General features: G+C 67.3%; 56 protein-coding genes, 4 tRNA genes and 1 pseudogene (2 of these 61 cut by a window edge). 42 read left to right on the forward strand and 19 right to left on the reverse strand.

From position 1 onward, the window contains the following. Positions 1-1356 carry the final stretch of an AfsR/SARP family transcriptional regulator gene (locus tag DEU38_RS03435; RefSeq protein WP_397484253.1) on the forward strand. 1995 nt of this gene lie to the left of the window's left edge, so the window shows 1356 of its 3351 coding nt (coding positions 1996-3351); the start codon falls outside the window, past its left edge; its stop codon occupies positions 1354-1356. A 4-nt stretch (positions 1357-1360) separates the two neighbouring features. Here DEU38_RS03435 and DEU38_RS03440 read toward each other — a convergent pair whose 3' ends face one another. The 10 genes from DEU38_RS03440 to DEU38_RS03485 all read right to left on the reverse strand — a co-directional run bounded on the left by DEU38_RS03440 (position 1361) and on the right by DEU38_RS03485 (position 9207). Next, entirely contained in the window at positions 1361-2191 is an 831-nt protein-coding gene (locus DEU38_RS03440; protein WP_114718731.1) for an ABC transporter permease, read from the reverse strand. After that, positions 2188-3162, reverse strand: a complete 975-nt coding sequence (locus DEU38_RS03445; protein ID WP_114718732.1) for an ATP-binding cassette domain-containing protein — start codon at positions 3160-3162, stop codon at positions 2188-2190. The genes DEU38_RS03440 and DEU38_RS03445 overlap by 4 nt, the downstream gene beginning before the upstream one ends. A 113-nt stretch (positions 3163-3275) precedes the next feature. Continuing rightward, a complete protein-coding gene (locus DEU38_RS03450; protein WP_114718733.1) occupies positions 3276-3800 on the reverse strand; it encodes a hypothetical protein in 525 nt (174 codons plus the stop codon). Between the two features lie 146 nt (positions 3801-3946). Continuing rightward, positions 3947-4501, reverse strand: coding sequence for a hypothetical protein (locus tag DEU38_RS03455; protein WP_114718734.1), 555 nt, complete (start codon positions 4499-4501; stop codon positions 3947-3949). A 368-nt stretch (positions 4502-4869) separates the two neighbouring features. After that, entirely contained in the window at positions 4870-5403 is a 534-nt protein-coding gene (locus tag DEU38_RS03460) for a hypothetical protein (protein ID WP_147283449.1), read from the reverse strand. Positions 5404-5660: 257 nt separating this feature from the next. Beyond that, on the reverse strand, positions 5661-6836 hold the full coding sequence (gene menE / locus DEU38_RS03465; RefSeq protein WP_114718736.1) for an o-succinylbenzoate--CoA ligase: 1176 nt from the start codon (positions 6834-6836) through the stop codon (positions 5661-5663). Between the two features lie 41 nt (positions 6837-6877). Next, on the reverse strand, positions 6878-7180 hold the full coding sequence (locus DEU38_RS03470) for a DUF3349 domain-containing protein (RefSeq protein ID WP_114718737.1): 303 nt from the start codon (positions 7178-7180) through the stop codon (positions 6878-6880). A 22-nt stretch (positions 7181-7202) separates the two neighbouring features. Then, positions 7203-7478 carry a DUF3349 domain-containing protein gene (locus DEU38_RS03475; protein ID WP_254623033.1) on the reverse strand — a complete coding sequence of 92 codons (276 nt, stop codon included), beginning with the start codon at positions 7476-7478 and terminating at the stop codon, positions 7203-7205. Positions 7479-7691: 213 nt separating this feature from the next. Further along, positions 7692-7958, reverse strand: a complete 267-nt coding sequence (locus DEU38_RS03480; RefSeq protein ID WP_114718738.1) for a hypothetical protein — start codon at positions 7956-7958, stop codon at positions 7692-7694. Between the two features lie 13 nt (positions 7959-7971). Continuing rightward, entirely contained in the window at positions 7972-9207 is a 1236-nt protein-coding gene (locus DEU38_RS03485) for an inorganic phosphate transporter (protein ID WP_254622623.1), read from the reverse strand. 452 nt (positions 9208-9659) lie between these two features. Between DEU38_RS03485 and DEU38_RS03490 the strand changes: the two genes are divergently transcribed. The 5 genes from DEU38_RS03490 (at position 9660) to DEU38_RS03510 (ending at position 15362) form a co-directional block, all read left to right on the forward strand. Then, positions 9660-11072: an ABC transporter substrate-binding protein gene (locus tag DEU38_RS03490; protein WP_114718739.1), complete on the forward strand. Its 1413-nt coding sequence runs from the start codon at positions 9660-9662 to the stop codon at positions 11070-11072. A 145-nt stretch (positions 11073-11217) separates the two neighbouring features. Beyond that, positions 11218-13509 (forward strand): ABC transporter permease, encoded by a 2292-nt coding sequence (locus tag DEU38_RS03495; protein WP_114718740.1) that lies wholly within the window; start codon positions 11218-11220, stop codon positions 13507-13509. After that, the gene (locus DEU38_RS03500) at positions 13502-14245 is read left to right on the forward strand and encodes an ABC transporter ATP-binding protein (protein ID WP_114718741.1); all 744 of its coding nucleotides are present in this window, start codon (positions 13502-13504) and stop codon (positions 14243-14245) included. Before DEU38_RS03495 ends, DEU38_RS03500 begins: the two co-directional genes overlap by 8 nt. An 8-nt stretch (positions 14246-14253) precedes the next feature. Then, positions 14254-15006 (forward strand): ABC transporter ATP-binding protein, encoded by a 753-nt coding sequence (locus tag DEU38_RS03505; RefSeq protein WP_114718973.1) that lies wholly within the window; start codon positions 14254-14256, stop codon positions 15004-15006. Between the two features lie 2 nt (positions 15007-15008). Further along, positions 15009-15362, forward strand: a complete 354-nt coding sequence (locus tag DEU38_RS03510; protein ID WP_114718974.1) for a hypothetical protein — start codon at positions 15009-15011, stop codon at positions 15360-15362. A 46-nt stretch (positions 15363-15408) separates the two neighbouring features. Here DEU38_RS03510 and DEU38_RS03515 read toward each other — a convergent pair whose 3' ends face one another. From DEU38_RS03515 to DEU38_RS03530, 4 genes are all read right to left on the reverse strand, one after another. Further along, entirely contained in the window at positions 15409-15789 is a 381-nt protein-coding gene (locus tag DEU38_RS03515; RefSeq protein ID WP_114718975.1) for a VOC family protein, read from the reverse strand. A 43-nt stretch (positions 15790-15832) separates the two neighbouring features. Beyond that, positions 15833-16282 (reverse strand): hypothetical protein, encoded by a 450-nt coding sequence (locus tag DEU38_RS03520; RefSeq protein ID WP_114718976.1) that lies wholly within the window; start codon positions 16280-16282, stop codon positions 15833-15835. Between the two features lie 41 nt (positions 16283-16323). Then, positions 16324-16947, reverse strand: coding sequence for a dienelactone hydrolase family protein (locus DEU38_RS03525; RefSeq protein ID WP_114718742.1), 624 nt, complete (start codon positions 16945-16947; stop codon positions 16324-16326). A 121-nt stretch (positions 16948-17068) separates the two neighbouring features. Continuing rightward, positions 17069-17962, reverse strand: a complete 894-nt coding sequence (locus DEU38_RS03530) for a 1,4-dihydroxy-2-naphthoyl-CoA synthase (RefSeq protein ID WP_114718743.1) — start codon at positions 17960-17962, stop codon at positions 17069-17071. 84 nt (positions 17963-18046) lie between these two features. Here DEU38_RS03530 and DEU38_RS03535 point away from each other — a divergent pair, with 84 nt between their 5' ends. The 3 genes from DEU38_RS03535 to DEU38_RS03545 are packed head-to-tail and all read left to right on the forward strand — an operon-like array spanning position 18047 to position 20185. Further along, the gene (locus DEU38_RS03535) at positions 18047-18694 is read left to right on the forward strand and encodes a PaaI family thioesterase (protein WP_114718744.1); all 648 of its coding nucleotides are present in this window, start codon (positions 18047-18049) and stop codon (positions 18692-18694) included. After that, positions 18694-19692 carry an o-succinylbenzoate synthase gene (locus DEU38_RS03540; RefSeq protein ID WP_114718977.1) on the forward strand — a complete coding sequence of 333 codons (999 nt, stop codon included), beginning with the start codon at positions 18694-18696 and terminating at the stop codon, positions 19690-19692. Before DEU38_RS03535 ends, DEU38_RS03540 begins: the two co-directional genes overlap by 1 nt. A gap of 46 nt (positions 19693-19738) precedes the next feature. Next, entirely contained in the window at positions 19739-20185 is a 447-nt protein-coding gene (locus DEU38_RS03545; protein WP_114718745.1) for a DUF6918 family protein, read from the forward strand. A 62-nt stretch (positions 20186-20247) separates the two neighbouring features. Here DEU38_RS03545 and DEU38_RS03550 read toward each other — a convergent pair whose 3' ends face one another. Next, positions 20248-21090 carry a siderophore-interacting protein gene (locus DEU38_RS03550; RefSeq protein WP_114718746.1) on the reverse strand — a complete coding sequence of 281 codons (843 nt, stop codon included), beginning with the start codon at positions 21088-21090 and terminating at the stop codon, positions 20248-20250. Between the two features lie 64 nt (positions 21091-21154). Then, on the reverse strand, positions 21155-21751 hold the full coding sequence (locus DEU38_RS03555; protein ID WP_114718978.1) for a flavin reductase family protein: 597 nt from the start codon (positions 21749-21751) through the stop codon (positions 21155-21157). A 77-nt stretch (positions 21752-21828) separates the two neighbouring features. On the opposite strand from DEU38_RS03555, the gene menD reads away from it, so the two are divergent. Genes menD through DEU38_RS03575 form a run of 4 tightly spaced genes read left to right on the forward strand, consistent with a single transcriptional unit; the run spans position 21829 to position 25328 of the window. Then, positions 21829-23445, forward strand: coding sequence for a 2-succinyl-5-enolpyruvyl-6-hydroxy-3-cyclohexene-1-carboxylic-acid synthase (gene menD, locus DEU38_RS03560; protein WP_114718747.1), 1617 nt, complete (start codon positions 21829-21831; stop codon positions 23443-23445). 7 nt (positions 23446-23452) lie between these two features. After that, positions 23453-23875: a DUF3592 domain-containing protein gene (locus tag DEU38_RS03565; protein ID WP_114718748.1), complete on the forward strand. Its 423-nt coding sequence runs from the start codon at positions 23453-23455 to the stop codon at positions 23873-23875. A gap of 35 nt (positions 23876-23910) precedes the next feature. Next, complete coding sequence (locus tag DEU38_RS03570) at positions 23911-24606, forward strand: phosphatase PAP2 family protein (protein ID WP_254622622.1); 696 nt, start codon at positions 23911-23913, stop codon at positions 24604-24606. A 23-nt stretch (positions 24607-24629) separates the two neighbouring features. Further along, positions 24630-25328, forward strand: a complete 699-nt coding sequence (locus tag DEU38_RS03575; protein ID WP_114718750.1) for a demethylmenaquinone methyltransferase — start codon at positions 24630-24632, stop codon at positions 25326-25328. Positions 25329-25382: 54 nt separating this feature from the next. Here DEU38_RS03575 and DEU38_RS03580 read toward each other — a convergent pair whose 3' ends face one another. Further along, positions 25383-26633: a geranylgeranyl reductase family protein gene (locus DEU38_RS03580; RefSeq protein WP_114718979.1), complete on the reverse strand. Its 1251-nt coding sequence runs from the start codon at positions 26631-26633 to the stop codon at positions 25383-25385. A gap of 161 nt (positions 26634-26794) precedes the next feature. Here DEU38_RS03580 and DEU38_RS03585 point away from each other — a divergent pair, with 161 nt between their 5' ends. Both DEU38_RS03585 and htpX read left to right on the forward strand, forming a co-directional pair. Next, positions 26795-27841, forward strand: a complete 1047-nt coding sequence (locus DEU38_RS03585; RefSeq protein WP_114718751.1) for a polyprenyl synthetase family protein — start codon at positions 26795-26797, stop codon at positions 27839-27841. A 115-nt stretch (positions 27842-27956) separates the two neighbouring features. After that, the gene (gene htpX / locus DEU38_RS03590) at positions 27957-28862 is read left to right on the forward strand and encodes a zinc metalloprotease HtpX (protein WP_114718752.1); all 906 of its coding nucleotides are present in this window, start codon (positions 27957-27959) and stop codon (positions 28860-28862) included. A gap of 131 nt (positions 28863-28993) precedes the next feature. Here htpX and DEU38_RS03595 read toward each other — a convergent pair whose 3' ends face one another. Further along, on the reverse strand, positions 28994-29485 hold the full coding sequence (locus DEU38_RS03595; RefSeq protein ID WP_114718753.1) for a YajQ family cyclic di-GMP-binding protein: 492 nt from the start codon (positions 29483-29485) through the stop codon (positions 28994-28996). A 167-nt stretch (positions 29486-29652) separates the two neighbouring features. Between DEU38_RS03595 and DEU38_RS03600 the strand changes: the two genes are divergently transcribed. The 12 genes from DEU38_RS03600 (at position 29653) to rplA (ending at position 36236) form a co-directional block, all read left to right on the forward strand. Beyond that, a tRNA-Tyr gene (locus DEU38_RS03600) sits at positions 29653-29735 on the forward strand. A gap of 217 nt (positions 29736-29952) precedes the next feature. Continuing rightward, complete coding sequence (locus DEU38_RS03605; protein ID WP_114718980.1) at positions 29953-31458, forward strand: aldehyde dehydrogenase; 1506 nt, start codon at positions 29953-29955, stop codon at positions 31456-31458. Positions 31459-31700: 242 nt separating this feature from the next. Next, positions 31701-31773, forward strand: a tRNA-Thr gene (locus DEU38_RS03610). Between the two features lie 45 nt (positions 31774-31818). Then, a tRNA-Met gene (locus tag DEU38_RS03615) sits at positions 31819-31891 on the forward strand. 63 nt (positions 31892-31954) lie between these two features. Beyond that, positions 31955-32122 carry a 50S ribosomal protein L33 gene (rpmG, locus tag DEU38_RS03620; protein WP_031937658.1) on the forward strand — a complete coding sequence of 56 codons (168 nt, stop codon included), beginning with the start codon at positions 31955-31957 and terminating at the stop codon, positions 32120-32122. Positions 32123-32275: 153 nt separating this feature from the next. After that, positions 32276-32761 (forward strand): (3R)-hydroxyacyl-ACP dehydratase subunit HadA, encoded by a 486-nt coding sequence (gene hadA, locus DEU38_RS03625; RefSeq protein ID WP_254623030.1) that lies wholly within the window; start codon positions 32276-32278, stop codon positions 32759-32761. Beyond that, positions 32748-33173, forward strand: coding sequence for a (3R)-hydroxyacyl-ACP dehydratase subunit HadB (gene hadB, locus DEU38_RS03630; RefSeq protein ID WP_114718755.1), 426 nt, complete (start codon positions 32748-32750; stop codon positions 33171-33173). The genes hadA and hadB overlap by 14 nt, the downstream gene beginning before the upstream one ends. Before the next feature lie 186 nt (positions 33174-33359). Beyond that, positions 33360-33432 (forward strand) — tRNA-Trp (locus tag DEU38_RS03635). 34 nt (positions 33433-33466) lie between these two features. Continuing rightward, positions 33467-33997 (forward strand): preprotein translocase subunit SecE, encoded by a 531-nt coding sequence (gene secE, locus DEU38_RS28005; RefSeq protein ID WP_147283450.1) that lies wholly within the window; start codon positions 33467-33469, stop codon positions 33995-33997. 59 nt (positions 33998-34056) lie between these two features. Continuing rightward, positions 34057-34860, forward strand: coding sequence for a transcription termination/antitermination protein NusG (nusG, locus tag DEU38_RS03645; RefSeq protein WP_114718757.1), 804 nt, complete (start codon positions 34057-34059; stop codon positions 34858-34860). 98 nt (positions 34861-34958) lie between these two features. Continuing rightward, positions 34959-35393 (forward strand): 50S ribosomal protein L11, encoded by a 435-nt coding sequence (gene rplK, locus DEU38_RS03650; protein WP_031937663.1) that lies wholly within the window; start codon positions 34959-34961, stop codon positions 35391-35393. A 129-nt stretch (positions 35394-35522) separates the two neighbouring features. Beyond that, positions 35523-36236 carry a 50S ribosomal protein L1 gene (gene rplA / locus DEU38_RS03655; protein ID WP_114718758.1) on the forward strand — a complete coding sequence of 238 codons (714 nt, stop codon included), beginning with the start codon at positions 35523-35525 and terminating at the stop codon, positions 36234-36236. 219 nt (positions 36237-36455) lie between these two features. Here rplA and DEU38_RS29740 read toward each other — a convergent pair. After that, positions 36456-36737: pseudogene (locus DEU38_RS29740) on the reverse strand (MFS transporter); the annotation flags it as partial. A gap of 403 nt (positions 36738-37140) precedes the next feature. Between DEU38_RS29740 and rplJ the strand changes: the two are divergent. The 15 genes from rplJ to DEU38_RS03735 all read left to right on the forward strand — a co-directional run. Then, entirely contained in the window at positions 37141-37698 is a 558-nt protein-coding gene (gene rplJ / locus DEU38_RS03665) for a 50S ribosomal protein L10 (protein ID WP_114718759.1), read from the forward strand. 85 nt (positions 37699-37783) lie between these two features. After that, the gene (gene rplL, locus DEU38_RS03670; protein WP_114718760.1) at positions 37784-38170 is read left to right on the forward strand and encodes a 50S ribosomal protein L7/L12; all 387 of its coding nucleotides are present in this window, start codon (positions 37784-37786) and stop codon (positions 38168-38170) included. Positions 38171-38400: 230 nt separating this feature from the next. Next, entirely contained in the window at positions 38401-39450 is a 1050-nt protein-coding gene (locus DEU38_RS03675) for an ABC transporter ATP-binding protein (protein ID WP_114718761.1), read from the forward strand. 11 nt (positions 39451-39461) lie between these two features. Continuing rightward, positions 39462-40256, forward strand: coding sequence for an ABC transporter permease (locus DEU38_RS03680; protein ID WP_114718762.1), 795 nt, complete (start codon positions 39462-39464; stop codon positions 40254-40256). 4 nt (positions 40257-40260) lie between these two features. Then, the gene (locus tag DEU38_RS03685; RefSeq protein WP_114718763.1) at positions 40261-41121 is read left to right on the forward strand and encodes an ABC transporter permease; all 861 of its coding nucleotides are present in this window, start codon (positions 40261-40263) and stop codon (positions 41119-41121) included. After that, positions 41118-42455: an MCE family protein gene (locus DEU38_RS03690; protein WP_114718764.1), complete on the forward strand. Its 1338-nt coding sequence runs from the start codon at positions 41118-41120 to the stop codon at positions 42453-42455. Before DEU38_RS03685 ends, DEU38_RS03690 begins: the two co-directional genes overlap by 4 nt. A gap of 8 nt (positions 42456-42463) precedes the next feature. Continuing rightward, positions 42464-43528, forward strand: coding sequence for an MCE family protein (locus DEU38_RS03695; protein WP_114718981.1), 1065 nt, complete (start codon positions 42464-42466; stop codon positions 43526-43528). Then, positions 43525-44532, forward strand: coding sequence for an MCE family protein (locus DEU38_RS03700; RefSeq protein WP_114718765.1), 1008 nt, complete (start codon positions 43525-43527; stop codon positions 44530-44532). The genes DEU38_RS03695 and DEU38_RS03700 overlap by 4 nt, the downstream gene beginning before the upstream one ends. A gap of 1 nt (position 44533) precedes the next feature. Continuing rightward, positions 44534-45781 carry an MCE family protein gene (locus DEU38_RS03705; protein ID WP_114718766.1) on the forward strand — a complete coding sequence of 416 codons (1248 nt, stop codon included), beginning with the start codon at positions 44534-44536 and terminating at the stop codon, positions 45779-45781. 11 nt (positions 45782-45792) lie between these two features. Beyond that, on the forward strand, positions 45793-47031 hold the full coding sequence (locus DEU38_RS03710; RefSeq protein WP_114718767.1) for an MCE family protein: 1239 nt from the start codon (positions 45793-45795) through the stop codon (positions 47029-47031). Beyond that, positions 47031-48281, forward strand: a complete 1251-nt coding sequence (locus DEU38_RS03715; protein WP_114718768.1) for an MlaD family protein — start codon at positions 47031-47033, stop codon at positions 48279-48281. Before DEU38_RS03710 ends, DEU38_RS03715 begins: the two co-directional genes overlap by 1 nt. A gap of 40 nt (positions 48282-48321) precedes the next feature. Next, positions 48322-48948 (forward strand): mammalian cell entry protein, encoded by a 627-nt coding sequence (locus DEU38_RS03720; RefSeq protein WP_114718769.1) that lies wholly within the window; start codon positions 48322-48324, stop codon positions 48946-48948. A 57-nt stretch (positions 48949-49005) separates the two neighbouring features. Beyond that, on the forward strand, positions 49006-49803 hold the full coding sequence (locus DEU38_RS03725) for a mammalian cell entry protein (protein WP_147283451.1): 798 nt from the start codon (positions 49006-49008) through the stop codon (positions 49801-49803). Positions 49804-50145: 342 nt separating this feature from the next. Beyond that, positions 50146-53652, forward strand: coding sequence for a DNA-directed RNA polymerase subunit beta (rpoB, locus tag DEU38_RS03730; protein ID WP_114718771.1), 3507 nt, complete (start codon positions 50146-50148; stop codon positions 53650-53652). A 121-nt stretch (positions 53653-53773) separates the two neighbouring features. Next, a protein-coding gene (locus DEU38_RS03735) for a DNA-directed RNA polymerase subunit beta' (protein ID WP_114718772.1) crosses the window boundary here: on the forward strand, positions 53774-57671 show its 5' portion. 62 nt of this gene lie beyond the right edge of the window; the window shows 3898 of its 3960 coding nt (coding positions 1-3898); it begins with the start codon at positions 53774-53776; its stop codon lies beyond the right edge, outside the window.

Genomic DNA, 57671 nt, shown 5'->3' on the forward strand with positions numbered 1-57671 from the left:
GCGGCGGCGCACCGTGTCGAGGCCGAGCACGACAACCTGCTCGCGGTGCTGCGATATGCGCTGTCGGAGAAGCTCGTTCGCGCAGTCTTCACGATCTTCCCCGTGCTCGGCGGCATGTGGGCCTTTCGCGGCGCGCACTCCGAGGTCTTCGCGTGGGCACCGCGAGTGCTCGAACTCGACGATTCCGGCCTCCCCGCCGAGGACGTACCCGCGGATCACCTCGCGGCGGCGTACGTGCTGGCCGCCGCCCACATGGCGATGGGAGGCAATCTGCGCGTGGTCGCGATTGCCCGCACTCGTCTGCGACGACTGCTCGCCGCCCGCACGGACATCAGCGGGTCGTCGCGGGTGAACGCCACACTGATGTTGGTGCCCGGATCGGGGCGCGGCCTGGCGCGGACGCTCGCGACGGCGGTGCGGTCGACCGACCCGGGGGCGCGCAGCTCCGCGTTGATCGCGCGCGCCAACCTCCGGGAGAACATCGGGGACCTGTTCGGTTCGGAGTCCGACGCACGGCAGGCGCTCGCCCTGGCGGAGGAACTGAACGACAGCTGGGGCCTGGCGATGGTGTGTCAGCACCTCGGCGGCCTGTACTCCCAGTCCGCGCGCTACGGCGAAGCGGTCGAGTTCTACCGGCGGTCCGCCGAAGTCCTGTGGACGATGCACCTGTACGACGAGAGCCTGCAGGTGCGCGGTTTCATGGTGGCTGCTCTCGTCGGTGCCGACCGGATCGCCGACGCGCGCACCGAACTCGCGGCGCTCGTCCCGCTGCACGCGAGCGCGCAGGGCAGCGGCGCGAACAGCGATCACGACACGAACAACCAGGCAGCGTTGTCGGCGAGTACCGCGGAGGCCGATCTGGCCACCGGTGTCGTCGATCGGGGACTGGCCGAATACCGCCGGGCGGCCGAACAGGCCGGCGACCTCGCGGGCGAGCTTCCGGCCGATCCGTTCGAGATCATGGTCGTGTCCGCCGTCGTGGACGCGCACGTACTCGCCGGACGCTCGGAACTTGTCGCAGATCTGGCACTTCGTCTCGGAGCCGTTGCGATGCAGCGCCTCGGTTCCCGCGGATACCCGGATCTACCGCAGACCGGGGCGGTCGCGTGCGCTGTCGGTAGCTTCGCCGTCGCCACCGGCCGCGCCGTCGAACGCGGGGTGCGGTTGCTTGCGCTCGCAGCGAAAGTCAAAGCACGCCAGGACTATCCGTCGATGAGGCTGGAAAGGCATCTGGAGCTGGCGAAGGATCTGCTCGGTGACGATGCCGTTGCGGCGGCGCTGGCGTCCGTGGAGGGGACGCCGCGCGCCGCCGCGCGTCGCGAGATACTCGGCCTTCTCTCCGAGACGGAGGCGTGAGGCCTCAGGTCCTGCGCATGTAGGTCCGCACCGTGAGCGGGGCCATGATCGCGACGATCACGGCGGCACCAACCAGTGCATACACCGCGTGGATGCCGAAGTGGCCGTCGTTGGCGAGTTCGCGGACCGCGGTCACCAGGTGCGAGACGGGGTTGACGTTCACGAACGCCTGCATCCAGCCCGGCATCGTGTCGGACGGCACGAACGCGTTCGACATGAACGTGAGCGGGAACAGGATCATCATCGAGACGCCCTGCACGGCGGAGGCCTTGCTCATCAGCACGCCCATGAGTGCGAAGATCCAGCTGATCGCGAACGCGCACACCATGATCAGCAGCGCCGCGCACACCACGCCGACGAATCCGCCACCCGGGCGGTAACCCATGGCGATGCCGACGACGATCGTGATGGTGGTCGCGATCGCGTACCGCACGACGTCGGCGAGCAGGGCCCCGGACAGCGGGGCGATCCGGGCTATCGGCAGCGATTTGAACCGGTCGAACACCCCCTTGTCCATGTCCTCGCGCAACTGGGTGCCGGTGACGATCGATGCCGTGATCACCGTCTGGACGAGGATGCCGGGGATGATGATGGGCAGGTACGACTTCACGTCGCCGGAGATCGCGCCGCCGAAGATGTACGTGAACATGAACGTGAAGATCACCGGCTGGATCACGACGTCGAACAGTTGCTCGGGGTTGTGCTTGATCTTCAGGATGCCGCGGTACGCCATCGTGAAGGTGTGGGCGATCGCGTCCCGGAGGTCGATGCGGTCGGTGGCGTCGATCGTCCGCGTGTCTCCCTGTCGTGCAGGCGAGGTGAGTGTGGTGGTCATGCGGCGTCTCCTTCGGACTCGGCAGTGTCGTGCCCGGTGATGGTGAGGAAGACCTCGTCGAGGCTCGGCTTCGACACGGTGATCTCGTCCACCGCGATGGACCGGTCGCGCAGGTGCACGAGAAGATCCGCGGTGATCGACGGATCCGTCAGCGGCGCGGTGATACGTCCGGACTCCGGCGTGACCGCTGCCTCGATGCCGAGCATCGCGGAGATCACGGACCGGGCTTCCTCGGTCTGCGTGCGATCGGCGAGGGTCAACTGCAGTGCCGACACTCCGACCGACGCCTTCAGTTCGTCGGCGGTGCCGTCGGCGATCACGCGACCGTGGTCGATCACCGCGATCCGGTCCGCCAGTTGGTCGGCCTCGTCGAGGTACTGCGTGGTGAGCAGTACCGTCGAGCCCTCGGCGACGAGCCTGCGGATGGTGTCCCACATCTGCGCGCGGGTGCGCGGGTCGAGGCCCGTGGTGGGCTCGTCGAGGAACAGCAGCGGGGGACGGGCGATGAGGCTGGCCGCGAGGTCGAGTCTCCGGCGCATGCCGCCGGAGAAGTTCTTCAGCGGCTTCGACGCCGCCTCGGTGAGTCCGAACTCTTCGAGGAGTTCGACGGCCTTGCGCTTGGCGTCGGCGCGGCCGAGGCCGAGCAGCCGCGAGAAGATCACGAGGTTCTCGGTGGCGGTGAGGTCTTCGTCCACCGACGCGTACTGGCCGGTGACGCCGACGAGGGAACGGACGGCCGTCGATTCGCGGACGACGTCACGGCCGAAGATGCGGGCCTCGCCGCCGTCGGGCCGCAGCAGGGTCGCGAGCATCCGGACTGTCGTCGTCTTGCCGGCGCCGTTGGGGCCGAGCACGCCGTACACCGAACCGGTCGGGACGGTGAGGCTGACGCCGTCCACGGCCCGCTGCTGCCCGAAGGTCTTGACGAGCCCGACGGCCTCGATGGCCGGGGGTGAGGTATCGAGGTTCATGGCACAACCATGACGGTGCCCTCTTGCACCGCCCTTGCACCGTCCTTGCGTCCGGACACGCGCCGGGCCCGCGGTGCAATGCACCGCGGGCCCGGGTCTTCGTGCGGGTCGAGCTACTTCAGTAGGCCACCGATCAGGTCGCCGATGTTCGGGATGAAGTCACCGAGGCTGCCGGTGATCGTCCCGAGGCTGCCGAAGGTGTCACCGACACCGACAAGGACCGGCTCGCCCAGCTCGGGAACGGGATTGGCCAGCGACACACACGCGCCCACGACGGCGTACATGCCACCGGTGAGGGCCGGTGTCGTGTACGCCTTGGTGACACCCGCGCCGACGCTGTCGAGACCACTGGTCCAAGCAACGAATCCGGGCTCGAGCAGCTTGAGCGGGTCGTCGACCGCCTCGGGCACCTTGACGGAGTCGATCGCGACGGCACCGCACGTGCTCGTCGGGAAGTCGACGTTGGGGTTGGTGATGGAGACGGCGATCGCATCTCCGGCGGCCTCCGCCGTCACGGTCGGCCCCGTGAAGGTGGCGGGCGCGGCGGACGCGAGCGCGGGAGCAGCGATCAGGGCCGCGGCGGCGACGGCACTCCCTGCCGCCAGACGGGTGACGAGTGAGGTGGAACGTAAGCGCATGGTGTGGACCTTTCGACAGTGGCCGGCTCGGCGCGAGGAACCGCGAGGCGGACACGGCGAGCGGATCAGGAAAGGATGCGCGGCGGCCCGGGCATCCCCGACTGGTGTCCGGACCGCCGCGCACGTTCTGTGGTGCGGGTGGTCTGTCAGGCGGGCTGAGACGATCCGGCCGAGATGGCCTTGATCAGTCCGTCGATGTTGCCCTCCAGGACGAAGTCGAGGACGTTCTCGAGTGCGCCGTTGCGCAGGCTGCCGAAGATCGCGTCCTCGGGCAGGCTGACGACCTGGGGCTTGCCCAGCACCGGCGTGCCGCCGCTGGCCGAAGTGCATTCGCCGACAACGGCAAACACGCCGTCGTTGAACTCCGGCGTGGTGAAGGACTTGGTGTCGGACGCGCCGACGCGGGCCTTGTCGGAGACCTTCCAGAACGTGAATCCGGGCTCGAAGAGCTTGGAGGGATCCTTCTCCAGTTCACTCGCGCGCGACGCGGCGAAGGCGTGGGCGCCACACGTGACGGAAGGATCGGTATTGGGGTTCGCCACCGTCACCGTGATGGTGCTGCTCGCGGCGGCCGCGGTGACCGTCGGCGCCTTGACCGCGGGTGCGGCCGACGCGAGGGCAGGGGCGGCGAGAGCGGCTGCGCCGGCAATCGCGACACCGGCCACACTGCGGGTGAACAGATTTCGAGTACGCACGTGCATGGACAACTCCTGTTGAGTACGAGTGTTCGAAACACGTGATCGCGGCGCCCGGCTCCCCGAAACCAAGACCCGAAACCAAGATCACTGGGGAAAAGCATCGGGGTTGGGTCAAGTTCCCGCAAGGTGAACCTCTCGGGGCCGTAACGAAATGCGGTCCTCGGTGCGAGGAATGTTCCGTTCCTACCGCCCGGTAACGATGTTTGATCAGCGGAAATCCCCACCGTACGAGCCGGTTTGGGACCTATGTAACAATCTTGTTTCAGTGGTCGTTAGGTATTCAATTGCTTGTTCAACTACTTGAATTTCGGGGCGGTCGGTTCGCATCGGCCGGGCAGGGGTTTCCTGCCCGGCCGATGCTCCGACTCGGGCTACCCTGCGGCGAGCGAGCCGCCGGAGAAGAGGCCGCGGGCGATGCCCGCGATGTTTGCGGGGGCTGCGCTCGAACTGCCTGTGTACTGGCTGCGCGGAACCGACACCACCTGCGGATCGCTCGCGGACGGCTTCGGTTGTGTGGGCGAAACACATTCGCCCACAACGGCATAGAATCCGCGCGGGACGTCGAAGGTGTAGGTCCGGGACGAGTCGGCCGCGACGCGCTCGCTGCGTGCGGTCCGCCATGTCAGGAAGCCGGGTTCGTTGATCCTCGACGGATCCTCCTCGAGTGCGGAGAGCTTCGAGGCCTGGACCACGAACGCCCCGCAACTGCTGGTCGGATCGCTGTTGGGATTCTCGAGCGTCAGGTCGAAAGTGCTGTCGGTGACGGTGAACGTCACTGTGGGGCGGGTGAGCTCCACGGTTTCCGCGCCCGCAACTGCGGGTGCGGTGAGTGCCGACACGCCGACGAGGACGGCCCCGACGGTCGTGCGGCGTAACAGCTGAGATGTAGACGGACGTGTTTGCATGATCAACCCCTGTCGATGGAGTGTCGGTGGACAGGCGATCGCGGTGCTCGGTTCCCCGAAACCAAGATCACAGGCGAAGCATGGCCCGTTTACGTTTTCGGGCAAGGGTTTTCGGCGGAATCGGCCGCGCCCGCGGGTGGCGCCGAATCGTTTACCTCCCCGCTGCACTCCCTTTGATCAGGGAGAACCGTCGCGCCGAACCCGCCGCGCCGAAGAGTAACAATCGTGTCTCGGCCGGCAGATACTGATCAACTGGATCAATTATTCGTTCGAATCCAGGCTGTCTGCAGGGCCTTGCGGTCCACCTTGCCCGGCCCCCGCAGCGGGAGTGAGCGGACGAATTTCACCTCCCGCGGTGCCGCGGTCGCGTCGAGCGAGGCGCCGACATGGGCCCGCAGGTCGTCGACGGTGGGGGCGGTCCCGTCCTCCGGCACGATCGCCGCCACCACCCGCTGGCCGAGTCGTTCGTCGGGGACACCGAGCACCGCGCATTCGCGAACGTCCGGGTGCTCCATCAGGACGGCTTCGACCACCTGCGGCACCACCGTCAGACCGCCGGTGGAGATCGCCTCGTCCAACCGCCCGCGGATCGTCAGGACGCCGTCGGTGACGGTTCCGGCATCGTCGGTGCGGAACCATCCGGGCTCGCTGAAGGCCGGGTGATCCGGAATCCCGCGGTACCCCGATGCGAGCGTGTCTCCACCGAGCAGGACGCGGGAGTCGTCCGCGATGCGGACCCGCACACCGTCGAGGGGTGTGCCGTCGTAGACGCACCCGCCGCACGTCTCGCTCATCCCGTAGGTGCGCACGATCGTCAGTCCGGCGTCGACGGCCCGGCGCAGGAGCGGCGGAGGTGTCGCGGCGCCACCGAGGAGGACGGCGTCCAGTTCGGCGAGTGCGGCGGCCGCCGCGGCGTCGTCGAGGGCCTTGACCAGTTGGGTGGGCACCAGCGAGGTGTAGCGACGTGGCCCCGCCATCGCGTCGACGGCTGCCGGCAGGGTCGCCGGATCGAATCCGCGTGTGACGTCGACGACGACGGGCGCGGCGCCGGCCAGCACGCTCCGCAGCAGCACCTGCATGCCCGCGATGTGGTGTGCCGGCAGTGCCAGCAACCACGACCCGGGCCCGCCGAGCCTGCGGTGTGTCGCGTCGCCGCTGGCCCGCAGCGCGCGCGAGGTCAGCATGGCGCCCTTGGGGACCCCGGTGGTGCCCGAGGTCGCCATCACGAGCGCGATGTCGTCGGCGCCGGGCACATCGTCGATCGCCTCACCCGGACGCAGGGCGTCGCACAGGCGTCTCGTCTCCTGCTGGTCCTGCTCCGGTACCGGTAGGAGGGGTGGGCCGTCGCCGTCGAGGAGTCGCTCGAGCCGGGGCAGGAGGGCCGTCGCCGCGGTACCGGCGGGAATCGGAAGGGTGTGCAGGACCGGGCTCACTCCTCGATGGTTTCACGGGGAGCGTCCCGGTCGGACACGGGTCAGGTCGCCGGTGGACCGGCGAGCGGCCATCCCCCGGACGACAGGTGTGACCGCACGCGGTCCACGTCGGATTCGAGCGGCATCTCGTTGGTGATCTTGGTGATGAGTACCTGGATGTCGGTCTTGGAGATCGGCAGGTCGCCGTCGTCGACCAGGGCTGCGGTCACGATGTCGACCTCGTCCTCCGACAGTCGGCGGGTGAGGAGAGCGAACAGCGGGACATAGTCCTGCTCGGGAACGCCGTTGGGGTAGCCGGCGCGCAGCCAGTCGATGATCGAGGAGAGGAACGGAGGCAGGCTCAATGGTGCTCCTGAACTTGGTCCGTCAGCGGTATTGGTGTTCTCTCGACGCTTCCTGCTCGTCGGAGACGACGGGCCAACCACCCGCGGCGAGGCGCTCGGTGACGCGGGCGATGTCCTCTTCGGTCGGCTGCTCGCGGATGACGCCGGCGATGATGCTCTTCAGCGCGTCGTAGTCGACGTGCCGGTCGGGATGCTCGTGGGCGGTTTCGATCGACAGTTCGACGATCTGCCCGATCTCCTCGTCGGTCAGTCGGCGTCCCAGGACGGCGAGCAGCGCGAAATGGTCCTTGGCGGGAATCCCCTCCGGATAGCCGGCGCGGAGCCAGTCGAGTACCGAGCGAAGCGCGCTCTTGTGTTCCGCCGAGCGGGGCGAGTCATCGGTCGCCGAGCGGTGCGAGTCATCAGTCGCCGAGCGGTGCGAGTCATCAGTCGCCGAGCGGTGCGAGTCATCAGTCACGGATGCGATCACTTTCACGAAGGAGTGGGGACGCGGGTCGGTGCGTTACCTCACTCAGAAGACGTGGATGCCGAAACTGCTGGCCAGGAAGTTCTGCATCAACATCAGTATCCCAGCAATGATCGCGATCAGCACGACGGCGAAGCAGAGGGCGGCTCCGAGCTTGCCGAGCGTCGACGCCTGTCCATCGGGACCCGGCTGTGCGCCCATGGACAGTGACTTGAGGCCCAGCGCGAAGATGGCGGGCAGTCCTGCCCCGAGCAGTAGTCCGACGAGGACGACCTGCCACAGCGAGTTGGCGGTCTGTACGAGTAGATCCATCGGTCGTCTCCTTTCAGATCTTGCGGGTGGTGGGCTCGACCTCGGAGGTCTGGTCGGTCACGGCAGCGGCCGTGGCTGTGGTCGTGGCCGAAGCAGCGTCCGCGTCGTTCGTGGGGGCCAGGCCCCCCTCCCACTCGGCGTTGACGTTGCTGGGGTCGATCGGTTCGCGGCGCGACCGGATGTACATGAACGCCGACAGTGCGACCAGCAGGGCGAACACGACGATGACGCCTGGCAGGCCGCCGATCACGTGTGCGAGGGCCCAGCAGATCGCGCCGGCGATACCGGCGGACGGCAGCGTGATCAGCCAGGCGACCGCCATGCGGCCGGCGACGCCCCACCGCACCTCGGCACCCTTGCGGCCGAGTCCCGTACCGAGGATCGAGCCGGTCGCGACGTGGGTGGTCGACAGCGGCAGACCGAGGTGGCTCGAGGTCAGGATGATCGCGGCAGACGACGACTCTGCCGCCATGCCCTGCGGGGCAGCGATCTCGACGAGGCCCTTGCCGAGGGTTCGGATGATGCGCCAGCCGCCGAGGTAGGTGCCGAGGGCGATCGCCACCGCGCAGCTGAGCTTGACCCAGAAGGGCATCTCGCTGTCTGCAGTGATGGAGCCGTGGGCGACCAGGGCCAGGAAGATGACGCCCATCGTCTTCTGGGCGTCGTTCGTGCCGTGCGCGAGTGAGACGAGGGATGCCGTGCCGACCTGGCCGATGCGGAAGCCCTTGCTCTTGTTGTCGTCCGGGACGTCCCGGGTGATGCGGTAGATCAGCTTGGTGCCGACCGCGGCGACCAGCGCGGCGACCACGGGAGCCAGCAGGGCGGGGATGATGACCTTGCCGAGCACACCGCCCCACTCGACGCCGCTCATGCCGATCGAGGCGATGGCCGCGCCGATGAGGCCGCCGAACAGGGCGTGCGACGAGCTGGACGGCATGCCGAACAGCCAGGTCGCGAGATTCCAGAGGATGCCGCCCACGAGGCCGGCGAACACGATCAGCAGCAGGTCCTCACCGCTGACGGTCCCGAGATTGACCACGCCCTTGGCGACGGTCGCGGCGACCTCCACGGACAGGAAGGCGCCTACCAGATTGAGGGTTGCAGAGAGTGCCACTGCGACCTTCGGTCGGAGTGCGCCGGTGGCGATGGAGGTGGCCATCGCGTTCCCGGTGTCGTGGAAGCCGTTCGTGAAATCGAATGCGAGGGCAGTGACGACCACTACCAAGAGAACGACGAGCTCTGCGGTCACAAGCGAATTGTGCGTATCGAAAGCGTAAAAGTACAGCGAGCATCCGGTGAACAAGCCGTGATCCCGGTTGCATCGTCCCATCACCTCGCACGACGGTTCCGGTGGTGTGTGGACACTCACGTTTTTCGGCTGCCTGTGGCCCGCCTCACTACGAAGTCTCACTCACCGGGATGGGCCCTCGGCGTGGGTGTGATCCTCATTACGGTCCTCCGCATCGGGGCTCATGAAGCCTCGGGTAGCGGGGCGAAGGAGTGGGTGGCGCGATGAGAAAAGCGGTCTGGGACATCACTCGACCTCGTGTCTTTACCTAAAGAAACGAAATCGATTACTTGACCTTTACTTGTCGATCCACGTGCTCGGAGCGGCAGCCCTGTAGGGCGTGACCGCACCACCGAGCACGCCCGTTCGTCCCCGGCCCGGTTCCGGGCACTCGAGAAGGAGATTCACAGATCGTGAAGCGAAACAAGACAGCCAAGCTGGTTGTGGCACTCGCCGCAACCGCGGCACTGGTCTCGGCCTGTGCCGGCGAGCGCTCCGGCGACTCGGGCGTCCCGAGCAGCGGCTCGGGCGACACCAAGTCGGCATCCGCGTCGGTCGACAAGTTCGGCACGCTCGCCTCCCCGTGCGGTGAGGGCGACGCCAAGGGCGCTACCGATCAGGGCGTCAGCGACACCGAGATCAAGATCGGCTTCGGTGACGACCGCGGCTACGCCAAGGCTCCGGGCCTCAACAAGGAGATGTCCGACGCCGTCTCCGCGATGATCGAGTGGTGCAACGATCAGGGCGGCATCAACGGCCGCAAGATCGTCGGCACCGACTACGACGCCGCGATGACGCAGGCCAACGCCGTCATGCAGGACGCGTGCCGCTCCGAGTTCATGATGGTCGGCCACGGCTTCGCGATGGACCAGACCTCCGAGCAGACCCGCGTGGCCTGCAATCTGGCGGCTGTCCCCGGCTTCACGGTCTCCCCGGACGCGGCCAACGGCCCCATGACCTACCAGGGCGTGCCGTTCCCCGTCGACATCGCGAACGCGTCGGCGTGGTTCCAGATGGGGGAGATGCACCCCGACCTCAAGAACGACTTCGCGCTGATCGGCTCCACGATGCCGACCATCATCACGTCGCTCACCAAGACCAAGTCCATGGCCGAGGCCGCCGGCTTCAAGCTCAAGGACTGTGGCGTCACCATCAACTACGACGGTGAAGCCAGCTACGTGCCGTTCGCCGAGAAGTTCAAGCAGTGCGGTGCCAAGGGCCTGTGGACCTCGCGTTCGCCGGTTCCGGCCGAGTTCAACCTCATCAAGGCGATCGATCAGGTCGGCCTCGACCCGATCCTGCTCGGTGAGGCCACGTGGTACGCCAACGCCGTCCAGGGCTTCAACAAGGACAGCGGTCTGCTCGACAACCTCAATGCCGGCATGACCTTCCAGATGCTGGAGAACGACGACAACGCCGCCGTCAAGCAGTACAAGGACCTCGTCACGGCCAAGGGTGGCAAGACCGCGCTCCTGGGCATGCAGGCCACGTCCTCGTTCCTGCTGTGGGCCACCGCCGCCGACGAATGCGGTTCGGACCTGACGCGTCAGTGCATGATCGACGAGCTCTCGCAGATCCACGAGTGGGACGGTGGCGGACTGCACGCCGTCAGCGACCCGGGTGCGAACATCCCGGCGCAGTGCGGCCTGATGGTCTCGCTGAAGGGCGCGGACTACTCGCAGGCGTTCCCCGCCGATGCCGGCGAGTTCAAGTGCGACCCGAACTACCTGGTCAAGACCGACAAGTCGACGTGGGGCACCGAGCTGGGTGCCGATCGCATCTCGACCAAGTACCTGAACCCGAACGTGATCACGCCCAAGGCATGATCGCCCGCCGCGCGGCGTAGGACCCACAGGTCCCGCCGTCCGGCTCCCTCGATCCACCCAACGATCCACCGATGAATGCGGCGCCCCGGGCCACCGCCCCGGGGCGCCGCCTCCATCCTGACTGGAGAACTCAGAGGGTTTCCAGATGGACACATTCGTGACATTCACGATCCTGGGTCTCGTCCTGGGCTCGGTGTACGCAATCGCAGCCTCAGGGCTGGTGCTCACCTACAACTCGTCCGGCATCTTCAACTTCGCGCACGGCGCGCAGGCGATGCTCGGCGCCTTTCTCTACTGGCAGCTCCGCTACGGTTGGGGTCTGCCGACACCCGTGGCGTTGATCATCACGCTCGGCATCGCCGGACCGCTCATGGGGCTGCTGCTGTACGCGCTGATCATGCGCGGCCTGCGGGACACCTCCGAGGTCACCAAGATCGTCGTCACGGTGTCGATCATGCTCGGCATGCTGTCGCTGTCGACCTGGTTCTGGCACCCCGAAGAAGCGCGCACCATGAAGATGTTCTTCGGTGACGACAGCCGGTTCTCGTTCTTCGGCGCGACGATCCACACCCACGAGATCATCTGCCTGGTCGCCGCGGTCCTCATCGCCGTCGGCCTGCGCTTCCTGTTCACCCGCACCCGCATCGGCGTCTCGATGCGCGGCGTCGTGGACGACCCTGATCTGCTCCGCCTCAACGGGCACAACCCCGAGCGCATCGCCGCGTTCTCGTGGGCACTCGGTTCCACGCTGGCCGTCCTCGCCGGCATCCTGGTCACCCCGATCAGTGGTGGCACGCTCGAGGCCAACCTGTTGACGCTGCTCGTGATCGACGCGTTCGCCGCCGCGATGTTCGGGCGCCTGCGCAGCATCCCGCGCACGTTCGTCGGCGCCATCGTGCTGGGTCTGGCCGGCACCTACGTGCTCGGCTACTTCCCGTCCGAGTGGACGTGGACCTCGAACCTGCGCGTGTCGCTGCCGATGATCGCGCTGTTCGTCGTCCTGATCGTGCTGCCGCAGGATCGGCTGCGCGGCGCCGCGGTCCGTACCCGTGAGCGGTACTCGGTCCCGAGCGTGCGCAAGGCCGTCGCGTGGGGCGTCGCCCTGATCGTGATCGTCTACCTGATCCGTCTGCTCATGGTCGAGTCCGCGATCACCACCCTGACCCTGGGTGTCTCGTTCGCGATCATCGCGCTCTCGTTGACCCTGCTCACCGGATACGCCGGCGAGATGAACCTGGCGTCGGTGTCCTTCGGTGCGATCGCGACCATCGTCGCGTTCCACTTCGGTGTCTCCGGAACCGGCCTCGCGGCCCGCATGACCATCTGGGGGCTGATCTTCGGGACCCTCGCGGCCGCGGTCATCGGCGGCCTCGTCGCACTGCCGGCGCTGCGCCTGCGCGGCCTGTACCTCGCGCTGGCGACGATGGCATTCGGCGTGTTCCTCAGCAACATGGTGCTGCGCGACACCACCGAGCACGAACTGTTCGGCGTCAAGTTCTCGATCTTCCCCGGCGGCTCCCTCGTGATGCCTCCGATCAAGATCGGCCCGCTGGACCTGAGCAACCAGACGGCGTTCCTCATGACCGCCACCGCCCTGTTCGTGATCCTCGCTGTCGGCGTCATCGCACTGCGCAACAGCGGCTACGGCCGCCGGCTCGCCGCGATGAAGGACAGCCCGGCCGCCTCGGCGATGCTCGGACAGAACCTCGTCAAGCTCAAGCTCAGCGTGTTCATGCTCTCTGCCGGCATCGCCGGACTCGGCGGCATCCTGATGTCGACCGCGATCGGTGCGGTCTCGAACGAGAACTTCTCGATCATGATCAGCCTCACGATCCTGATGCTCACGGTCGTCGCCGGCATCGGCTACGTCACCGGCGCGTTCTTCGGCGGCATCATGGCCGGCATCGGATTCGCGGTCATCATGGTCTCGTTCGGCAACCTGGCCTCCAGCCAGCCCGAGATCGAGGGACTGTGGACCTTCCTGGGTCACCTCGCGGCCGTCAGCCCCGCGCTGATCGGTATGGGCGTCGGCAAGAACCCGTCGGGCACGGTGCACGACGTGATCGAGGGCTACCGCCACCTGCGCAACGCCAAGCCGGTGCTGATCGGCGGCGCGGCCGTCGTCGCACTGTCGTACGTCCTCGCGCTCACCGGCGTGCTGGGCAACTGGTGGTTCGCGACGATCACGATCGTCACGGTGTTCATGCTCCCGGTCATCGGAAAGATGGTCATGCCGGAAGCGGTCCTCGGCAAGGAGGCCGCCGACGCCGCCAAGGGCATCGCGCCCGAGGAGATCGGCATCGACGCGCCCTACACGGAAGAGGGCCTGACGCAGCTCGACCGCGAGCTCGGACTGCCCGCCACGGTCACGGCCCACACCGCTGCGGCCACGGAGCACTTCGCCTCGAAGCCGAAGGAGTTGAGCGTCCATGCCTGACACCCCGATCCTCGAAACCCGGGGCATCACTGTCCGATTCGGTGGCCACGTCGCGGTCAACGACGTCAGCATCACGGTCGAACGCGGATCCATCACCGGACTGATCGGACCGAACGGCGCCGGTAAGACGACGCTGTTCAACACGATCACCGGCCTGCAGAAGCCGGCATCGGGCAAGATCCTGCTCGACGGCCAGGACGTCACCCGGCTCTCGCCCGCCAAGCGGGCGAACAAGGGACTGGCCCGCACCTTCCAGCGGCTGGAGCTGTTCCTGTCGCTGTCGGTGCGGGACAACATCCGGGTCGCCGGCGACATCCACAAGTCCAACACGCGCAGCAAGATCGACGTGGACGCCGAGACGGACCGGATCCTCGAGCTGACCAAACTCACCGATGTCGCCGACAAGGACGTCTCGGACATCCCGACCGGACGGGCTCGCGTCGTCGAGGCCGCCCGGGCACTGATGACATCGCCGCGGCTGCTGCTGCTCGACGAGCCCGCGTCGGGCCAGACCGAGCAGGAGACCGAGGACTTCGCGGACCTGCTGCAGTCCCTGGCGGCGGACGGTCTGGCGATCTGCCTCGTCGAGCACGACATCCCACTGGTGATGAAGCTGTGCAAGCAGATTCACGTGCTCGACTACGGCGCCGTCCTGGCGTCGGGCAGCGCGGCGCAGGTGCGCGACGACCCGGCGGTGATCGCCGCCTACATCGGCACGGCAGAGGAGGCAGTGTGATGGCTGTGATGTCGACTGGGGCCACGAACGTGACGGAGACGCTGGACGGGCCGCAGGACGGACCCACCCCGCTGCTCGAATTGGTCGGTGTCCGTGCGAGTTACGGCCCCATCGAGGTGCTGCACGGGGTGGACCTGACGCTCGCCCCGGGCACCGTCATGGCCCTCCTCGGGCCGAACGGCGGCGGCAAGACCAGCACCCTGAAGATCTGCTCGGGCATCCTGCCGATCACCCACGGCGAGCTGCGGATGGCGGGCCGGGTCGTCAACGGCGCCGAGGCGTCGGACCTGGCGAAGCTCGGTGTCTGCTCGATCCCCGAGGGGCGCGGCATCTTCGCCAACCTCACCGTCCGCGAAAACCTGTGGATCGCGACCGGCACGGGCACCGACCTCGCCAAGCTCGAGGAGATCGCCTACACCCGGTTCCCGATCCTCGGGAAACGCAAGAACCAGTTGGCCGGCTCCATGTCCGGCGGTGAACAGCAGATGCTGGCGCTGTCCCGGGCCCTGGGTACCGACCCGACCCTGCTGCTGCTCGACGAGCTGTCGATGGGTCTGGCGCCGCGGATCGTCTCGCAGATGTACGACATCGTCGGCCAGTTGGTCGAGGAGGGTCTGACGATCCTGGTTGCCGAACAGTTCGCCCGCGCCGTGCTGCCGATCGCCGATCGCGCGGCGCTCATGCTCCACGGACGAGTGGTCCGAGTCGGGGCGCCCGACGAAATCGAGAACGACCTTTCCAACAGTTACCTAGGAGGATGACGATGACCACTCTCGCAGATGAGCGTCGTGCCCAGTTCAAGACCGACGTCGCCGACCTCGAGCTCAAGACCGGCCAGTCGCGCGGCGACAGCGTGGCGCGCGTGTCCGGTCTGGTGCTCATGGTCGTCGGTGCCGTGGCGGCCTTCGTCGTGTACGTCTCGTCGCTGACCCAGAACGACCTGCGCGACATCGCGTCGTACCAGATCCTCGCGACCGCGTTCCTCGCGGTGACGGTGATCGGTGCCGCCCTGTACCTGGCCGGTGCGATCGCCAAGGTGCTGCGCCTGTGGCTGCTGCGTCAGCTGCACGAGGGTCAGGCGCAGGCCGACCAGATCGCCGCTGCACTGTCGAAGTAGGCGCTCCGCGCCCGTGCGCCGTTCCGAAGTAGGCGCACGGGCGTGTTCAGCGCAGGTCGCGGCGGATCGGATGGTCTGCAGGGATCTGCACCAGCACGATGGGCACACCGTCGGGGTCGGCGATCCACATCTCGTGCAGGCCCCACGGCTCCTGTCGGGCCTCCCGCACGATCGGCACCTCCGCCCGGACCAGGTCGTCCTGGGCGACGGCCAGGTCTCGCACCTGCATCCACAGCGCGCCCGAGAACCGCGTGTCCAGCTCGGTGCCGCCGTGCGAGGTCACCTCGACCAGCCCCTGTCCGACGAAGAACACTGTGCCGCCGGGGTATTCGCGCGCGATCGCCAGGCCCAGCGTGTCGCGGTAGAACGCGAGGGTCACCTCGTAGTCGTGGGGTCGCAGAATGATCCGGCTGCTGAGAATTTCCACGCTCATGTCCTCCTGATGCTGTTGCCGGGCAATTCTTCCCGAGTCACTCGTCCGGGGCCGGACGGGCCTCGTGCCCCGGGCGGCCGTGCGTACGCCGCGCTTCCTTCATCTCGGCCTCGTGCAGGTGCCGGCGACCGCCGAGCAGCACGTCGCGCACCGCCTTCTCGTGATCGCGGAACTCGGACCAGTAGCCGTCGTCGAACTCCTCGACGATCTGGAACGTCCACCGCCCCTCGAGGACGTTGCGTCCCAGCATCGACGTCTGCAGGCGTTCGGCGCACGCGGGGTGGCCCGACGCGATCAACTGCTCCACCGCGTCCCCGAGCTGCCGATCCGCCCGGCCCAGCAACTGGTGGAACGCATACAGGTGGCCGCGGGCCTGCTCGACGGTCTCGAGCGCCTCGGACAGCTTGCCGACCGCCTCGACGGTGGCGTCCGTGACGCCGTCCGGGCGGCGATGTTCAGGCGCGGGTTGCTCGCGGTCGACGGACATGGGTCCAGTCTGCCTGCTGCCGCGCCACTTCCCGTGATCCTTCACGATCGGGGCCCGTGCGCGACGAACCACTCGCGGGCCCGCTCGGCGACCACGTCCAGCGTGCCGGGCTCCTCGAACAGATGCGTCGCGCCGGGCACGATCTCCAGCTCGTGTTCGCACTCGAGCAGGGCGGCGGCCTGCCGGTTCAGCTCGATCACCGCGGTGTCGAGCGAGCCGACGAGCAGCAACGTCGGCGCCCGGACCATCGACAGGCGTGATCCGGCCAGGTCCGGGCGGCCGCCGCGGGAGACGATCGCGCAGATGTCGGCGTGTGGTTCGGCGGCGGCGTGCAGGGCCGCGGCGGCGCCGGTGCTCGCGCCGAAGTACGCGACCGCCGCCGCCCGCTCCTGCACCCGCGCGGTCACCTCGATGAGCCGGCACGACAGCAGCGGGATGTCGAACACGAGCCGACGGTCGCCCTCCTCGTGCGGGGCGAGCAGGTCGAACAGCAGCGTGCCCAGGCCCACGTCCTGCAGCAGTTCGGCGACGAACCGATTGCGTGGGCTGAACCGCCCGCTGCCGCTGCCGTGCGCGAACACGACCACTGGCAGCGCGCCGACCGGATCGGTCAGCGCACCCGACAGGCGCACACCGTCAACCGTGAACGAGACCTCGGTGCTCACCTGTCCATTGCACACCCGATCACGGCCCGGCCCAACCCCCGCGCCGCTCCGGAAACGGGCGTGCCGCGCCCCCGATCGGGGACGCGGCACGACGAAAACCTCCGCGGCAGCCGGAAGTGGCTCAGAAGTACCAGGGGTAGGGCGACCAGTCCGGGTCGCGCTTCTCGAGGAACGAGTCGCGGCCCTCGACGGCCTCGTCGGTCATGTACGCCATCCGGGTGGCCTCGCCGGCGAACAACTGCTGGCCGACCAGGCCGTCGTCCTGCAGGTTGAACGCGTACTTGAGCATGCGCTGGGCCTGCGGCGACTTGCCGTTGATCTTGGTGCCCCACTCGATCGCGACGTTCTCGAGCTCGTCGTGATCGACGACCCGGTTGACCGCGCCCATCCGGTGCATCTCCTCGGCCGTGTAGGTGTCGCCGAGGAAGAAGATCTCGCGGGCGAACTTCTGGCCCACCATCTTCGCGAGGTAGGCGCTGCCGTAGCCGCCGTCGAAGCTGCCCACGTCGGCGTCGGTCTGCTTGAAGCGGGCGTGCTCACGCGACGCCAGCGTCAGGTCGCACGTGACGTGCAGGCTGTGCCCGCCGCCGGCGGCCCAGCCGTTGACGAGCGCGATCACGACCTTCGGCATGAATCGGATCAGGCGCTGCACCTCGAGGATGTGCAGGCGTCCGGCGCGCGCCTTGTCGACGGTCTCGGCAGTCTCACCGGAGGCGTACTGGTAGCCGCTGCGGCCGCGGATGCGCTGGTCGCCGCCCGAGCAGAACGCCCAGCCGCCGTCCTTCTCGCTGGGGCCGTTGCCGGTGAGCAGCACGCAGCCGACGTCGGAGGTCATGCGCGCGTGGTCGAGCGTGCGGTACAGCTCGTCGACGGTGTGCGGGCGGAAGGCATTTCGGACCTCGGGGCGATCGAACGCGATGCGGACGATGCCCTCGCTGACATGACGGTGGTACGTGATGTCGGTGAGATCCTCGAAACCGGGGACGGGACGCCAGAGCTGCGGATTGAAGGTCACGGAAGCGAGGATAGGCCCCGGGCTCCGGTGTGTCGGGGCACACCTCGCACCGGAACGACTCCACCCCGGCGATACCGTGCAGGGATGAGCGAGCAACTGCGGTCCGACGACCGGCCCGACGCCGACGTCCACGAGCACCACGGCGGGTTCCCGGTGTTCACGCCCGTCCCGGCGGGGCCGAACTTCGGGAGGTTCGTCGAATCGCTGCGGCGGCTGCAGGACCTCGCGGTGTCGACACACATCCCCGACGACGTGGTCGAGGAGGCCATCGCCCGCGCCGACGCCCTGAGCGACATGCTCGAGCAGTACCGGGTTCCCGAGGGCAAGTCGCCGGCGGGCTTCAACTCGCAGCTGCCCGGCCGTGGCAGCCTGCTGCTCCTGCCGTGGCTGTTCGACAAGGTCGACACCGACGGGGTCCGCGCCCGCGGCGTCTTCCGGATGTACCACCGCGGCGGCAACAACGCCGCGCACGGCGGCACGATCGCGCTGCTGTTCGACGACATGCTCGGCATGATCGTGCACGCGTCCGGACACCCGATCGCGCGCACCGGCTATCTGCACGTCAACTACCGCAAGGTCACCCCCATCGAGACCGAGCTGGTGGTCGAGGGCCGCGTCGACCGGGTCGAGGGCCGCAAGCTGTTCTGCACCGTCGATCTGCGCGACCTGGACGGCAATGTCCTGGCCGACTGCGAGGCCCTGATGATTCAGCTGCTGCCGGGCCAGCCGTGATCTTCCCGTCCCTCGACGACGTCCTGGTCGGGGCCCGCGTGGTGAGCCTGCCGATGCGGGTTCGCTTCCGCGGCATCACCACTCGTGAGGCGCTGCTGCTCGAGGGGCCCGCCGGGTGGGGCGAGTTCGCGCCGTTCCCCGAGTACGACGACGCGGAGGCAGCGCACTGGCTGCGCGCCGGTATCGAGGCCGCGTGGGCGGGGCCGCCGACGCCGGTGCGCCGGCGGGTACCGATCAACGCGACCGTCCCGGCGATCGATCCGGCGCGGGTCCCCGAGATCCTCGCCCGCTTCCCCGGCGCGCGGACCGCGAAGGTCAAGGTCGCGGAGAAGGGGCAGACCCTCGCGCAGGACGTCGCGCGGGTCGACGCGGTGCGCGAGCTGATCCCGAATGTGCGCGTCGACGCAAACGGCGGCTGGAACGTCGACGACGCCGTCGCCGCGCTGACCGCGCTGACCGCGGACGGCCCCCTCGAGTACGCCGAACAGCCGTGCGCCACCGTGCCGGAACTGGTGGAGGTGCGCCGTCGCCTGCCGGGTGTCCCGATCGCCGCCGACGAGAGCATCCGCCGCGCCGAGGACCCGCTCAAGGTGGTGCGGGCCGGCGGCGCCGACGTCGCGGTGGTCAAGGTGCCGCCGCTCGGCGGGATGCGGCGACTGCTCGCACTGGCCGACGAACTCGCAGGTCACGGTGTGCCGGTGGTGGTCTCGAGTGCGCTGGACACCGCCGTCGGAATGAACGCCGGCCTGGCCGCGGCGGCCGCGCTGCCCGGGCTACAGCACGCGTGCGGCCTCGGGACCGGGGGACTGTTCGACGCCGACGTCACGGCCGAACCGCGCGAGATGTCGGACGGCACACTCGACGCGAGCCCGGTGTTCCCGGACCCCGACCGGCTCGCCGAATTGGCCGCGCCGGACCCGCGCGCCGACTGGTGGCGCGACCGGCTGCGGCGGTGCCACGAACTGCTCCTCACCGGTGCAGATACCCGCCTCGTATAGTGTCGTGCCCGCCAGAAATGGACCAGTCGATACGGAGGCTTTGAAAGTGGTTGCAGCTCTGAACGAAACCCTGCTGGACGATGCCCGGTTGCCCGCGGTACTCGCGGACGTCCAGGCGCTCGTCGACGCAGAGGTTTCGGACAAGAAGGGTGCGTCCGGCCTGGCGCTCAAGGGCGGATACTCGGCGGTCAAGAAGGTCGGTCCGTCGATCGTGCCCGACGCCATCGAGGGTTTGCTCCCGGCGTTCGTCGCGCGGCTCGAGCCGTTCTGGCAGGAGTTCGTCGCGAGTGGTGAGGGCAGCTTCTCGGCGTTCCTGACCGCGCGCAGCGATGCCGCCGCCGACGCCCTGCTGGGTGTCACGGACGAGCGCATCGAAGGCACCGACAAGGGCGCGATCAAGAAGGTCTACTCGACCCTGCGTCCGTCGGCGAAGAAGCACGTGATCGAGGCGCTGCCGCGCCTGGGTGATCTGGTGCAGAAGCACGCGGCCTAGTCGGCCGAGACAGTGGGCCCGTCCGGTGCATACCGGGCGGGCCCACTGTCGCTTCGGCGGTGTCAGTACGCGGCGTGGCCGTGGCGCCAGTACCCGGTGAAGGCGATGTCGCTCTTGGGCACGTGCCGGTCGTTGACGAGGTGTCGGCGCACGCCGGTCGCGAGTTCGCTCTCGCCGGCGACGAACGCGTAGAACGGCCCCTCGGGCAGGTCCGACAGGTGGGCCGAGCGCAGTGTCGCGAGCGCCAGCTCACCCGGCCGCGCCGAGGCGTCCTCGCGCACCAGCCAGTGCACGTCCAGGCCGTCGCGCACGGGAACGTCCTGCTTGTCCGGAATGTCACCGGCGTGCGGGATCTCGACGTACGCGCGAACCCGCACGCCCGGGTCCACCGAACGCAGGATCCCGACGATCGCCGGCAGCGCGGACTCGTCGCCCACCAGCAGCTGCCAGCGGGCATCCGGAGTGGGGTTGTAGATCAGGCCCTCGTCGAGCAGGCCGATCCGATCGCCGGGCGCGCACGAGTTGGCCCAGGCCGACGCGGGACCGAGGTCGCCGTGCGAGGCGAAGTCGATGTCGAGTTCGGGGCCGCCCGCGAAAACCCCGCCGGTGGCACGGAACTCGCGGACCGTGTAATTGCGCAGCACCGGACGTACGTCCTTGGGGATCAGCTTGAACTGCGCGAACCACAGGCTGCCACTGGAACCCGGCAGCCGGATGCTCGTCTGCCCGGCTTCCGGGATGAACATGCGGAACCACTGGTCGAAGCCCATCGGGACGAAGCCGCGGAGGTCGTCGCCGCCGATCGTCACGCGGACGAACGACGGGCTGATCTGCTTCGTGCCCAGCACGTGCGCCGAGATGACGGCGCGCTGTTCGGGTTTGACGTACTTGGAGCGTGTGGCCATGACATCCCGTCCCGCGGATCGACAATAGTTTAGCCAACCCTAATGTGAGACTCGTCCTCTTGTGTCAGTCAGGCCGACCGGGCCGCTCGATCCGCCGCACCGGCGGCGTCATGCCCCACTCGTCGCGGCCGAGCCGGCTCAGCGGGGCGATCTTCGCGAACTCCGGCAGGCCGTCGTCGGCCAGCATCTCCGGGCGCACCGCGACCGCGAGGACGTCGCCCATCACGACGAACGAGTTGCCCACCTCGATCACCCGGCGCAGCGTGCACTCGATCGCGACGGGCGCGGCGGCCACACGGCGCGGGCGCACCCGCTCGCTCGGCTCGCTCGCGATGCCGAGGGTCGCGAACTCGTCGGTGCCCGGCCGGTAGGGCGCCGAGCTGGCGTTCACCTCGTCGACGAGCGACTCCGTGGCCAGATTGATCACGAACTCGCCGGTCTCCTCGACGTTGCGGAGGCTGTCCTTGCGGGTGACCGACGTGAACTGGACAACCGGCGGACTCGAACTCGACACCGTGAAGAAGCTGTACGGCGCCAGATTCGGAACCCCGTCGGCCGACAACGTCGAGACCCAGGCGATGGGTCGAGGGACCACCGACGCGGTGAGGACGCTGTAGAAGCGGCCCGGATCGACTCGAGCGGGATCGAAGACTGTACGCACCATCAATCCATCCTGGCAGGACGAGCGTCGGGGTGCCGCGCGGGACGACGGCCGTCGCATCTGCCAATCTTGAAGGCGTGAATCCGTCCACTGCACAAGCCACCGCCGTCGTCGACGAACTGGTTCGCGGCGGGGTACGTGAGGTCGTGCTCTGCCCGGGTTCGCGTAACGCGCCGCTCGCCTTCGCGCTGCAGGCCGCCGACGCCGCCGGGCGACTCCGGCTGCACATGCGGATCGACGAGCGCACCGCCGGGTTCCTCGCGGTGGGTCTCGCGGTCGCGGGCGGGCGGCCCGTGCCGATCGTCATGACGTCCGGCACCGCGGTCGCGAACCTCGCGCCCGCCGTGCTCGAGGCCAACTACGCGCGTGTCCCGTTGGTCGTGCTCAGCGCCAACAGGCCCTACGAGATGCTCGGCACCGGCGCCAACCAGACCGTCGAGCAGCTGGGGTTGTTCGGCAGCCAGGTCCGCGCGACCATCAGCCTCGGCCTCGCCGAGGAGGGTGAGGACCAGAACAGCCAGTGGCGCAGCGCGGTCTGCCGCGTCCTCGCCGCCGCCCGCGGCACCCGCTCCGGCAACGCCGGCCCCGTGCACTTCGACATCCCGCTGCGCGAGCCCCTCGTACCCGACGTCCACACGCAGGGCCCGGTCCCCGAGGGACGCCCGGACGGCGCCGCGTGGACCACCACAATGCACGCCACTCTCGACGTCCCGATGGACCTCGACATCACCCCGGACACGGTCGTGATCTCCGGGCACGGCTCCGCGTATCGGCCCGAACTCGCGCACCTGCCGACCGTTGCCGAGCCCACCGCGCCGCTGCACGGCATCCCGCTGCACCCGCTCGCGCTGCCGCAGCTCAAGCCGCGCCAGGCGATCATCACGGGCCGGCCCACGCTGCACCGTCCGGTGTCGAAGCTGCTCGCCGACCCGTCCGTCGCGGTGTACGCACTCACGACCGGCCCGCGCTGGCCCGACGTCTCCGGCAACGTCCTTGCCACCGGCACCCGGGCCGTCGTGTCCGGTGAGCCCGACCCGGCGTGGATCGCGCGTTGCCGGACGCTGTCGGAGCACGCCGACAAGGCGGTGCGCTCGCAGCTCGCGGCGCACCCGAAGGCCACCGGCCTGCACGTCGCGGCCGCGGTGATGGATGCGCTGTCCGACGGCGACCAGTTGCTGCTCGGGGCGTCGAACCCCGTGCGCGACGCCGCGCTCGTCAGCTACCCGCGACCGGGCGTGAAGGTGCTGTCCAACCGCGGTGTCGCCGGCATCGACGGCACCGTCTCGACGGCCGTCGGCGCGGCACTCGCGTACGAGAGCGAGGGCCGGACGGTCGCGCTGCTCGGCGACCTGACGTTCCTGCACGACGCGTCGGGCCTGCTGATCGGCACCGGCGAGCCGCGGCCCGCCGACCTGACCATCGTGGTCGCCAACGACGACGGCGGCGGCATCTTCGAGCTGCTCGAGCAGGGCGACCCGCAGTACGCGGGCGTGTTCGAGCGGGTCTTCGGCACCCCGCACGGCATGGACCTGGCCGCGCTGTGCGCCGCCTACCGCGTCCCGCACCGCCGGGTGGAACTGCCGGACCTGACGGCCACGCTGACGACCCCGGGGGAGGGCGTCCGGGTGCTCGAGGTGACCACCGAACGATCCGGTCTCCGCGAGCTGCACGCCGCCGTCCGGGCACAACTGTGAGGCGGGCGTGAGTCCCCGCATCGCACACCGCGTGCAGGTCGGCATCGTCGCCGTGGCCGCCGGGATCTCGGTGCTCGCGGTCCTGCTCGTGCTCGCGGCGTGGCGCAACGACCGGACCATCGAGTCCGACATGGGCACCGCCACAGCCGAGGTGCTGTCGGCCGGATCGCTGCGCTCCGCGGTCAGCTTCGTCACCCCCGACGGCGTCACCCACAACCCCAAGCTGGGCGTGCTCTACCCGACCAAGCTCACCGCGGGACAGCGCATCGACGTCGAATACGCGCGCAGCGATCCCGACCTGGTGCGGGTCGCAGGTCGCGACGCCAGCGTCGCGATCGTGCCCGCCGGTTCGGTGATCGTCGTGACCTGGATCGTGGCGCTTCCCGTCCTGCTCGTGGTGCGCCGGAAGGTCGACACCGAGGGTTCCTGAGAAGTTCACTCAGGAAGGGTTTCTAAGCTCGACTGATGCGGAGAAGTTCGGAACGGGCCGGGATGATGCTGATCGCCGCCGCGGTGCTGGTGGTGGCGCTCTACCTACTGCGCGACGTCAGTGCGGCGATCTACCGTGCGATCGTCCCGCACACGTCCGAGATACCGGGCGTCGGGCTGATCGCCGACGTCGGGCTGCTCGCGCTCGTCGCGCTGTTCGCGGTCCTCGCGGTGCAGATGTGGCGCACCCGGTCCGTGTACCTCGGGGACCTGCTGATGGGCGGCTTCGGCGTCGTGGTCGCCTACGCACTCAGCGAAGTGATCAAGGTGTTCGTCAGCGAGGAACGTCCCTGCCGGGTCGAACTCGCGCTGACCGACTGCCCGGCCGCCGGCGACTGGTCCTTCCCGAGCAACCACACCGTCATCGCGGTCGGCCTCGCGACGGCGATCGTCCTCGCCTCCGAGCGCGCGTTGTCGTCGCTGCAGCGGGGTCTCGTGATCGCCCTGGCTGCCCTCATCGGCCTGGCCCGCGTCCTGCAGGGCGTGCACTACCCGCACGACGTCCTCGCCGGCGCGATCGTCGGTTCCTCCGTCACCATCGCGGTCGTCGTGATGCTGGTGCCGTGGGCGCGGAACAAGGCGCGCATGCTCACTCGACGGGTACCCGCTGCGGAGGACCAAGCGCAGGAGAGCCCGACGGGGGAGAGCCCGGCGGCGGACATCGGGGCATGAGCGGGTTGGTAGCGTCTTCCGTCGTGGCAGAAACACACGGATCGCGGGCCTCGCTCGAGAAGGATCCGCACGAGGTCGCATCCATGTTCGACGGTGTCGCGAAGCGCTACGACCTGACGAACACGATCCTGTCGTTCGGGCAGGACCGCAGCTGGCGGAAGGCGACGCGCGCGGCGCTCGACCTGAAGCCGGGGGAGCGGGTCCTCGACCTCGCCGCCGGCACCGGAGTCTCGACCGTCGAACTCGGGCGCTCCGGCGCGTGGGTGGTGGCCACCGACTTCTCGAAGGGCATGCTGCACGCCGGACGCGGGCGCCGGGTCCCGATGGTCGCGGGCGACGCGATGCACCTGCCGTACGCCGACGCGGTGTTCGACGCCGCCACCATCTCGTTCGGGCTGCGCAACGTGTCCGACTTCGACGCCGGCCTGCGCGAGATCGCCCGCGTCACCAAGCCAGGCGGACGCCTCGTCGTCAGCGAGTTCTCGACGCCGGTGTTCGGGCCGTTCCGCACCGTCTACATGGAATACCTGATGAAGGCGCTGCCGCAGGTCGCCCGCGCCGTCAGTAGCAACCCCGACGCCTACGTCTACCTCGCCGAGTCGATCCGGGCGTGGCCGACCCAGGAACAGCTCGCGAAGCGCATCGAGGACGCCGGCTGGCGGAACGTGCAGTGGCGCAACCTCACCGGTGGCGTCGTGGCGCTGCACCGCGCTATTCGGTGAGCCCGCTCACGCGCCATTCGGTGAGCCCGCTCCCGCGCCACCCGCTGGTACAGCTCAGCTGAACGGCGGGCGCGGGTCCAGCCGCAGCGACGCGGCACCCGACGTCCGCCACGCACGGGCCGTGAAATCGGCGTCCTCGTCGGTGACGAGGTTGCCCATCACCCGCACCGCGACGGTCATCATCGCGCGCGAGCGCATCGCGACCGGGCCCGACGCCGGCAGAAAGCGGGCCAGCGTCAGCAGTCCGGCGAGCCGCCGCGCGATCGAGAACGCGCGGCCGTACCGGTCCCGCAGGATCGTCGGCCACGCGTCGGTCAGGTCGTCGTGGTCGAGCACCTGCGCCACCAGGCGCCCGCCCTCGAGCCCGTAGTCGATGCCCTCGCCGTTGAGCGGGTTCACGCACGCCGCGGCGTCGCCGATCAGCGCCCAGTTGCGCCCGGCCACCCCGGACACCGCGCCACCCATCGGCAGCAGCGCCGACGCGACGGAACGCACCTGGCCGTCGAGTTGCCACTCGGCGCGGCGCTGGCCGGCGTACAGCTCGAGCAGGGGCCGCAGCGCGCCCGGAGCGGGGCGCTTGGCCGTCGCGAGGGTGCCGACACCGATGTTGACCTCGCCGGTCCCGAGCGGGAACACCCAGCCGTAGCCGGGCTGCAGCGTGCCGGTGTCGTCGCGCAGTTCGAGATGTGACGTGATCCACGGGTCGTCGCTGCGCGAGGACGTCACGTACGCGCGTGCCGCCACCCCGTACGCGGTGTCGCGGTGCCACTGCCGGCCCAGCTGTTTGCCCAGCGTCGACCGGACGCCGTCGGCGACGATCAGCTTCTCGCACGTGACGGTGTGTGTGCCGTCCGCTGTCTTCACCGTCACCGCGCTCACCCGGTCGCCGCGGCGCTCGACCCCGACCGCCTTGGCGCCCTGGACCATTCGAGCGCCTGCCTCGACGGCCGTGAGTCGCAGCCGGTCGTCGAGCTCGGTGCGCCGTACCGCGCTGCCGACCGCGGGCAGGGTGCCGCCGGGCCACGGCAGCTCCAGTTCGCGGCCCCACCCCGTCAGGCGCAGGCCCCGATTGGTGGTGTGCCCGCGGACCCAGTCGCCCAGACCCAGGTGATCGAGTTCGGCGACCGCACGCGGGGTCAGTCCGTCACCGCAGGTCTTGTCTCGGGGGAAGGTCGCCGCATCGACGAGAAGCACGTCGCGCCCGTCGCGCGCGGCCCACGTGGCCGCCGCCGAGCCCGCCGGACCGGCGCCGACGACCAGGACTTCGGTGCTCGAGGGGAGATGCCGTGAGGAGTGCTCGGGCAGGTTCCGGGCATCGCTGGACCCAGCGGTCGGGAAATGTTCGGCCACCACCCCAGTATCTTCTCAGGCTGAGGTAGCGCAACGCGGTGAGGGCAGGTGTGGTGACAGCCGGTGATACCGCTAGGTTCACTACCGTGGTTACCGAGGCGTCACCGACTACAGGAATGAGTACTGACATCGTGAGCACTGAGGGGTCGGAGCGGGCGGCAGGTTCGGGCACCGTCGTGGCCGGGGTTGACCTCGGCGACCAGCAGCTGGCCGACGTGGTGCGCGACGGTCTCCACCGTGTCGAAGAGCTCCTGGTCAGCGAACTGTCCGACGGCGAGGACTTCCTCACCGAGGCGGCGCTGCACCTCGCGAAGGCCGGCGGCAAGCGGTTCCGTCCGCTGTTCACAGTGCTGACCGCGCAGCTCGGACCCAAGGCATCCGATCCTGCCGTGGTCACGGCGGCCACCGTCGTCGAGCTCGTCCACCTCGCGACGCTGTATCACGACGACGTCATGGACGAGGCGACCATGCGCCGCGGAGCGCCCAGTGCCAACGCCCGCTGGGGCAACAGCATCGCGATCCTCGCCGGCGACTACCTCTTCGCGCACGCGTCGCGCCTGGTGTCCACGCTCGGCCCGGATGCCGTGCGGATCATCGCCGAGACGTTTGCCGAGCTCGTCACCGGCCAGATGCGCGAGACCATCGGCGTCAAGGAACAGCAGGACCCGGTCGACCACTACCTCAAGGTCGTGTGGGAGAAGACCGGCTCGCTGATCGCCGCGAGCGGACGTTTCGGCGGCACGTTCTCGGGCGCCGACGCCGACCAGATCGAGCGGCTCGAGCGCCTCGGCGACGCCGTCGGGATCGCGTTCCAGATCTCCGACGACATCATCGACATCTCCTCGGTGTCGGACCAGTCCGGCAAGACGCCGGGTACCGATCTCCGCGAGGGCGTCCACACGCTGCCCGTGCTGTATGCATTGTGTGAGGAGGGCGCCGACGCAGACCGGCTGCGCGAGTTGCTCGACGGACCCGTCACCGACGACGCCGAGATCGCGGAGTCGCTCGCGCTGCTCGAGCGTTCCCCGGGCATGGCCGCGGCCAAGGCCAAGCTCGGCGAGTACGCCGACCGGGCCCGCGCCGAGTTGGCTCAGCTGCCGCAGGGACCGGCGAACGAAGCTCTTCTGCGACTCGTCGAGTACACCATCGAACGCGTCGGATGACGCTTCGCTGACGTAGTCTTCGACCAGCCCGGGAACCGTCTCCCCGGGCTGGTTCGTTGTTCAGGTCAGGAAGCCACGCGGACGTCGCGGCGGTGGAACAGGGAAGAGGCGAGTCGTGCACGGTTATGCAAACGGTGCCAAGACGTTCGGCCTGCTGGTCGGAATGTCGGCACTGATCATCTTCATCGGCTCGTTGTTCGGCAACCGGAACATCCTGATCTTCTCGATCTTCCTGGCCGTCGCGACCAACGCGTGGGCCTACTTCAACAGCGACAAGCTGGCGCTGCGGGCGATGCACGCCCAACCCATCACCGAGGTCCAGGCCCCGGTCATCTACAAGATCGTCCGTGAGCTGGCGACGGCCGCGCACCAGCCGATGCCGCGGCTCTACATCAGCCCCACCGCGGCGCCCAACGCGTTCGCGACGGGACGCAACCCGCGCCACGCGGCGGTGTGCTGCACCAGCGGGATCCTCGACATCCTCGACGAGCGCGAACTGCGCGCGGTGCTCGGGCACGAACTGTCGCACGTCTACAACCGCGACATCCTGATCTCGTCGGTCGCCGGCGCGATGGCCGCGGTCATCTCGGGTCTGGCGAACATGGCGATCTTCGCGAACATGTTCGGGGGCCGCGGCAACGGGCAGGGGGCCAATCCGATTGCGCTGCTGCTGGTCTCGCTGCTGGGGCCGATCGCGGCCACCGTCGTCAAGCTGGCCGTGTCGCGGTCGCGGGAGTACCAGGCCGACCAGTCCGGTGCCGAACTGACCGGCGATCCGCTGGCGCTGGCGTCGGCGCTGCGGAAGCTCGAGCGCGGCACGCAGGCCGCGCCGCTGCCGCCGGAGCCGAAGATCGCCGCGCAGTCGCACATGATGATCGCCAACCCGTTCCGCGCCGGCGACCGGGTCAGCAAGATGTTCTCCACGCACCCGCCCATGGCCGACCGGATCGCCCGTCTGGAGAAGATGGCCGGTGGCGGCTCGCCCGACGGCGGGCTGCCCCCCACCCATCGCGAGTACTGAGTCCTCGGCCGGTCCGCCGTGCAGGCGGGGGGGACGGCTCGGATCCGACGGAAACGGGCCGCACGCCTCCGCGTGTGCGGAAGGTGTGCGGCCCGTTCGACGGTCCGGTACCGGCGCGGGGCCGGGCGGCGTCAGCGGTAGTTCACGAACTGCAGGGCGATTCCGAAGTCCTCACCCTTGAGCAGCGAGATGACGGCCTGCAGGTCGTCACGCTTCTTGCTGCTCACCCGGAGTTCTTCGCCCTGGATCTGCGCCTTGACGCCCTTGGGGCCCTCGTCGCGGATCTTCTTCGAGATCTTCTTGGCGTTCTCGCTGCTGATGCCCTGCACCAGGGATCCGCTGAGCTTGTAGATCTTGCCGGACTGCGCGGGCTCACCGGCGTCGAACGCCTTGAGTGAGATGTCACGGCGGATCAGCTTCTCCTTGAAGACGTCGAGCGCCGCATTGAGGCGCTCCTCCGTCTCGGCCGTCAGCGTGATGGTCTCCTCGCCGGACCACTCGATGCTCGCCCCGGTGTTGCGGAAATCGAACCGGGTGCCCAGCTCCTTCGCAGCCTGATGCAGAGCGTTGTCCACCTCTTGACGATCAACCTTGCTCACCACATCGAAGGACGAATCAGCCACTGCACACTCCCAAATCCATAGCGGTCGACCCCACCCGGACAGTGGGGGGTTGCCCTGACGCTATCGGGTCGAGACCACCCCTATCCACCCGGTTTGCATATCTGGGGGGGCTTCGTTGTATTCTTCGATACGCGCCAGAGAGCCTGTGCACTCCGGTCGCGAAACCAGGCAGGTTGCCCGAGCGGCCAATGGGAGCGGACTGTAAATCCGTCGGCTTATGCCTACGTAGGTTCGAATCCTACACCTGCCACACAAGTTCAGCCCCGACCCGAAAAGGGTCGGGGCTGAACTGCTTTCGGGGTCCTCTCGTGCCGTCCGGCCCGGCGCCCGGGGCGTATGCCTGTGATCCATCCCACTCAACGGGACCGCGCGGTCTCATCGCATCGGGCGCGCTCTAGCGTCCGGGAGCGAGAGTGGCGCTCGTCACAGGGCGGGTGCCCGAGATGCGCGAAGGAGCCCGATCCTCGATGACAGGTCTGATCAACGCGAACGAGACGTCCGTGGCAGTGCAGCACCCCGGGAAGCTGTTCATCGGTGGCAACTGGGTCGAGCCGTCGACGGGCGCACGGTTCGACGTCGTCAACCCGGCCACCGAGGACGTGTTCCTCACCGTCGCCGAGGCCGACGCGCAGGACATGGCGCGAGCCGTCGACGCCGCCCGGGAGGCATTCGACCGCGGACCGTGGTCGCGTATGACCCACGCCGAGCGCGCGCCCTACCTCCAAGCGATCGGTGCCGGCATCCGCGAGCGCAGCGGCGAACTCGGGCGGATCTGGACCAGCGAGATGGGCATCCTCGCCGCGGTGTCGAGCTATGCGTCGGCGCAGTCCGGTGACGTCTTCGACTACTACGCGAGCCTCGCCGACAGCTACGAGTTCGTCGAGCAGCACCAGCCCGGCTCGGGGGTCGGCGTGGGCCTGCTGGTCCGCGAACCCGTCGGCGTCGTCGCCGCGATCATCCCGTGGAACAGCCCCCTCGGCCTGATCGCCAACAAGGTCGCACCGGCGCTCATCGCGGGCTGCACCGTCGTCGTCAAGGCCTCGCCGGAGGCGCCGGGTGCGGCGTACCTGTTCGCGGAGATCGTGGAGGCGGCCGGACTTCCGGCGGGTGTCGTCAACGTCGTCACCGCCGAACGGGAGGTGTCGGAGCTGCTGGTGCGCAACCCCGGCGTCGACAAGGTCACCTTCACCGGCTCCACCGCGGCCGGACGCCGCATCGCGTCGCTGTGCGGGGAGCGGATCGCGCGCTGCACGCTCGAGCTCGGCGGCAAGTCCGCCGGCGTGATCCTCGACGACTACGACCTCGCGACCGCGGCGGCGTCCATCGCGCAGTCCGCACGCCTCATGACCGGCCAGGTGTGCGCGTCGCTGACCCGCATCGTCGTCAGCCGGCACCGGCACGACGAGTTCGCCGAGGCCCTGGGTGTCGCGATGTCGGCGATCCGCGTCGGTGACCCGTTCGATCCCGCGACCGAGATGGGGCCGCTCGCGATGTCGCGTCAGCGCGACAAGGTGGAGGGTCTGATCGCGAAGGGCTGTGAGGAGGGTGCCCGCCTGGTCACCGGCGGTGGTCGTCCCGGCCACCTCGACCGCGGCTTCTTCATCGAACCGACGGTGTTCGGCAACGTCGACAACGCCTCGACCATCGCCCGGGAGGAGATCTTCGGCCCGGTGGTGAGCGTCATCGCCGCCGATGACGAGAACCACGCGGTCGAGATCGCGAACGACACCATCTACGGCCTGAACGCGTCGGTGTTCACCGACGACGTCGAACGGGCGTGGGCGGTGTCCCGGCAGCTGCGATCCGGCACCGTCGGGCACAACGGCTTCAAGACCGACTTCGGGATCGCGTTCGGCGGGTTCAAGCAGTCCGGCATCGGCCGTGAGGGCGGGCTCGACGGCCTGCAGCCGTACTTGGAGGCCAAGACCGTCCTGCTCGACGCGCTGCCCGCGAGCGTGGCCGACAGGCGGTGAGCAGGGCCGACTACCCTCGGGTGCAGGTTCGCGGACCTGTTTGACGAGGTCGTCGACCACGCCGAACGGCTCGTCCCGGACTCCCTCGTGCGGCGCGCGGGGGAGTCCGTTCGTGTCCGGAGCGCGTGAATGCCGCGCCTTGCCCCCGATTTACCCGCTCTGACCTGCAAATTTGGCACTGGCGCGAAGGTCTGTGTAATCTTCTGGAGGCTTCAGCGCGCAGAGATGCGCAGGACAGCCACGCCCCCTTAGCTCAGTCGGCAGAGCGTTTCCATGGTAAGGAAAAGGTCGACGGTTCGATTCCGTCAGGGGGCTCGCTGGATTGTGGTGTCGCCGGCTTCGCGCGACACTCGACACCGAGGCGGTGTAGCTCAGTTGGTAGAGCAAACGACTCATAATCGTTGTGTCGCCGGTTCAAGTCCGGCCATCGCTACACAAGACGAATGATCCACCCTGATCTATCTATGATCAGATTCACGCGAAAGAAGGCATCCCCGTGGCCTCCTCGACTGACGTTCGGCCCAAGATCACCTTGGCCTGTGAGGTGTGCAAGCACCGTAACTACATCACCAAGAAGAATCGCCGCAACGATCCCGATCGCCTCGAGCTGAAGAAGTTCTGCCCGAACTGCGGAACTCACCAGGCGCATCGCGAGTCCAAGTAAGTTTCTTCTCGGAGTCGACGCTCGCGCGTTAGGTTCACTGTCAGACTGCCCTAACGATATTGCGTCCACAGGGCAGATGGGTGATTCGCTGTGACAGAGACAGTCGTGAGAGAGGCCGAAGTGACCTTCGACCCCGCCGCGCATGCGGCAGCGATGGTCGGACATCACTACCGCGTGAGCGACTTCTACGAGATCGGCCGGGAAAAGGTTCGCGAGTACGCACGTGCGGTGCTCGACGACCACCCCGCCCATCACGATGAGGATGCGGCACGGGGCCTCGGATACGACGGCCTTCTTGCTCCCCTCACGTTCGTGTCGATCGTAGGCATGATCGCGCAGCGCAAGCTGTTCGACGAGGTCGTGACCGGTTACGACCTCAGCCAGATCATGCAGACCGACCAGCGGCTCGTGTTCCACAGGCCGCTCGAGGCCGGCGACCGATTGATCTGCGACGTCTACCTGGAATCGTTCCGCCAGGCTGCGGGCAGTGACATCATCGTCACCAAGAACATCATCTCGGACGTGAACGGTGAACTGGTCCAGACCACCTGGACCACGCTCGTCGCTCGGTCCGGTGGTGAGGTCGACGAGAATATCGCGCACGCGGTCAAGGATGTGATGATGCATGTCGCTCCGTAGGTTCGAGGACGTCACTGTCGGTGACGAACTGCCCGAGCGCGTCGTCACGTTGACCCGTGGCAATCTCGTCAACTACGCCGGCGTGTCGGGCGATCCCAACCCGATCCACTGGAGCGACCATGTGGCCCGACTGGCCGGCTTGCCGGACGTCGTGGCGCACGGCATGCTCACGATGGGTCTGGGTGGCGGGTTCGTCTCGTCATGGCTCGGCGACCCGGGTGCCGTGACCGAATACAACGTTCGGTTCACGAGTCCGGTGTATGTGGCGGCCGACAAGGCTGCCGAAGTGGAGTTCACCGGCAAGATCAAGTCGGTGGACGCCGAAAGCAAGACCGCAGTAGTCGCGATCGTGGCTCGCTCGGAGGGTCGTAAGATCTTCGGTCGGGCCACCGCAACGGTCCGTTTGGCCTGAGTGCCGGGCGGATTGGGTTTGTTCCGGTGCATTGAAGTACACTAGAGTTTCTGGGGTTACTCAGGCGCTGCGCGCTGCCCTACGGGGAAGTCACAGGCTGTTGCTACAGGCTGTAACTAGTCCGCATGGGGTGGCGCGCATGTCATGTGAATCCAGATAGGTCGATCAGTTCGATCGGTCGACCAAAGGGGCGTAGCTCAACTGGCAGAGCAGCGGTCTCCAAAACCGCAGGTTGCAGGTTCAAGTCCTGTCGCCCCTGCACCCGGACTGGCCAGCGACTGAGAGGAACGACGGTGAGCGACGAGCGCGATAAGCGCGACGACGGCACTACCGGGTCTACGGACTCCGGCCATGTCGACGATTCTGCAGCCGACGCGAGCTCTCGCGCTGAGGCCCCTTCCGATCACGCCCGTGAGGGCGAGGTCTCTGCTGATGAGAGCCCCACGAGTGCGGCCCCAGCAGGAAAGCCCACCGGTAAGCGTTCCGCGCGCCGTACGGGAACCTCGGAATCGACCGAGCCGGCCAAGACGGTCCAGATGGCCAAGACCGCCAAGGCGGCCAAGGCTGTGTCGTCTGCTACTTCCGTGAAGTCTCCGGAAGCGAAGTCCCGCAAGGCCGACAAGCCGCAGACGGAGAACATCTTCAAGCGGATTCGACGCTTCCTGCGCGAAGTGATTGCCGAGCTCCGTAAGGTCATCTGGCCCAATCGCAAGCAGATGATCACCTACACCAGTGTGGTGCTTGTGTTCGTCGCCTTCATGGTGGCGTTCATCTTCGTCCTCGACCTTGGTTTCGCCAAGGGCATTACCTGGTTGTTCGGCTAGCCGGGAACGCCCGTCGGCGTTTCCGAACGATGTGATTGACGAGAGGAAGAGTGCCTCCAGTGAGCACCCCCGAGAACGACTCTGACGAGGCCATGGCCGAGGAGCGTGTTTCGGCCGAGGCGGTATCCGACGAAGACGGCGTGTCTGCCGAGCTCGAGGTCGAAGACGACGCCGACGTTGCCGGCGACGAGGCCGAGGACGGTGCCATCGCGGAGCAGGCTCCGGAGGTCGCTGAGGAAGCTGCCGATCCTGTCGCCGAGCTGAAGGCCGCGCTCCGCCGGGCACCCGGTGACTGGTACGTCATCCACTCCTACGCCGGGTACGAGAACAAGGTGAAGGCCAACCTCGAGACCCGCGTCCAGAACCTCGACGTCGGTGACTACATCTTCCAGGTGGAAGTTCCCACCGAAGAGGTCACCGAGATCAAGAACGGCCAGCGCAAGCAGGTCAACCGGAAGATCCTGCCCGGCTACATCCTCGTTCGCATGGAGTTGAACGACGAGTCGTGGGGCGCGGTCCGCAACACCCCCGGTGTGACCGGTTTCGTCGGCGCCACGTCGCGTCCGTCGCCGCTGACCCTCAACGAGGTCGTCAAGTTCCTGATGCCCCAGCAGGGCCAGAAGAAGCCTGCCGCGGCTGCTGCCGCTGCCGGTGAGTCGGCCGCCGAGACCGCCGCCAAGCCGACCATCGAGGTCGACTTCGAGGTCGGCGAGTCGGTCACCGTCATGGACGGCCCGTTCGCGACGCTGCCCGCCAGCATCAGCGAGGTCAACGCGGAGCAGCAGAAGCTCAAGGTCCTCGTCTCGATCTTCGGTCGCGAGACCCCGGTGGAGTTGTCCTTCAACCAGGTCTCGAAGATCTAGCTCGGTCCCGAGTGCCAGGCTCGCGCCTGGCACTGTAGGACCCACACACTTGCACGCAGTACGCAAGAAACACACCCAGTAGGAAACAAGGAACGAAGATGCCCCCCAAGAAGAAGAAGCTCGCCGGGCTCATCAAGCTTCAGATCCAGGCTGGTCAGGCTAACCCTGCACCGCCCGTGGGTCCTGCGCTCGGTCAGCACGGCGTGAACATCATGGAGTTCTGCAAGGCTTACAACGCGGCGACTGAGTCCCAGCGCGGCAACGTGATCCCTGTCGAGATCTCCGTCTATGAAGACCGGACCTTCGACTTCAAGCTGAAGACCCCGCCGGCCGCCAAGCTGCTGCTCAAGGCTGCTGGTGTCCAGAAGGGCTCCGGCGAGCCGCACAAGACCAAGGTTGCCACCGTGACCATGGATCAGGTGCGCGAGATCGCGAAGACCAAGCAGGAAGACCTCAACGCGAACGACATCGACGCAGCCGCGAAGATCATCGCCGGCACCGCGCGTTCGATGGGTATCACCGTCGAGGGCTGAGCACAGCGATGCCCTGCACTGACACTGCAGGGTTGATCCTCCACTGTGGGAGGGCCGGCCAGGCCCGCAACCACAACTGAACCATTCACCCGGGTCGAGAGCCCAGGGTGAGAAGTAAGGACAGAAGAAATGGCAAAGCGCAGCAAGGCGTACCTCGCCGCCGCTGAGAAGATCGACGCGGACACGCTCTACAGCCCCCTGCAGGCTGCGAAGCTGGCCAAGGAGACCTCGTCGAGCAAGATGGACGCGACCGTCGAGGTTGCCGTCCGTCTGGGCGTCGACCCCCGCAAGGCGGACCAGATGGTTCGTGGCACGGTCAACCTGCCGCACGGCACCGGTAAGACCGCCCGCGTCGTCGTGTTCGCCGTTGGCGAGAAGGCCGCCGAGGCCGAGGCCGCCGGTGCGGACGCAGTGGGCTCCGAGGACCTGATCGAGCGTATCCAGGGCGGTTGGACCGACTTCGACGCCGCGATCGCCACCCCTGACCAGATGGCCAAGGTCGGCCGCATCGCTCGCGTCCTCGGACCGCGTGGCCTGATGCCGAACCCGAAGACCGGCACGGTCACCCCCGATGTCGCGAAGGCTGTCGCGGACATCAAGGGCGGCAAGATCAACTTCCGCGTCGACAAGCAGGCCAACCTGCACTTCGTGATCGGCAAGGCGTCGTTCGACGACACCAAGCTGGTTGAGAACTACGGTGCGGCGCTGGACGAGATCCTGCGTGCGAAGCCGTCGTCGGCGAAGGGCCGCTACGTCAAGAAGGTCACGGTTTCGACCACCACCGGACCGGGCATCCCGGTGGATCCGAACCGTACCCGCAACCTCCTCGAGGATGGCGAGTAAGTCGCGACTTTCCGCGATCTGATCGACACCGAAGGCCGGCACCGAGAATTCTCTGTGCCGGCCTTCGGCGTTTCAGTGGTCGACTCGCTCCTGGTCTCGGCGCCAGGCCAGCATGGTCGAGCGGCCACGGGCCGGTGCCCACGGCAGGAAGATTGCGACGACGACCGCACACAGCACGACGGAGGCGGTCGCCACGAGGGACGCTGCATGTGCGCCCTGGAGGACCGCGGTCTTCATCGCGGTGATGAGCTGCTCGCGCCACGAGAAGTGCTCGAGGAGCCATCCGCCCGAGATGGGACCGATGGCGATGGCGAATCCGGCCATTGCCGTCCACGCCGCGATTGCGAGCGCTTTCTCTCGGACGTCGGTGAAGATGTTGATGATCAGTGCGAGCGTCGCCGGGAACACGGCGGCGGCGAACCCCCCCCTCGCCGCGCGTGCCGCGATCACCTGTTCGAGGGAACCGGCACATGCTCCGGCGACCGACATCACTGCGACGCCGCTCATTACATGTAACTGTCGGCAACGGTCAATTGTGAGCGCTCCGGCACGTTCGGCACCGAATGTGAAGTAGCGCACAGAATGCACCCTGCTGGGTGTCCGCGTTTTGTGTCGGAGTCGCGACTCCGTTAGGCTGCTCGTTGGAGTTCGGTGCTCGATGCGAATTCCGCCCCGAAACATGTTCTACCAAAGACCGTTGGTCACCGAGTTCAGCAATGGAATCGGTTGAAGGTCCGGGATAGCCCGGCGGCCCACGCAGGAGGACGAGGTGGGGGATGATTGTTGCGCTCGGCCTGGCCGGGTGGATGGATCTCCTCGTGTACGCCCCGTGTGCCCTGCACCGGGGCGTTTTGCATGTCACGGCCCGAAGTGGAACAACGACTGTCACGAGAGGAGGCGAAGTATGGCAAAGCCTGAGAAGGTTTCCGCAGTTGCGGAGATCACCGAGCAGTTCAAGGACTCGTCCGCCGCCGTGATCACGGAATACCGTGGTCTGTCGGTTACGAGTCTGACGCAGCTGCGACGCGCTCTCGGAGAGGGTGCCACCTACTCCGTCGCCAAGAACACCCTGGTCAAGCGTGCCGCCGCTGAGGCGGGCGTCGAGGGCCTTGACGACCTGTTCGTCGGACCGACCGCCATTGCATTCATCAAGGGCGAGCCGGTCGACGCTGCGAAGGCCCTGAAGGCTTTCGCGAAGGACAACAAGGCACTCGTCATCAAGGGCGGGTACATGGACGGCGCTGCGCTGTCCGTGGATCAGGTCAACCAGATCGCGGACCTCGAGTCCCGCGAGATCCTGTTGGCCAAGCTCGCCGGCGCGATGAAGGGCAACTTGGCAAAGGCCGCTGGCCTGTTCAACGCTCCCGCTTCGCAGGTGGCCCGTCTGGCCGCCGCGCTGCAGGAGAAGAAGGCTGCGGAAGGTGGGGCCGCCGAGGCTCCCGCCGACGCCGCTGCCGAATAGCTGATCCGCACCTGCGCATCACAACCATCACCACCTGTCCGGTCGCGGATCGGCGACACAGGACTTAAGAGGAAGGACCGCCACCATGGCGAAGCTCACCACCGAAGAGTTGCTGGACCAGTTCAAGGAGCTCACCCTGCTCGAGCTCTCGGAGTTCGTGAAGGCGTTCGAGGAGACCTTCGAGGTCACCGCTGCTGCTCCGGTCGCCGTTGCCGCTGCCGGCGCTCCGGCTGCTGCCGCTGAGGCTGCCGAGGAGCAGGACGAGTTCGACGTCATCCTCGAGTCGGCTGGCGACAAGAAGATCCAGGTCATCAAGGTCGTCCGTGAGGTCGTCTCCGGCCTGGGCCTGAAGGAAGCCAAGGACCTCGTCGAGGGCGCTCCGAAGGCGATCCTGGAGAAGGTTGCCAAGGACGCGGCCGACGCCGCCAAGGAGAAGCTCGAGGCTGCCGGCGCGAAGATCACCGTCAAGTAAGACGGCTGTCAGCGCTGCTTCCTGACGAAGCATCCAGAAAGAGGGTCGCCCCGTTTCGGGGCGGCCCTCTTTCGTTGCTTCGCCCGATGCCGGAGAATTCGCAATCGCCGGGTTGTGGACCTTACTTACTCGTTAGTAGGATTCGCCGTAACGTATAACACTTCGATGCGATAGAGTGACGCAACCCACAGTGGGCCCACGGTGGGGGGACATGCTTGACGCAGGAGGTAATGGTGGGAGTCGAGGTAGCGGTCGAGGGACTCACGAAGTCGTTCGGCTCACAGAAGATTTGGCAGGACGTGAGTCTCACGCTGCCGGCCGGAGAGGTGAGCGCACTGCTCGGGCCTTCCGGCACCGGTAAGTCCGTGTTCCTGAAGTCGCTGATCGGTCTGCTGCGGCCCGAAGAGGGCTCGATCGTCATCGACGGGACCGACATCCTCCAGTGCTCGTCGCGTGAGCTCTACGAGATCCGCAAGCTGTTCGGTGTCCTCTTCCAGGACGGCGCGCTGTTCGGGTCGATGAACCTGTACGACAACGTCGCGTTCCCGCTGCGCGAGCACACCAAGAAGTCCGAGTCCGAGATCCGCAAGATCGTCATGGAGAAGCTCGAGCTCAACGGACTCGTCGGTGCCGAGGGAAAGCTGCCGGGCGAGATCTCCGGCGGTATGCGCAAGCGTGCCGGCCTCGCCCGCGCGCTCGTGCTCGATCCGCAGATCATCCTCGTCGACGAGCCGGACTCGGGCCTGGACCCCGTCCGCACCACCTACCTCAGCCAGCTGCTGATCGACATCAACGCACAGATCGACGCCACGATTCTGATCGTGACGCACAACATCAACCTGGCCCGCACGGTCCCGGACAACCTGGGCATGCTCTTCCGCAAGCAGCTCGTGATGTTCGGTCCCCGCGAGGTGCTGCTCACCAGTGACGAGCCCGTGGTCCACCAGTTCCTCAACGGCAGCAAGATCGGTCCGATCGGCATGTCGGAGGAGAAGGACGACGCGCAGATGGCGCACGAGCAGGCGCTCGTCGACGCCGGCCACCACCACGGCGGCACCGACGACGTCTACGGTGTCGTGCCGCAGATGCAGGCCACGCCGGGTCTGCCCTTCCGCCAGGCCGTTGCACGCCGTCAGGCCCGCGTCCGCGAGATCCTCCATACCCTGCCGGTCGAGGCGCAGCAGAGCATCATTGCCAGCATGGAAGATGACGCCGCTACCCAGGTGATTCCCGCGTACGACGACGGAGGTCTGGGACAGACCACGTACGAGCGCGGATAGGGGAGCGGCGGATGGGGGGCACCCGAACTTCGATGATGAAGCCGGTCACCGGGGCACTGACGCAGGCCGGCAACATCGTCCAGCTGTTCGTCGACGTGGTTCGCAACACGTTCAAGCGGCCGTTCCAGTTCAAGGAATTCATCGAACAGGCCTGGTTCATCGCCAGTGTGACGATCCTGCCGACCGCGTTGGTCGCCATCCCGTTCGGTGCCGTCGTGTCTCTCCAGACGGGCTCGCTCATCAAACAGCTCGGAGCCGAAGCGTTCACGGGTGCCGCCAGCGTGCTCGCGGTCATCCAGCAGGGCAGTCCGATCGTGACCGCACTGCTGATCGCGGGTGCCGCCGGTTCCGCCGTCACCGCCGATCTCGGTTCACGGACCATCCGTGAGGAGATCGACGCGATGGAAGTGCTCGGCATCAATCCCGTCCAGCGACTCGTCGTGCCACGCGTTCTCGCGATGGTGCTGGTCGCGGTGCTCCTCAACGGGCTCGTGTCCGTCGTCGGTATCGCCGGCGGCTACTTCTTCAACGTCATCCTCCAAGGTGGCACTCCGGGCGCGTACCTGGCGTCGTTCTCGGCGCTGGCCCAGCTTCCCGACCTCTATATCGCGGAGGTCAAGGCGGCCATCTTCGGCGTCATCGCCGGCGTGATCGCCGCCTACAAGGGACTGACGCCGAAGGGCGGCCCCAAGGGCGTCGGCGAGGCGGTGAACCAGGCGGTCGTCATCACCTTCCTGGTCCTGTTCTTCGCGAACCTGATTCTGACGATGGTGTACCTGCAGATTGTTCCGGCGAAGGGGGCATGACCGGATGACGATCGCGAGGGGACGCGGCGACTACGCGCTGATTCGTGCGCGCCGCTGGGCGCGCAAACCGCTCGACGTGCTCGACAACGCCGGCGAGCAGATGTCGTTCTATTCACGGGCCATTGCGTGGACGCCGCGGACGTTGCGTCGCTACCGCAAGGAGATGCTGCGGCTGCTGGCCGAGGTCACGTTCGGCAGCGGCGCGCTCGCGGTGATCGGCGGCACCATCGGCGTGATCGTGATGATGTCGGGCTTCACCGGCGTCGTCGTCGGCCTGCAGGGGTTCGCCGCGCTCGACCAGATCGGCAGCTCGGTGCTGACCGGCTTCCTGTCGGCGTATGTCAACACCCGTGAGATCGCGCCGATCGTCGCGGCGCTGGCACTGTCGGCCACGGTCGGCTGTGGTTTCACCGCGCAGCTCGGCGCGATGCGCATCTCGGAGGAGATCGATGCGCTCGAGGTGATGGCCGTGCCCAGTGTGCCTTTCCTCGTCACCACCCGGATGATCGCCGGCTTCATCGCGGTGATTCCGCTGTACATCGTCGGCCTGCTCGCCGCCTACCTTGCTTCGCGGGTGGTCTCGACCGTGTTCAACGGGCAGTCGTCCGGCTCGTACGACCACTACTTCAATCTGTTCCTGCCTCCCGAGGACGTTCTGTGGTCCTTCGGCAAGGTGCTCGTGTTCGCGTTCGTCCTGATCCTCATCCACTGCTACTACGGCTTCCATGCCCGCGGCGGCCCGGCCGGCGTCGGTGTCGCGGTCGGCCACGCGGTGCGTACCGCCATCGTCACCATCGCCGTCCTGGACTTCTTCCTGAGCCTCGCCATCTGGGGCACGACGACCACGGTGAGGGTGGCCGGATGATCGAGAGCACGTCGAAGCTGCGCCGCAGGGTATTGGGAGTTGCCTTCTTCCTGGTCCTGGCTCTGTTCGTCGGCGGGACCATCGCCAGCTACAACAAGACGTTCACACCCGTCGTCAAGGTCGACCTGGTCACCGACACCGTCGGCAACGCGCTCCCGCGCAACGCCGATGTCAAGGTGCGCGGTCTGATCGTCGGTGAGGTGCGTGGCGCGTCGACCGAGAACGGCAAGGTCACCTCGGTGATGGCGATCGACCCGGACAAGGCCGAGCTGATCCCGTCCAACACCACCGCTCGTCTGCTGCCCAAGACGCTGTTCGGCGAGCGGTACGTCGACCTCGTCATCCCGGAGAACCCGAGTCCCGACTCGATCGCGGCCGGCGAGACCATCTACCAGGACAAGAGCGGCAACGCCGTCGAGCTCGGCAAGATGCTCGACGGTCTGCTGCCGCTGCTGCAGGCCATCCCGCCGGAGAGCCTGGCCTCGACCCTCGGTGCGCTGTCGCAGGCGCTGGACGGCCGCGGCGAACAGCTCGGGGTGACGCTCGACCAGCTCGACACGATCTTCGCCGGCGTCAACACCCGGATGCCGGACCTGACCGCCGGACTGCAGAGCTTCGCGACGTTCACCCAGACCTACTCGGATGCGGCGCCGCAGCTGATCGACGCGCTCGACAACCTGCGCACCACGAACGCCACGGTGGTGCAGGAACGCAGCTCCATCGATGCGTTGATGGCGTCGGTGACGGCGACGGGATCGAGCACCGCGGACCTGTTGACGACCAACCGGGATTCGCTGATCTCCATCGCCGGCGACTCGCGGGAGGCGCTGGAGATCCTGGCGAGGTTCTCGGGGACCTTCGGCTGCACGTTCGCGAACTTCGCCGACGTGATGGCGCGCTCCGGTGCGATCACCGGCGAGCACTCGCCCAACCCGGGTGCCCGCGCCACGATCGAGCTCGTCAATCCCCGTGGCCGGTACCTGCCCAACCAGGACGAGCCGCGCCTGATCGACACCCGCGGTCCGCGCTGCTACGAGGCGCCGCCGCTGGGCACCGACATCGGGCAGTACCCCGGTGGTTCGATCCACGACGGCTCGTACCAGGTGCCGACCCGCAACGCGGGTGACCAGAACCTTCCCGATGTGGCGGTTCCGCAGTTCTCGGTGCTGCCCGCGACCACCGCTCCGGCCACGTTCGCCGGGTCACCGCTCGAACGCCAGACGTTGGCCGTCGTGTACGGCGAGGCCGCCGGCATCGCGCCGGAGGACGTGCCGTCCTGGACGACCATGATCGGTGCCCCCGCGCTCCGTGGAAAAGAGGTGAGCATCAAGTGAAGCGACAGCTGCGAGGGGTGGCTGCCCCGCTCACCAAGCTCGTGATCTTCGCGCTCGTGACGATTCTCGCGACCGGCGTGCTCGCGCTGACCATCGCGAACACCAGTTCCAGCGGGGGAACCAAGTTCAGCGCGCGGTTCACCGATGTCACGTCGCTCAACAAGGGCGACGAGGTCCGCATCGCCGGCGTCCGGGTCGGCCAGGTGACCAAGATCGAGATCGTCGACGACCGTGAGGCGCAGGTCGAGTTCGCGGTGACGGACCGTGACTGGTTGCCCGCGAGCACGACCGCGACCATCCGGTTCCGGAACCTGGTCGGACAGCGCTACATCGCGCTCGAACAGGGGACCGGACAGCAGGGCTACAAGATGACGGCCGGGGACACGATCCCACTCGATCGCACCAAGCCCGCAGTGAACCTGACGACGCTGTTCAACGGGTTCCGGCCGCTGTTCCAGACGCTCAGCGCCGATGACGTCAACAAGCTGTCGTACCAGATCATCCAGGTGTTCCAGGGGGAGGGCGGCACCATCGAGGAGCTAGTGGCGAACACCGCGTCGTTGACGAACACGATCGCGGACAAGGACAAGGTGATCGGCGACCTGATCACCAACCTCAATGTCGTGCTCGACACCGTCAACAAGCGGGACGAACAGGTCGATCAGTTGATCGTCAACACCGAGCGTCTGGTGAGCGGGCTGTCCGCGGACCGCGGCGTGATCGGACAGTCGGTGCAGTCGCTGGCGGACCTGACCAGCGCAACCGCCGACCTGCTGGTGCCCACCCGACCGTCGATCCAGGGCTCGATCGCGGGCCTCAACACGCTCGCCGGGCACATCAACGAGAGATCCGACGACGTGAACAAGGTGCTCACGAACCTGCCGATCAAGATGGAGAAGCTCGGTCGAGCCGGCAGCTACGGTTCGTGGTTCCAGTTCTATCTGTGTGGCATCGACGTCGTCGCCGGTCCCGGTACAGCTCCCCAGCTGAACATCCCGTCGAACCTGCCGACGATCAACCAGCCGATCTACACCAACGCGGCTCCCCGGTGCTACGCGGACGGTGGCCAGTGACGAGCTACGAGACCAGGAAGCGCAATCCGGCGGTCACCGGTGCCCTGGGCATCGTCGTCATCCTGCTCGCGACCATGTCGGCGTTCTTCCTCGACAGCCTGCCGATCATCGGGGCCGCGAACCGGTACACCGCGGAGTTCTCCGAGGCGGCCGGGCTCAAGCCCGGCAACGAGGTGCGGGTCGCGGGTGTGAAGGTCGGCAAGGTGTCGAGCGTCGAACTCGACGGTGACCGCGTGCTCGTGTCGTTCCAGACGAAGGACGCCTGGATCGGCGACCAGACCACCGCGTCGATCCAGATCAAGACGATCCTCGGCCAGAAGTATCTCGCGCTCGACCCGCGGGGCACCGAGGTCGCCGATCCGCGTGTGCGGATCCCGCTCGAGCGCACCACGTCGCCGTACGACGTGATCGATGCGTTCGGCGACGCCGCGACGACGCTCGCCGAGATCGACACGACGCAGCTGGCGTCGAGTTTCGAGGTGCTGTCGCAGTCGTTCGCGGGCACGCCCGACGAGATCCGCGGCTCGCTCGACGGCGTGACGCGGCTGTCGGAGACCGTCGCGAAGCGCGACCAGGAGCTCAAGCAGCTGTTCGAGGCGACGAAGCAGACGTCGCAGATCCTCGCGGACCGCAATCAGGAGTTCGAGAAGGTGCTCGCGAACGGTGGCACGCTGCTCGCCGAGCTCAACACCCGCCAGCAGGCGATCGGTCGGCTGCTCACCAGCACCCAGACGCTGTCGCGGGAACTCACCGGTCTGGTTGCCGACAACGAGGCTCAGATCACCCCGGCGCTCACGCAGTTGCAGGGTGCGATCGACATCCTCAACCAGAACCAGCAGAACGTGAGCAAGGCGCTCGAACTGGCGGCGCCGTTCTACCGGATCTACGCGAACGTGCTCGGCAACGGACGATGGTTCGACTCGGTCGTGACCAACCTGACCCCGCCGGGCCTGCCGGACATCCCCGGATACCGTGAGCCGCTGCGCACCCTGGGGGGCAACTGAGATGAGTGAGGCGCGGGCTCGGACCCGCAAGTGGATCCCGGTGGCGCTGATCGCGGCGGTCGCCGTCGTCGCGGTCGGTGTCCTGTGGTGGGTGTTCCAGAACGCCGGCACCACCAGGATCACCGCGTACTTCGACAAGTCCGTCGGCATCTACGAGGGCTCCGACGTCCGGGTCCTCGGCGTGAAGGTCGGCTCGGTCGACTCGGTGGTGCCGCAGGGCGAGCAGGTGCAGGTGGTCATGACTGTCGACCGCGGGGTCGACATCCCGGCCGATGTGAAGGCCGCCCAGGTGACGCCGTCGGTGGTCTCCGACCGGTACATCCAGCTGACCCCCGCCTACACGGGCGGCGAGAAGTTGGCCCGCGACGCGACGATCGAGCGTGACCGGACGACCACGCCGGTCGAGGTCGACGAGCTGTACGCGAGCGTGACCGAACTGTCGGAGGCGCTGGGACCGAACGGCGCCAACAAGGACGGCGCGCTGTCGAACCTCGTGGACACCGCTGCCGCGAACCTCGACGGCAACGGTGACGCGCTCGGCAACACGTTCACGCAGCTGTCGGCGGCGGCACGCACGTTGTCCGACTCGCGTGCCGACATCTTCGACACCGTCAAGAACCTGCAGGTGTTCGTCAGTGCCCTCGCCGCCAACGACGCGCAGGTGCGCCAGTTCAACACCCAGCTCGCGGACTTCAGCGGCTTCCTGGCGGGGGAGAAGGAGAACCTGGGCCTGGCGCTCAATCAGGTCTCGCTCGCGCTCGGCGACGTCGCGCGGTTCGTCGAGAACAACCGGGAACTGCTGCAGGGCAACATCGAGGGCCTGACCACGGTCACCCAGACCGTCGCCGACCAGCGCGATTCGCTCGCGGAGGCGCTGGTGACGATTCCGCTCGCCATCAGCAACCTGGTCAACACGCACGACGCGGAGTCGGGCACGCTGCAGATGCGCGTGGACCTGCCGGACCTGCAGGACCCGTTCGGCCTGGGCTGCAAGCTCATCGACGTCGCCAAGCTCAAGCCCGGGGACCCGGAGTTCGAGGCGCTCGGCCGGCAGATGAAGCCGCTGATCGACAACTGCAAGGCCATCACCGATCAGATGACCGCCGGCGTAAAGACACCGACGCTGAACCTGCCGCTCGGCATCCTCAGCGGCGACAATCTGCAGCGTGGCGCGGCTCCCGGGACGGTTCCGGGCACGCCGTCGCCGCGGCTGGGTGGCGGAACGCAACTGCAGGGGGGCACGCCGTGAGAATCGGGCGGATGAGGGCCGCGGCGGTGGCTGCAGGAGCGTGTGTCGTCGCGCTGACGGTGAGTGCATGCGGTTCGGGCGGTATCTACTCGATCCCGTTGCCCGGTGGCGCCGACATCGGCAGCGACCCGATGCGACTGAAGATCGAGTTCGACGACGTCCTCGATCTGGTGCCGCAGTCGACCGTGAAGGTCGACGGCGTCCCGGTCGGACGCGTCGAGAACATCGAGGTGGCGTCGGACGGCTGGACCGCGCAGGTGGACACCCTCGTGAACAGCTCGGTGAATCTGCCGGCCAATGCGGTCGCCGAGGTTCAGCAGTCGAATCTGTTGGGCGAGAAATTCATTGCGATCTCGGCCCCGACGCAGAATCCGTCGCCGGAGCGGCTGGCGAGCGGCGCCACGATCCCGGTGGACCGCACCCGCCACGCCACCGACATCGAGCAGGTGCTCGGTGCCATGTCGCTGCTGCTCAACGGTGGCGGCGTCGCGCAGTTGCAGCCCATCATCTCGGAGATGGAGAAGGCGCTCGACGGCCGCGAGACGAAGGTTCGGGGACTCCTGGAGCAGGCGAACACGTTGATCGCCGGTCTCGAGGAGCAGCGCGACTCGATCACGACCGCGCTCGACGGCCTCGACACCCTCAGCGCGCGGGTCGGGGATCAGACGACGAAGCTCGAGAAGATCCTCGACGAGCTGCCGCAGGGTGTCGAGATCCTCGCCGAGCAGCGTCCGCAACTGGTGGACATGCTCGGCCAGGTCGACCGGCTCGGTCAGGTCGGCGCGGACGTCATCAACCGTTCCAAGGACGACCTGATCACGGACCTGCGCGCGCTGCGTCCCACGTTGCAGCAGCTGGGTGAGGCGGCCCCCGACATCATCACGTCGGCGCCGCTCGTCCCGACGTTCCCCTTCCCGGACACGATCATCCCGTCGATCCACGGCGGCCAGGCCAACGTGTTCCTGTCGATCGATCTGCAGATCGGTGACACCTTGTCGAACCTCGGTGTCGGGAAGCCGGACCCCGTCTACTACCCGCCCCAGTACGGCCCGCCGGTTCCCGTCGATCCGAGCAACCCGTACTACAACGGCAACGGGCCGCGCCCGGGATGGCCGACGGTGTCGATCGTGCCGTTGCCGCCGATCGTGCCGAATCCGGTCCCCGCGCCGGTCCCCGCGGTGTCGGCGCCGGCGAATGCTCCGGTCAATCCGTTCGATGCGTTCCTGAAGCAGCTGGGGGTGGGTGAGTAATGGTCTCGCGTCTGGCCAGGTGGCAGTTGGTGGCGTTCATCGTCGTCGCCGTGCTCGGTATCGGTTACGTCGGCGCCAAGTACGTGCGGCTCGACACGCTGCTGGGCTTCGGTGAGTACCAGGTGGACGCGGAACTCGCGCACTCCGGTGGCATCTTCACCAACGCCGAGGTGACCTACCGCGGTGTGCCGGTCGGCCGGGTCGGGGACCTCACGCTGACCGAGAAGGGCGTGTCCGTCGCGCTGATGATCGACAACGCGGCCCCGAAGATCCCGGCATCGGCGAAGGCTGTCGTCGCGAATCGGTCGGCGATCGGCGAGCAGTACGTGGATCTGCAGCCCGACACCGACGAGGGCCCGTTCCTCACCGACGGCTCGAAGATCCTCGAGCCCAACACGGCGACGCCCATCCCGGTCGAGGACCTGATCGGCAGTGTGGACCGGTTGGCCCGTTCGGTGCCCACCGACTCGCTGCACACGGCCGTCGTCGAACTGGGGAACGCGTTCAGCGGGAAGGGCGGCGACCTGCAGGTGCTGGTCGACTCGCTCGGCCGGTTCACCGAGACCGCGACCGAGGCGCTGCCGCAGACGTTGACATTCATCAGCGACGGTCGGACGGTGCTCGACACGCAGGCGGAGCAGGCGAGTTCGATCCGAGCCTTCAGTGACGGCCTCGAACAGATCGCCGCCCAGCTGAAGTCGAGCGATCCCGACGTGCGACGGCTCATCGGCACCGGCACGGACGCGACGGACACGGTCGGGAAGCTCGTCGCGAACAGTGGCGACGCCCTGACCGCGAACCTCACGAACCTCTCGACGACCCTCACGACGGTCTCGCCGACGTTCATCGCGCTGCAGCCCTTCTTCCAGTTCCTGCCGGCGCTGTCGGCGGGTGCGTCGGCGGTGGCACCGGGTGACGGCACGATCCACTTCGGTCTGGTCCTCGAGACCAACAATCCGGTGCCGTGCACCCAGGGCTACGAGGGCACGCAGGAGATCCTCGCGCAGATGCGCGCGCAGAACCCGAACTTCGACGACACCGTCGACAACTTCCCGTTCAACGCGAACGCGCGATGCGCCGTCGAACAGGGCAATCCGACGGGTGTCCGCAGCGCCGAACGCATCATCTACGCCGACCCGCAGACCCCGCAGCCGTGGGACAGCACGCCTAAGGTCGACCCCGACAAGCTGAATCTGAACCCGATCGCCACGCAGATCGCGACCCTCATGGGCGTCGTGCCGGCGCGGTAGCCTCGGGCAAGCATTCGTTACCCAAGAGTAAGGTTGCCGTGTGACGGAGACCACGACCGCGCCCACGAAGAACAACACGCTCGTCGCTGCCACTGTGGTGGTGTGCGTGCTCCTCGTCGGCGCGCTGGCAGCAGCGATCTTCTTCGGAATCGGGTGGGCGAAGGCCGCGTCCGGCAGGTCGACCGCCGATGCGCGCGACACGGCCCTGTCCGATGCCCGGCAGGCGGCGGTCAACCTCAACTCGTACGACGCCGCCGACATGGAGAAGTCGTTCTCCGACCTCGAGTCGTCGATCACCGGGTCGCTCATGGACGATCTCGCGAAGACGCGGGAGGACATGACCGCCGCCGCCGCCGCGTCGGGGGCCAAGAGTGAGGGGCGGGTCCTGCGGGCCGCCCTGACGTCGCTCAATGTGGACGACGGCACCGCGGACGCGATTCTCGTCGTCGAGACCTCGACCGCGATGCCGAATCTCGAGACGCCGGTGAAGCGGCAGATCACGATGCGGATGAGTCTCGTGCGCGACGGCGACACCTGGAAGGCGTCCGACGCCGGCAACCTCGGTGAGCCCGTGGTGATCGATCCGGGGACGCCGCGCCCGGCCGCGCCCGCACCGGCACCCACGCAGGAAGATCAGGCGACCGATCCGCAGAGCGGCGGACAGTAGACCGTCTCAGCAGCCGTGCCGACGTTTCTCGTTCGGTCGCTGGAAGGAGTTCCATCAGTGCCTCCCATTCGTCGTAATCCGAAGGTGTCCCCGTCGGCCGCGCGTCGTCCCAAGGTCGCGGGCAGTTCGGCGCCCCGGTCGGCGTCCCCGGCGGCCCCGATCGAGGATGCGGTGAAGGAACCGGATGCGAGCGTGTTGCTCGTGAAGGAGCCTGCCGAGCCTGCTCTCGAGGAATCTGCTGTCGAAGCACCCGCGCCCGCGTCGTCCGCGTCTTCCGGGCCTGCCGGTAGCGAACCCGAGGAGGACGGTCCCGAGCCCGAGACGGGCGGTGCATCCGACGCCGGTGGGCGTCGGTGGACGGACCGGCTGCGCTGGCGCTCGGTCGTGATCATGGGTGTCGCGGCGGCGGTGCTGGCGGCGTTCGCGGGCGTCGCCGCGATGATGACCCGCGACGGCGGAACGTCCAATCGCGCGTTCCTCGACGTCGGCGCGACGTCGGAGGTCGCGGCCGCGGCGGAGAAGGCGCTGACGGCCGTGACCGTCTATAGTGCTGATTCGATCGACCAGTTCCCCGACACGGCGCGCGCAGTGATGACGGACGGGATGAAGGCAGAGTTCGATCGGACAATCGGCACGACGATCGACATCGTCAAGCAGGCTCGGTCGGACACAGCAGCGCAGGTCACGAACGTGGGAGTCATGCTTCTCGACGAGAATCGGGCCGAGGTGCTGGCCAACTTGATCGTGAGCGTCGAGAACAACGGCGTGGCGGCGGGCAGCACAGCCGGGCCGGTGATTCTGAGGATGGAGAAGGTAGACGGTCAGTGGCTGCTGTCCGGTGTCGAGAACTCGTGACTCCGCGGGCGCTCCCCGCAGTCGGAGATCGAAACGCCGAGATCTGGGCTTGACGCGGCGATGATCACGCGTCACTCTATGCGTGAACATTCACGCGGTATCACGCGTGCGGCGCCCGCGACGGGTGTCCTTTCTGCTGCCCGGCTCGACATCTACTGAGTTTGGGTGTACTTTTGGACGTTGCGCTGGCTGCCTCCTGTCCACCTCTCATCCTCACTGTGGCGAAGTGTTCCACTTCCTGCTCCTGTGGCGAGGTTTCGTTCGGGTTGTAACCAGCGAATTCGCCCCACATGAAGAAGCAGATACAGCGGCGGTCGCACCAGCAAGAGCGGCCCGCGTGAGGTGCTGGAAGGACGCATCTTGGCAGTCTCTAGCCAGACCAAGGCAGTTGCCGGAATCCCCGGAGCCCCGAAGAGGGTCTCGTTCGCGAAAATTCGCGAGCCCCTCGAAGTCCCAGGGCTCCTCGATCTACAGACCGATTCGTTCGAATGGTTGATCGGCTCGCAGGGCTGGCGTGAGCGCGCAGCCGCTCGCGGCGACGGTGCAGTCACGGGTGGCCTCGAAGAAATTCTGGCCGAGCTCTCGCCCATCGAGGACTTCTCGGGGTCCATGTCCCTGTCCTTCTCGGACCCGCGCTTCGACGAGGTCAAGGCCTCGGTCGACGAGTGCAAAGACAAGGACATGACCTACGCGGCGCCGCTGTTCGTCACCGCGGAGTTCATCAACAACAACACCGGTGAGATCAAGAGCCAGACGGTCTTCATGGGTGATTTCCCGATGATGACCGACAAGGGCACGTTCATCATCAACGGCACCGAGCGTGTCGTCGTGTCGCAGCTGGTCCGCTCGCCGGGCGTCTACTTCGACGACACCATCGACAAGAGCACCGAGAAGACCCTGCACAGCGTCAAGGTCATCCCGGGCCGTGGTGCCTGGCTCGAGTTCGACGTCGACAAGCGCGACACCGTCGGTGTCCGTATCGACCGCAAGCGCCGTCAGCCGGTCACCGTGCTGCTGAAGGCACTGGGTTGGACCACCGAGCAGATCACCGAGCGTTTCGGTTTCTCCGAGATCCTCATGGCGACGCTCGAGAAGGACAACACCGCCGGCACCGACGAGGCGCTGCTCGACATCTACCGCAAGCTGCGTCCGGGCGAGCCGCCGACGAAGGAGAGCGCGCAGACCCTCCTGGAGAACCTGTTCTTCAAGGACAAGCGCTACGACCTCGCTCGCGTGGGCCGTTACAAGATCAACAAGAAGCTGGGCCTGAACACCGGCCTGCCCGTCGAGGCGTCGACCCTCACCGAGGAAGACATCGTCGCCACGATCGAGTACCTGGTGCGCCTGCACGCCGGTGACACCACGATGACCGCCCCCGGCGGCGTCGAGGTTCCCGTCGAGGTCGACGACATCGACCACTTCGGCAACCGTCGTCTGCGTACCGTGGGCGAGCTCATCCAGAACCAGATCCGCGTGGGCCTGTCCCGCATGGAGCGCGTCGTCCGCGAGCGCATGACGACTCAGGACGTCGAGGCGATCACGCCGCAGACCCTGATCAACATCCGCCCGGTCGTCGCCGCGATCAAGGAGTTCTTCGGAACCTCCCAGCTGTCGCAGTTCATGGACCAGAACAACCCGCTGTCAGGCCTGACCCACAAGCGTCGTCTGTCGGCGCTGGGCCCCGGTGGTCTGTCCCGTGAGCGCGCCGGCCTCGAGGTGCGAGACGTCCACCCGTCGCACTACGGCCGCATGTGCCCGATCGAGACCCCTGAGGGTCCGAACATCGGTCTGATCGGTTCGCTGTCGGTGTACGCGCGGGTCAACCCGTTCGGCTTCATCGAGACCCCGTACCGCAAGGTCGTCGACGGCCAGGTCACCGACCAGGTCGACTACCTGACCGCGGACGAGGAGGACCGCCACGTCGTGGCGCAGGCCAACTCGCCCGTCAACTCGGCCGGACACTTCACCGAGGACCGCGTCCTCGTCCGCCGTAAGGGTGGCGAGGTCGAGTACGTGTCCTCGTCGGACGTCGACTACATGGACGTCTCGCCGCGTCAGATGGTTTCCGTCGCGACCGCGATGATTCCGTTCCTCGAGCACGACGACGCCAACCGTGCCCTCATGGGCGCGAACATGCAGCGTCAGGCCGTGCCGCTGGTCCGCAGCGAGTCCCCGCTGGTCGGTACCGGCATGGAGCTGCGTGCCGCGGTCGACGCGGGCGACGTCATCGTCACCGAGAAGGCCGGTGTGGTCGAGGAGGTCTCCTCCGACTACGTCACCGTGATGGCCGACGACGGCAGCCGCAAGACCTACCGTCTGCGCAAGTTCGCGCGCTCCAACCAGGGCACGTGCGCCAACCAGCGTCCGATCGTGGACGAGGGCCAGCGGGTCGAGACCGGTCAGGTCCTGGCCGACGGCCCCTGCACCGAGAACGGTGAGATGGCGCTCGGCAAGAACCTGCTCGTGGCGATCATGCCGTGGGAGGGCCACAACTACGAGGACGCGATCATCCTGTCGCAGCGCCTCGTGGAGGAGGACGTGCTCACCTCGATCCACATCGAGGAGCACGAGATCGATGCCCGCGACACCAAGCTCGGTGCCGAGGAGATCACCCGGGACATCCCGAACGTCTCCGACGAGGTCCTCGCCGATCTCGACGAGCGCGGCATCGTCCGCATCGGTGCCGAGGTCCGTGACGGCGACATCCTGGTCGGCAAGGTCACCCCGAAGGGCGAGACCGAGCTGACCCCGGAGGAGCGCCTGCTGCGCGCGATCTTCGGTGAGAAGGCCCGCGAGGTTCGCGACACGTCCCTCAAGGTTCCCCACGGTGAGTCCGGCAAGGTCATCGGCATCCGCGTGTTCTCGCGCGAGGACGACGACGATCTGCCTCCGGGCGTCAACGAGCTGGTCCGCGTGTACGTGGCTCAGAAGCGCAAGATCCAGGACGGCGACAAGCTCGCCGGCCGCCACGGCAACAAGGGCGTCATCGGCAAGATCCTCCCGCAGGAGGACATGCCGTTCCTGCCCGACGGCACCCCGGTCGACATCATCCTGAACACCCACGGTGTTCCGCGTCGTATGAACATCGGTCAGGTGCTCGAGACGCACCTCGGCTGGATCGGCAAGACCGGCTGGAACGTGCAGATCGCCGCCGACGGCTCTCGCCCCGACTGGGCCGAGAACCTGCCGGAGGAGATGCTGTCCGCACCGGCCGACTCGAACATCGCCACCCCGGTGTTCGACGGTGCCAAGGAGGACGAGCTCACCGGTCTGCTCGGTGCCACGCTGCCCAACCGTGACGGTGAGCAGATGGTCGGGTCGGACGGCAAGGCGACGCTGTTCGACGGTCGCTCCGGCGAGCCGTTCCCGTACCCGGTGTCGGTCGGCTACATGTACATCATCAAGCTGCACCACCTGGTCGACGACAAGATCCACGCGCGTTCGACCGGTCCGTACTCGATGATCACCCAGCAGCCGCTCGGCGGTAAGGCCCAGTTCGGTGGCCAGCGCTTCGGTGAAATGGAGTGCTGGGCGATGCAGGCGTACGGCGCCGCCTACACCCTGCAGGAGCTGCTCACCATCAAGTCGGACGACGTTGTCGGCCGCGTGAAGGTGTACGAGGCCATCGTCAAGGGCGAGAACATCCCCGAGCCGGGCATCCCCGAGTCCTTCAAGGTGCTCCTCAAGGAGCTCCAGTCGCTGTGCCTCAACGTGGAGGTGCTGTCCTCGGACGGCGCAGCCATCGCGATGGCCGACGGCGACGACGAGGACCTCGAGCGTGCCGCCGCGAACCTGGGCATCAACCTGTCCCGGAACGAGGCCGCGACCGTGGACGATCTCGCGAACTAGTTTTCGGTCCCCGGGCCGTGTGTGAGCACGGCCCGGGGGCGCTAGAGCACATTTGAATTGGCAGTCAGGAAAAGCGGATCTCACCCGCTGATCCACAATCCCTCTGGGGAAAGGAAGTTACGTGCTCGACGTCAACTTCTTCGATGAACTCCGCATCGGTCTGGCGACCGCGGAGGACATCCGCAACTGGTCCTACGGCGAGGTCAAGAAGCCGGAGACCATCAACTACCGCACGCTCAAGCCTGAGAAGGACGGCCTCTTCTGCGAGAAGATCTTCGGCCCCACCCGGGACTGGGAGTGCTACTGCGGTAAGTACAAGCGTGTCCGCTTCAAGGGCATCATCTGCGAGCGCTGCGGCGTCGAGGTGACCCGCGCGAAGGTGCGCCGTGAGCGCATGGGCCACATCGAGCTTGCCGCTCCGGTGACCCACATCTGGTACTTCAAGGGTGTTCCGAGCCGTCTCGGTTACCTGCTGGACCTGGCTCCGAAGGATCTCGAGAAGATCATCTACTTCGCTGCCTACGTCATCGTCGGTGTCGACGAGGAGCTGCGTCACAACGAGCTCTCCACGCTCGAGGCCGAGATGGAGGTCGAGAAGAAGACCGTCGCCGACCAGCGGGACGCCGACCTGGAGGCCCGCGCGCAGAAGCTCGAGGCCGACATCGCCGAGCTCGAGGCCGAGGGTGCCAAGTCCGACGTGCGCCGCAAGGTCAAGGACGGCGGCGAGCGCGAGATGCGTCAGCTCCGTGACCGCGCGCAGCGCGAGCTGGACCGCCTCGACGAGATCTGGACCACGTTCACCAAGCTGAGCGTCAAGCAGCTCATCGTGGACGAGGGCCTGTATCGCGAGCTGGTCGACCGCTACGGCGAGTACTTCACGGGCGCGATGGGCGCAGAGTCCATCCAGATCCTGATGCGCAACTTCGACATCCAGGCCGAGGCGGAGTCTCTGCGCGAGACCATCCGCAGCGGCAAGGGCCAGAAGAAGCTGCGTGCGCTCAAGCGACTCAAGGTCGTCGCGGCGTTCCAGATGTCCGGCAACTCGCCCATGGGCATGGTGCTCGACGCTGTCCCGGTTATCCCGCCGGAGCTGCGTCCGATGGTTCAGCTCGACGGTGGCCGTTTCGCGACGTCCGACCTGAACGACCTGTACCGCCGCGTCATCAACCGCAACAACCGCCTCAAGCGACTGATCGACCTCGGTGCCCCCGAGATCATCGTCAACAACGAGAAGCGGATGCTGCAGGAGTCCGTGGACGCGCTGTTCGACAACGGTCGTCGTGGCCGGCCCGTCACGGGTCCGGGCAACCGTCCGCTGAAGTCGCTGTCCGATCTGCTCAAGGGCAAGCAGGGCCGCTTCCGTCAGAACCTGCTCGGTAAGCGCGTCGACTACTCCGGCCGTTCGGTCATCGTCGTCGGTCCGCAGCTCAAGCTGCACCAGTGTGGTCTGCCGAAGCTGATGGCGCTCGAGCTGTTCAAGCCGTTCGTCATGAAGCGTCTGGTCGACCTGAACCACGCGCAGAACATCAAGTCCGCGAAGCGCATGGTCGAGCGTCAGCGCCCGCAGGTGTGGGATGTCCTCGAAGAGGTCATCAACGAGCACCCCGTGCTGCTCAACCGTGCACCTACGCTGCACCGTCTGGGCATCCAGGCGTTCGAGCCGCAGCTCGTCGAGGGCAAGGCCATCCAGCTGCACCCGCTGGTGTGTGAGGCGTTCAACGCCGACTTCGACGGTGACCAGATGGCAGTGCACCTGCCGCTGTCGGCGGAGGCACAGGCCGAGGCCCGCATCCTGATGCTGTCCTCGAACAACATCCTGTCGCCCGCGTCGGGTCGCCCGCTCGCCATGCCGCGTCTGGACATGGTGACCGGTCTGTTCCACCTGACCCGCGAGGTCGAGGGTGCGATCGGCGAGTACCAGCCGGCCACCACCGATCAGGCGGAGCAGGGCGTGTACTCGTCGCCGGCCGAGGCTCAGATGGCCGTCGATCGTGGCGTGCTGTCCGTGCAGGCGAAGATCAAGGTGCGTCTGACGCATCAGCGTCCGTCGCGCGAGGCCGAGGCGGAGCTGTTCCCCGAGGGCTGGAGCTACGGCGACGCCTGGACCACCGAGACGACTCTCGGCCGCGTCATGTTCAACGATCTGCTGCCGGCGGACTACCCGTTCGTCAACGAGCAGATGCCGAAGAAGCGTCAGGCGACGATCATCAACGATCTCGCCGAGCGCTACCCGATGATCGTGGTCGCGCAGACCGTCGACAAGCTCAAGGACACCGGCTTCTACTGGGCCACCCGTTCCGGCGTGACGGTCTCGATCTCCGACGTCCTCGTGCCGCCGGAGAAGCCCCAGATCATGGAGCAGTTCGAGGCGCAGGCCGATCAGATCGAGAAGAAGTACCAGCGCGGTGCTCTCAACCACGCCGAGCGCAACAGCGCTCTCGTGAAGATCTGGTCCGAGGCCACCGACGAGGTCGGTAAGGCCATGGAGGCGCACTTCCCCGACGACAACCCGATCCCGATGATCGTGAAGTCCGGCGCGGCCGGCAACATGACTCAGGTTCGCTCGCTCGCCGGTATGAAGGGCCTGGTGACGAACCCGAAGGGTGAGTTCATCCCGCGTCCGATCAAGTCCTCCTTCAAGGAGGGCCTGACGGTTCTCGAGTACTTCATCAACACGCACGGTGCTCGTAAGGGTCTGGCCGATACCGCGCTCCGTACCGCCGACTCGGGTTACCTGACCCGTCGTCTGGTGGACGTCTCGCAGGACGTCATCGTCCGCGAGGTCGACTGTGGCACCGAGCGCGGCATCATCACGCACATCGCCGAGAAGCAGGCCGACGGCGCGATCATCCGCGATGCGCACGTCGAGACCTCGACGTACGCCCGCACCCTCGCCGCGGACGCGGTCGACGAGAACGGCAACGTCGTCGTCGAGCGTGGCCACGACCTGGGCGATCCTGCGATCGACGCGCTGCTCGCGGCAGGCATCACGCAGGTCAAGGTTCGCTCGGTGCTCACCTGCACCACGGCGACCGGCGTCTGCGCCACCTGCTACGGCCGCTCGATGGCGACCGGCAAGCTCGTCGACATCGGCGAGGCCGTCGGTATCGTCGCCGCGCAGTCGATCGGTGAGCCCGGTACCCAGCTGACCATGCGTACGTTCCACCAGGGTGGTGCGGCGGGCGCCGCCGACATCACCGGTGGTCTGCCGCGTGTCCAGGAGCTGTTCGAGGCTCGTGTCCCGAAGGGCAAGGCGCCCATCGCGGACGTCACCGGTCGGGTGCAGCTCGAGGACGGCGATCGCTTCTACAAGATCACCATCGTTCCGGACGACGGTGGCGAAGAGGTTGTCTACGACAAGCTCTCGAAGCGTCAGCGTCTGCGCGTGTTCAAGCACGACGACGGCAGCGAGCGTCTGCTGGCGGACGGCGACCACGTGGACGTCGGACAGCAGCTCATGGAAGGTGCTGCCGACCCGCACGAGGTGCTGCGTGTCATGGGCCCCCGTCAGGTGCAGATCCACCTCGTCAACGAGGTCCAGGAGGTGTACCGGAGCCAGGGTGTGTCGATCCACGACAAGCACATCGAGGTCATCGTGCGCCAGATGCTGCGTCGCGTCACGATCATCGACTCGGGTGCGACGGAGTTCCTGCCGGGCTCGCTCGTCGAGCGCGCGGAGTTCGAGGCGTCCAACCGTCGCGTCGTCGCCGAGGGTGGCGAGCCCGCGGCCGGCCGTCCGGTGCTGATGGGTATCACCAAGGCATCGCTGGCGACCGACTCGTGGCTGTCCGCCGCGTCGTTCCAGGAGACCACTCGCGTGCTGACCGATGCGGCCATCAACTGCCGCTCGGACAAGCTGATCGGTCTGAAGGAGAACGTGATCATCGGCAAGCTGATCCCGGCCGGCACCGGCATCAACCGGTACCGGAACATCCAGGTTCAGCCCACCGAAGAGGCACGGGCTGCCGCCTACGCGGTTCCGTCGTACGACGATCAGTACTACAGCCCGGAAGGCTTCG

The sequence above is a fragment of the Rhodococcus sp. AG1013 genome (assembly GCF_003350365.1).
In the GTDB taxonomy this organism is placed as follows: Bacteria; Actinomycetota; Actinomycetes; order Mycobacteriales; family Mycobacteriaceae; genus Prescottella.

Excerpts from the sequence above, each read along its gene's own strand:
- DEU38_RS03710 (WP_114718767.1), top strand. The coding sequence starts at position 45,793 with ATGAGGGCCGCGGCGGTGGCTGCAGGAGCGTGTGTCGTCGCGCTGACG.
- DEU38_RS03535 (WP_114718744.1), top strand. The coding sequence starts at position 18,047 with ATGAGCGAGCAACTGCGGTCCGACGACCGGCCCGACGCCGACGTCCAC.
- DEU38_RS03455 (WP_114718734.1), bottom strand. The coding sequence starts at position 4,501 with ATGCACGTGCGTACTCGAAATCTGTTCACCCGCAGTGTGGCCGGTGTC.
- DEU38_RS03440 (WP_114718731.1), bottom strand. The coding sequence starts at position 2,191 with ATGACCACCACACTCACCTCGCCTGCACGACAGGGAGACACGCGGACG.
- DEU38_RS03445 (WP_114718732.1), bottom strand. The coding sequence starts at position 3,162 with ATGAACCTCGATACCTCACCCCCGGCCATCGAGGCCGTCGGGCTCGTC.
- DEU38_RS03520 (WP_114718976.1), bottom strand. The coding sequence starts at position 16,282 with ATGTCCGTCGACCGCGAGCAACCCGCGCCTGAACATCGCCGCCCGGAC.
- DEU38_RS03450 (WP_114718733.1), bottom strand. The coding sequence starts at position 3,800 with ATGCGCTTACGTTCCACCTCACTCGTCACCCGTCTGGCGGCAGGGAGT.
- DEU38_RS03690 (WP_114718764.1), top strand. The coding sequence starts at position 41,118 with ATGATCGAGAGCACGTCGAAGCTGCGCCGCAGGGTATTGGGAGTTGCC.
- DEU38_RS03460 (WP_147283449.1), bottom strand. The coding sequence starts at position 5,403 with ATGCAAACACGTCCGTCTACATCTCAGCTGTTACGCCGCACGACCGTC.
- DEU38_RS03550 (WP_114718746.1), bottom strand. The coding sequence starts at position 21,090 with ATGGCCACACGCTCCAAGTACGTCAAACCCGAACAGCGCGCCGTCATC.
- DEU38_RS03705 (WP_114718766.1), top strand. The coding sequence starts at position 44,534 with ATGAGTGAGGCGCGGGCTCGGACCCGCAAGTGGATCCCGGTGGCGCTG.
- DEU38_RS03570 (WP_254622622.1), top strand. The coding sequence starts at position 23,911 with ATGCGGAGAAGTTCGGAACGGGCCGGGATGATGCTGATCGCCGCCGCG.
- DEU38_RS03685 (WP_114718763.1), top strand. The coding sequence starts at position 40,261 with ATGACGATCGCGAGGGGACGCGGCGACTACGCGCTGATTCGTGCGCGC.
- DEU38_RS03715 (WP_114718768.1), top strand. The coding sequence starts at position 47,031 with ATGGTCTCGCGTCTGGCCAGGTGGCAGTTGGTGGCGTTCATCGTCGTC.
- DEU38_RS03480 (WP_114718738.1), bottom strand. The coding sequence starts at position 7,958 with ATGGATCTACTCGTACAGACCGCCAACTCGCTGTGGCAGGTCGTCCTC.
- rplA (WP_114718758.1), top strand. The coding sequence starts at position 35,523 with ATGGCAAAGCGCAGCAAGGCGTACCTCGCCGCCGCTGAGAAGATCGAC.
- DEU38_RS03605 (WP_114718980.1), top strand. The coding sequence starts at position 29,953 with ATGACAGGTCTGATCAACGCGAACGAGACGTCCGTGGCAGTGCAGCAC.
- DEU38_RS03680 (WP_114718762.1), top strand. The coding sequence starts at position 39,462 with ATGGGGGGCACCCGAACTTCGATGATGAAGCCGGTCACCGGGGCACTG.
- DEU38_RS03495 (WP_114718740.1), top strand. The coding sequence starts at position 11,218 with ATGGACACATTCGTGACATTCACGATCCTGGGTCTCGTCCTGGGCTCG.
- DEU38_RS03500 (WP_114718741.1), top strand. The coding sequence starts at position 13,502 with ATGCCTGACACCCCGATCCTCGAAACCCGGGGCATCACTGTCCGATTC.
- rplL (WP_114718760.1), top strand. The coding sequence starts at position 37,784 with ATGGCGAAGCTCACCACCGAAGAGTTGCTGGACCAGTTCAAGGAGCTC.
- DEU38_RS03505 (WP_114718973.1), top strand. The coding sequence starts at position 14,254 with ATGTCGACTGGGGCCACGAACGTGACGGAGACGCTGGACGGGCCGCAG.
- DEU38_RS03675 (WP_114718761.1), top strand. The coding sequence starts at position 38,401 with ATGGTGGGAGTCGAGGTAGCGGTCGAGGGACTCACGAAGTCGTTCGGC.
- DEU38_RS03585 (WP_114718751.1), top strand. The coding sequence starts at position 26,795 with ATGAGTACTGACATCGTGAGCACTGAGGGGTCGGAGCGGGCGGCAGGT.
- rplJ (WP_114718759.1), top strand. The coding sequence starts at position 37,141 with ATGGCAAAGCCTGAGAAGGTTTCCGCAGTTGCGGAGATCACCGAGCAG.
- rplK (WP_031937663.1), top strand. The coding sequence starts at position 34,959 with ATGCCCCCCAAGAAGAAGAAGCTCGCCGGGCTCATCAAGCTTCAGATC.
- hadB (WP_114718755.1), top strand. The coding sequence starts at position 32,748 with ATGTCGCTCCGTAGGTTCGAGGACGTCACTGTCGGTGACGAACTGCCC.
- DEU38_RS03510 (WP_114718974.1), top strand. The coding sequence starts at position 15,009 with ATGACCACTCTCGCAGATGAGCGTCGTGCCCAGTTCAAGACCGACGTC.
- hadA (WP_254623030.1), top strand. The coding sequence starts at position 32,276 with ATGGTCGGACATCACTACCGCGTGAGCGACTTCTACGAGATCGGCCGG.